Genomic DNA, 57,671 nt, shown 5'->3' with positions numbered 1-57,671 from the left:
AAGATCATCTTCGTCATACCGTCAGCACAGTCAGAGGCAATGGCACGACCAGAAGCAGCCCAAGGGAAAGTCGCAACTTCATAGTTGATACCTTCAGCTTTTGCTTCTTTCTCCGTCTTACCAACCCATGCGACTTCTGGCTCAGTGTACGCAATGGAAGGAATGACTTTAGGGTCGAAGTAGTGCTTCTTACCAGAGATAACTTCAGCGGCTACATGACCTTCATGCACACCTTTGTGAGCAAGCATTGGCTGGCCAACGATGTCACCGATAGCGTGGATGTGAGCAACGTTAGTACGCATCTGCTTATCAACGTTGATGAAGCCACGCTCGTCAACTTCGATCCCCGCTTTTTCAGCGTCGATTAGCTTACCGTTTGGTACACGGCCGATAGCAACAAGTACTGCATCGTAACGAACGGCTTCAGCTGGTGCTTTCTTGCCTTCCATTGACACGTAGATACCATCTTCACGCGCTTCTACAGCCGTTACTTTCGTCTCTAGCATCAGATTGAATTTCTTCTTGATGCGTTTAGTGAAGACTTTGATGATGTCTTTGTCAGCAGCAGGGATTACCTGGTCGAACATTTCAACAACGTCAACCTGAGAACCCAGCGCGTGGTAAACCGTACCCATTTCTAGGCCGATGATACCGCCACCCATCACAAGTAGCTTTTCTGGTACTTCTTTCAGCTCAAGCGCGTCAGTTGAATCCCAGATACGTGAATCTTCGTGCGGGATAAACGGTAGCTCGATAGGACGAGAACCTGCCGCAACGATAGCGTTATCGAAGTTAACAGTTGTTGGACCGTCTTCGCCTTCAACAACGATAGTGTTAGGACCCGTAAATTTACCGTAACCGTTAACTACGTTAACTTTACGCATCTTAGCCATACCGCCAAGACCGCCAGTAAGCTGGGTAATTACTTTTTCTTTCCAAACACGGATTTTGTTGATATCGGTTTGAGGTTCACCGAATACGACACCGTGCTCAGCCATTGCTTTTGCTTCTTCGATGACTTTAGCAACGTGAAGCAGTGCTTTAGATGGGATACAACCCACGTTCAGACATACACCACCAAGCGTGCTGTATTTTTCGATTAGAACCGTATCCAGACCTAAGTCGGCGCAACGGAATGCCGCAGAGTAACCTGCAGGGCCTGAACCCAACACCACTACCTGGGCTTTAATTTCTTTACTCATCATGACCTCGTTGTAAGTCTTTTATCCCTAACAGGCTAAGTATTCGTGTTCTATTTCTTGTTTCAGCTAGCTAACGATTTTACAGAGGTGTTAACAAACTGAAAAGAAAATTGCTATAGCCTGTGAGCTACACAACACTTCCATGCCCGCTTTTGCAGGCATGGAGGTTGGGCTAAGAAACCTTAAAGTACCAGACGGCGAATGTCAGACAGACACGCGTTCAGGTATGTTATGAAGCGAGCACCTTCCGCACCATCGATCACACGGTGGTCGTATGATAGTGACAGTGGAAGCTGTAGGCGTGGTTCGAACTCTTTACCGTTCCACACTGGCTTCATTTCAGACTTAGATACACCCAGGATACCAACTTCTGGTGCATTCACGATTGGTGTGAATGCAGTACCACCGATACCGCCTAGGCTTGAGATAGTGAAACAACCGCCCTGCATATCAGAAGCCGTCAGCTTACCGGCACGTGCTTTCTTCGAAATCGCTTTCAGCTCATCAGATAGCTCGTAGATACCTTTCTTGTTCACGTCTTTGAAGACAGGAACAACCAGGCCGTTTGGCGTATCAACTGCGATACCTACGTTCACATACTTCTTCAGGATCAGGCTTTCACCGTCATCAGATAGAGAAGAGTTGAATGCAGGGAAGGCTTCAAGCGCTTTCGCTACCGCTTTCATGATGAACACAAGTGGCGTGATCTTCATGCCAGTATCTTTCTTCGCTTCAATCGCGTTCTGCTCTTTACGGAATGCTTCAAGCGCTGTGATATCTGCGTTGTCCCACTGTGTAACGTGAGGGATCATTACCCAGTTACGGTGCAGGTTAGCACCAGAGATCTTCTTGATACGAGAAAGCTTCTGAACTTCGGTCTCACCGAACTTGCTGAAGTCAACTTTCGGCCATGGCAGTAGACCTAGCGCAGAGCCGTCACCGCTGCCAGATGCCGCCGCACCAGACTCAAGACGCTTAAGCGCTTCTTTCACGAAGCTCTGAACGTCTTCTTTCAGGATACGATTCTTACGACCCGTACCTTTAACCTTGGAGAGGTTAACACCGAATTCACGCGCTAAACGACGAACAACTGGAGACGCGTGTGCGTACTCGTGGTTTTCCTGGAATTCACCCGTTGTAGCTGGAGTTGCTGGAGTAGCTGCCGCAGATGCTGCTGGCGTTGCTGCCGCAGGAGCCGCTGCAGGTGCTGGCGCTGCCGCCACCGGAGTGCCAGCCACTTCAAAAACCATGATTAGCGAGCCAGTTGACACTTTGTCGCCTGCTGCAATCTTGATTTCTTTAACCGTACCCGCGAATGGTGCAGGAACTTCCATCGAAGCCTTGTCACCTTCAACAGTGATCAGAGATTGCTCTTCTTCCACTGTATCGCCAACTGCAACCATGATTTCAGTCACTTCGACTTCATCACCGCCGATATCTGGCACATTGACTTCTTTTGCAGCAGAGGCTGCAGGAGCCGCCGCTGGCGCTTCCGCTGGAGCTGCTGCCGCAGGTGCAGAACCTGCAGTTTCGAAGATCATGATAAGAGAGCCAGTCGATACTTTATCGCCTGCTGCTACTTTGATCTCTTTTAGCGTACCGGCAAATGGTGCTGGTACTTCCATTGATGCTTTGTCGCCTTCAACAGTAAGAAGAGACTGCTCTTCTTCGATGCTGTCGCCAACTGCAACCATGATTTCAGTTACTTCAACTTCGTCGCCACCGATATCCGGTACGTGAACTTCTTTAAGTTCTGAAGTCGCAGGAGCCGCTGCTGCTGGAGCAGCAGGCGCGGCTTCAGCCGCAGGAGCAGGTGCTGCAGCGGCAGCCTCTGCTTCGAAAATCATGATTAGTGAACCGGTAGAAACAGTGTCGCCTTCAGCCACTTTGATTTCTTTAACGATACCCGCCTGAGAAGCTGGAACTTCCATAGAAGCCTTGTCGCCTTCGACAGTGATCAGTGACTGCTCTTCTTCAACCTTGTCGCCAACGCTAACAAGAATCTCAGTGACTTCAACCTCATCTGCACCGATGTCAGGTACATTAATTTCGATTGCCATGTTTAATTTGCCTCTTACGCGTATAGCGGGTTGATCTTGTCTGCGTCGATGTCGAACTTAGCAATTGCTTGTGCAACTACTGATTTCTCAACATCACCACGCTTAGCCAGTTCAGTCAGTGCAGCAACAACTACGTAGCCAGCATTAACTTCGAAGTGGCGGCGTAGGTTCGCACGGCTGTCAGAGCGGCCGAAACCGTCAGTACCAAGTACTTTGAAAGACTCTGAAGGCATGAACGCACGAACTTGTTCTGCGTAGTTCTTCATGTAGTCAGTCGCAGCAATAGCGGGCTCAGTACCCATCACTTCAGTGATGTAAGGTACTTTCGCTTCTGCTTCTGGGTGAAGCATGTTGAAGCGCTCTGCATCCTGACCGTCACGTGTTAGCTCATTGAATGACGTCACGGAGTAAACATCAGAAGCAACGCCGTAGTCATCGCTCAAGATCTGTGCAGCTTTGCGTACTTCGTTCATGATAGTACCAGAGCTCATCAGCTGAACTTTGCGCTCTTTTGCAGACTCAGTGCCCGCGTAAGATTCTAGCTTGTAGATACCCTTACGGATGCCTTCTTCAGCGCCTTCCGGCATTGCTGGCATGGCGTAGTTTTCGTTCATTACCGTTAGGTAGTAGAACACGTTCTCTTGGTTCTCACCGTACATGCGACGGATACCGTCTTGCATGATCACCGCTAGCTCGTAAGCAAACGTTGGGTCGTAAGAGATACAGTTAGGGATAGTGTTCGCCTGGATGTGCGAGTGACCATCTTCGTGCTGTAGACCTTCACCGTTCAGGGTTGTACGACCAGCTGTCGCACCTAGAAGGAAGCCACGAGCTTGTTGATCACCTGCTAGCCATGCCATGTCACCAATACGTTGGAAACCGAACATTGAGTAGTAGATGTAGAACGGGATCATAGGCAGGTCGTTGGTGCTGTATGACGTTGCAGCAGCAACCCAAGATGCCATTGAACCAAGTTCGTTGATACCTTCTTGTAGAACCTGACCAGAAGTCGCTTCTTTGTAGTAAGAGACTACACCGCGGTCTTCAGGTGTGTATTCTTGGCCGTGTGGGTTGTAGATCCCCACCTGGCGGAATAGACCTTCCATACCAAAAGTACGCGCTTCATCACAGATGATCGGCACGATATTCTTACCGATGCTCTTATCTTTCAGAAGGATGTTTAGCGTACGTACGTAAGCCATTGTGGTAGAGATGTCACGCTTTTGCTCTACAAGTAGAGAAGAGAACGCGTCTAGCTCAGGCACTTTGAACTCTTGAGTAAACTTAGGCAGGCGTTTAGGCGTGTAACCATGCAGTGCGTTACGACGAGCATGCAAGTATTCGTACTCAGCCGACCCTTCTTCCAGTTTCAGGTATGGAAGATCTTTGATCTTCTCATCTGAAAGGATGTCTTGTAGGCCTAGACGGTCGCGCAGGTGCTGAACATGAGTCATGTCCATTTTCTTCACACCGTGAGCGATGTTTTTGCCTTCTGCCGCTTCACCCATGCCGTAACCTTTAACAGTCTTAGCGAGGATCACGGTTGGCTTGCCGCCTGTTTCTTTTGCATTGTTGAATGCAGCGAACAGTTTAGATGAGTCATGACCACCACGCTTAAGCGCGAAGATTTCGTCATCAGTCATATCAGCAACAAGTGCCGCGGTTTCTGGGTACTTACCAAAGAAGTGCTCACGTACGTAGGCGCCATCTTTCGACTTGAATGTCTGGTAGTCACCGTCGATCGTTTCGTTCATTAGCTGAAGAAGCTTACCGGAAGTGTCTTTCGCTAGCAGAGAATCCCAGTTGCTACCCCAGATAACTTTAACAACATTCCAACCTGCGCCTTTAAATAGGCCTTCAAGCTCTTGGATGATGCTACCGTTACCCATAACAGGGCCATCTAGACGCTGCAGGTTACAGTTGATAAGGAAACATAGGTTGTCCAGCTTCTCACGTGCAGCGAAAGAGATCGCGCCGCGTGATTCTGGCTCATCCATCTCACCATCGCCCAGGAACGCGTAAACGCGTTGCGCTGAAGTCTCTTTCAGACCACGGCCTTCAAGGTACTTAAGGAAGCGCGCTTGGTAGATAGCAGAGATTGGGCCCAACCCCATAGAAACTGTCGGGAACTGCCAGAATTCAGGCATTAGTTTAGGGTGCGGGTATGATGGGATACCTTTACCGTCTACTTCTTGGCGGAAGTTGTCTAGCTGCTCTTCAGTCAGGCGGCCTTCAACAAATGCGCGAGAATAGATACCTGGAGAGATGTGACCCTGGTAGTAAACCAAATCGCCGCCATCAACGTCGTTTGGTGCACGGAAGAAGTGGTTGAAACATACTTCGTAGAATGCAGAGGCAGACTGGTAAGAAGCCATGTGGCCACCTAGGTCCAAATCTTTCTTAGAAGCACGCAGTACAATCATGATTGCGTTCCAACGAATAATGGAACGAATACGGCGCTCAAGTGTTGTATCACCTGGGTATGCAGGTTCCTGTGCCGCTGGGATCGTATTGATGTAGTTGGTTGTCATTCCTGTTGGCATATCTACGCCATCAAGACGAGCCTTGTCCAGTACTTGCTCAAGTAGGTACTGGGCGCGTTCTACACCTTCTTCACGAACCACTGACTCTAGGGCTGCTAGCCACTCTTGAGTTTCCAGTGCATCCACGTCATTTTTCATGACTTCAGACATGCGATCTATCCTTTCGTTGATAATCTACAAAACTAACAATGTCGCGACTGTTTACTAGCGCCCTCGGCTTATATGAGAGGTGCTCTAATCCAGCCCGTCCTTGCGTTGTTGAATGCGGCGAAGAGAGCGTTCTCGTCTACTGTCTTCTCGCGATAAATCCAACAAGGTTTCCTCGATATAAGCCAAATGTGCATGCGATGCTTCGCGGGCCTGTTCGGGCTCACCCGAAACAATCGCTTGGACAATGTTGGCTCGATGATTGCGCACCTTTTCCACCACATCGGGGCGACGGTTCAGGAGCTCAAAGTTTTGTAATACGTTTTGCTCCAGCAGAGGGGCAAGGCTACGGATGATATGGAGCAATACCACATTGTGAGCGGACTCGGTCACCGCTATCAGGTATTGCATCACAGCGGCGGCTTCGGCCGGCATATCACCTTGCTGCTGGGCTTCCTGTATCCGCGCATGGCAGTCACGGATACGGGTAAAATCTTCAGAGTTTCCGCGCAAGGCGGCATAGTAGGCAGCCAGGCCCTCGAGGGCGTGGCGCGACTCCAGTAGGTCTAGCTGGGTCTCTGGATGGGCGGAAAGTAGTTCCAACAGTGGCTCGGAAAAGCTCTGCCATAGCTTTTCGGTCACAAAGGTTCCGCCACCCTGACGGCGCGTGAGCAGTTTTTTTGCCTCTAGGCGCTGGATAGCTTCACGGACAGATGGGCGAGAAACATCGAATTGCTTGGCCAGCTCACGTTCAGGCGGCAGCTGCTGACCCGGGGATAGGATTCCCTCTAGGATCAGGTGCTCTAGTTCCTGCTCGATAGCATCGGAGAGCTTAGGTTGGCGAATTCGTTTATAAGTCATTAGTTATTGATTCTTAGTTGCACTTATTACGTTTCAAGGTAGTCCGGAATGCGGGTAATTGGTATTACCAATTAAACTGTAGTTGGAAATTTTACATAAATAATTGAAGATGTCTAGCAACAACTTGACTGAAATCATAGAACGAGGGGTGATTTAACAAAAATTTCAAATTATGAAAACTTGTTAAAACATGACAAACACTAGTATTCAACAGGGGTTAGAGCAAGATGAGGCGAAGAAACCAACAATGGTCAGACCATTTGTTTGTTACACTTCCTCGCCAATTTCTGCATCAGCCATGCCGCTAAGGGGCGATTATTTGAGCAAAATTGAAGACTTAAAAGCAAGCCAATCAAATGCCAACCCTGGGTCGGTTTTTCGCCCGGGTGCGATAAATTCATGACCAGTGATCCGGCTAGCGTTCATGCGGGGATAGTGATCAAGCAGCACTTGGGTCAGCGCAGCTAGGGTGTCATACTGGGCCTGGGTATATGGCAGGGTATCCGTACCTTCCAGTTCAATTCCGATTGAGTAGTCATTGCACTTGTCACGACCTGCAAATGTCGACACACCGGCATGCCAAGCCCGACAATCAAATGGAACAAATTGAATAATAACGCCATTTCGCATAATTAGACAATGGGCTGATACCCGAAAGCCAGAAATTAACTCGAAATAGGGATGTGCGTCAGATTTTAGGGTTCCGGTAAACAGCTGTTCGATATAAGGGCCGCCAAATTGGCCTGGCGGCAAACTGATATTATGCACAACAAGCAGCGAAATATCGTCACAGTCCGGTCTGGCATCGTGAAACGGTGAAGGGACATGCTTGACCCCTTCCAGCCAATGCTCTTGGTTGATTGTTAGCATTTTATATCCTTTGGCTCTGGGCTATCTCAAACAGAGTTTAACAGTCCAACGACGAGTCAAGCTATTGTTCTTGATTTCGCCCTTCCCATCGCCGATGACGGCTCAGCCTAGGGCCTGATTATCCTAGGATCTCACCTCGCATCGCGGTATGATCAGTACCAGTAACCCGGGAGCGCCTCCCGCCCCGATTCAGCAGCCAAACCTTGCTACGGATTTGTCATGACTCAAATGGAAAAGAAGCACGACAGCGAATCGCGCTTGAATTACCTTAAACAGCAGCTTCCCATCGAAATTACCCGTGCCGTTGCCGACACCCTGCGTGAAGATCTTGGCGGTGAAATTGATGCCAGCCGCGATATTACCGCCAGCCTGATCCCAGAAGGTGCCCAAGGCGTCGCCACCATCATTACCCGTGAGCATGGTATTTTCTGCGGCCAACTGTGGGCCGAGGAAGTATTCCGCCAGCTGGGTGGCGAAGTCTGCATTGAGTGGCATGTTGCAGACGGCGACACGGTCGAGCCGAACCAAACCCTGTGTACCCTGAGCGGCCCGTCTCGTACCCTGCTGACCGGCGAGCGTAACGCGATGAACTTCATCCAGACCCTATCCGGCTGTGCTACAACAGTGGCCGGGTACGCCAAACAGCTAGAAGGTACTCACTGCCGTCTGCTGGATACCCGCAAGACTATCCCGGGCCTGCGCAGCGCACTGAAATATGCCGTCACCTGCGGCGGCGGCTACAACCACCGTATCGGCGTTTTCGATGCCTACCTAATCAAGGAAAACCACATCATCGCCTGTGGTGGCATTGAACAAGCGATCAGCACCGCTAAGCAGCTCAACCCTGGCAAGCCAGTAGAAGTGGAAACCGAATCACTGGCGGAGCTACAACAAGCCATTGATGCCGGCGCCGATATCATCATGCTGGATAACTTCACCACCGACATGATGCGTCAAGCCGTGGCCATCAACGCTGGCCGTGCCGCGCTGGAAAACTCCGGCAACGTCACGCTGGAAACGATTCGTGAATTCGCCCAAACGGGTGTGGACTACATCTCCGTCGGCGCGCTGACCAAGCACCTCAAGGCGATGGACTTGTCGATGCGGTTTAAATAAGCGTAGTCAGTCTTTACGCGAATATCAGAGCAGGCTCCGAATGGAGCCTGTTTTTGTTTGGGGTCACTGGCAGCAAAAACCTACATATTGACAATAAAATCAAAACCTTTCATTCATTACATCCTCTTTACCCTCTCCGTGCTAGCGCAAAGTCACTCGCATTGTTTACTGCAAAGATTGCAAGATCCCACTCATTTATTAGAACCATTTCCCGCAACCTTTCGCAGGCAATAAAACACCATGAATATCAAGCGTATGCTGGCTACACATAAACAGTGATGGTTACAAGACAAGGACAAAACAATGAAAGGACAAAAAGGCTTTACGCTGATTGAATTGATGATAGTGGTGGCGATTATTGGTGTATTGAGTGCGTTTGCTGTACCTGCTTATCAAAATTACACCAAGCGAGCTCATGCCAGTGAGATGCTAAGTGCTACTGCCGCATTTAAAACCGCTGTTGGAATCTGTCTTCTTGATGGTAAAAGTGACTGTTCAAGTGGTAATGGTGGTGTTCCAGCCCAACAACAATTTCAGAAAAGTGCTACAGACGATTTCACTATTGATTCAACAGTGGCCCAGGCAACACTTGGAGCATCAACTGGCACCGTAGTAGCAACAGCTGTAGCAAAAGGCTCTCTTCCTGTTGGAGCAACTGTTGTACTGACCCCTACTTTATCAACTAATGGCGTTGTATGGGAGACTACATGTACAGGTAATGGCAATACAGACTGGTGCCCAGCAAGCTAATGCACACCAACCTCGCTTCTATTCTGCACCAGGCTGAGCTGATCAGCCCGGTGCAGTTGCAACAGGTGATCGATCAGGTACAGGCAGAGAAACTGTCTGTACCTGCGGCGTTAATTGGCCTAGGGATCATGACTAGCCAAGACTTGGCACGCCAGCTTGAAGTGATTTTTGCTGTCGCGCTGGTCGATGCCCACCAGTATGACTATGCCGAGTGCTGCAAAACTCTCAACCTGCGTGACTTAATCCTGCGCCACCGGGTACTGCCATTAAGTGCCACCGACAATACCCTGTTTATCGGCCTGTGCGATCCGACCTACCTCGATGCCCTCGATGAATTCCGTTTTGCCACCGGCAAGCATGTCGAACCAATATTACTCGAACACAAACAGCTTGAAGCAGCCATACGCCGGGTCTATGGCAGCGAGCTCAAGGGCACCGAGCAGCACGCGCCACAACGCGGCATCAGCGACAGTGAGCTGACCGAGCTGGTCGATCTCAGTGATGGCGAGCTGATCGATGACACCACGGATCTCAGCAGCGACAGCGCCCCGGTGACCCGTTATATCAACCAAACCTTGCTCGATGCACTGCGCAAACACGCCTCGGATATCCATTTCGAGCCCTATGAAAAGACTTTCCGGATCCGCTTTCGTTGCGATGGGATTTTGCACCAGTATGCGACCCCACCAGCGAATCTGTCGCGCCGACTATCAACCCGTCTCAAGGTAATGTCGCGGCTCGATATTGCCGAGCGGCGGATCCCGCAAGATGGCCGGATCAAGCTCAAACTATCAGAGGCGGTTTCGGTTGATCTACGGGTCTCGACCCTGCCCACCATGTGGGGTGAAAAAGTGGTATTGCGGATCCTCGATGCCAGCAGCAGCAAGCTCGACATTGATCTGCTTGGTTACAACGACGGTCAGAAAAAAGCCTACCTTGCTGCATTGAACCAGCCACAGGGCATGATCCTGATGACCGGCCCGACCGGTAGCGGCAAAACCGTATCACTGTATGCCGGGTTGCGGATCCTTAATACCGAAGCACGCAATATTTCCACCGCCGAAGATCCGGTCGAGATCAACCTGCCGGGGATTAACCAGGTACAGATCAACCCCGCAACCGGCTTGGGCTTTGCCGAAGCGCTGCGGGCCTTCCTACGCCAAGACCCGGATGTGGTCATGGTCGGCGAAATTCGTGATATCGAAACCGGTGGCATTGCGGTCAAAGCTGCCCAGACCGGCCACCTCGTACTCTCCACCTTGCATACTAACTCAGCCGCCGAAACCATCACCCGATTGACCAACATGGGGATCGAAGATTTCAACTTGGCCTCATCGCTCAGCCTGATCATTGCCCAGCGCCTCGCACGCAGGCTGTGCCCGCATTGCAAGGAGCCGGACGATATCGACCCGTTGCTGTGTGCCAAGCTCGACATACCGCCGAATGCCAAACTGTTCAAGGCTAGCTCAAACGGTTGTGATGACTGTAACAAAGGCTATTTGGGCCGAGTCGGCATTTACGAAATCATGCCCTTTTCCCGTCCGCTATCCCAAGCGCTGATGCAAGGTGCCAGCACGTTAGAACTCGAAGACATCGCCTGCCAGCAAGGCATGATCACCCTCAAACAGGCCGGTATCGAAAAACTATGCCAAGGTACCACCAGCTTGGCTGAGCTGCAGCGTGTGCTCCATTTCGTGTAAAGCCACCTGGCTTACACATGCTCACATAGCACCACCTTAAAAGAACACGGACACCTAGCTAAATAAGGACTCCCCATGGCTCAGGAAAGAAAAATACGCTATTACCGCTGGCGCGGGATCAACCCTACCGGTAAGCGCCTATCCGGCATCATGGTTGGCTACCAAGAGCAAGAAATCCGGGCCAAGCTCAATGAGCAACAAATCCAGGCTAAGAAAATCAAACGCTACAAGCCCTCGACGCTGAGCAAGCGGCGCAACCAGTTTACCTCTAAAGATGTCACCGCCATCACCCGCCAACTGGCAACTATCGTCAACTCTGGTGTCCCGGTGGTGCAGGCGCTCAAGCTGATTGCTCATAGCCACAACAAAGCCGAAGCCAGAGCCACGCTAACGATGGTCAGCAATCAGGTCGAAGCTGGCTTAAGTCTGGCCAGAGCCTTGAATACCAGCTCGCCGTTGTTCGATAACTTCTATTGCGATCTCGTCGCCACTGGCGAGCAAACTGGCCATTTAGCACAAGCCTTTGAACGTCTTGCGACCTACCGGGAAAAAAGCGAAGCCATGCGCAAAAAGGTCATCAAGGCGATGATTTACCCCATCATGGTCACGATTACCGCCATCCTTGTTACCTTGTTGATGCTGATCTTCGTGATCCCGCAATTTGCTAATATTTTCAAAGGATTTGGCGCTGAACTGCCGTGGCTCACCCAGAAAATCATTGATGTGTCTAACTTCTTGCTTAGCGACGGCCCCCTCCTTGCACTGGGCTTACTGGCCGTCTCCATACTTGCCGTCATGGCCTACCGTAGGTCAGACAAAAATAAACTTCGGGTCCATCGAGCCCTGCTCGTCTTTCCTATTGTCGGGCCTATCATGCTCAAAGCCGCAATTGCCCGTTTCGCCCGCACCCTTGCCACCACCTTCTCTTCGGGGATCCCGCTACTGTCAGGTATAGAGGCTGCCGGCAAGACCGCAGGCAACCGCTTTATCGAGCAAGCTATTGAAGGCGCGCACAGCAATACGGCTGCTGGTATGCCGCTTCACCTCGCCCTGCGCCACAGCGAAGTTTTTCCCGAGCTGATGCTACAAATGGTAATGATCGGCGAAGAGTCAGGCTCTATTGATGACATGCTTAACAAGATTGCCTTCACCTACGAAAGCGATGTCGACAATACGGTCGATAATCTGGGTAAAATTCTAGAGCCGCTGATTATCCTGTTCCTCGGCGGGGTCATCGGCGGGCTACTGGTTGCTATGTATATGCCAGTGTTCAAGCTGATGAGTGTGGTTGGCTAGACGTAAGGTGCGAGGGCCTAGGCCATGGTCTTCTTGGCTATGGTCTTCAAGGTTTTAGCAACCGCTTTTCCTAGGATCTGCCTTTATCCTCCGGCACGATTCCCCTACAATATCCCCATTGAGTAATATGAGAGTTTTTTCATGACGCTGCTGTCTGTATATCCTTGGTTATTTCCTGTTTTTGCGGCAATTTTCGGATTGCTAATTGGTAGTTTCCTCAACGTGGTGATCCACCGCCTGCCAATTATGATGGAACGCCAATGGAGAGCTGACTGCATCGAGTATTTTCCTGAGCTTGGCCCGCAGCAAGACACCAGTACCTTTAACCTCAGTGTCCCGCGTTCACGTTGCCCTCACTGCCAGCAACAGATCAGCATGTGGGATAACATTCCGGTGATCAGCTGGCTGCTGCTTAAAGGTAAGTGCCGCCACTGCAAAGCCAGTATCAGTGCCCGTTATCCGGCCATCGAAGTGTTGACCGCCGCCGTAAGTACCACTGTCGCTCTCTACCTACCACCTTCGACGTGGTCACTGGCGGTCATTTTATTCAGCTTTGCGCTTATCGCCCTGACCTTTATCGACATCGACAAGATGTTACTGCCGGATCAAATCACCCTGCCGCTAATGTGGGCTGGCTTGATGCTGTCGCTACTGGGGATCTCCCCGGTCAGCCTGCGAGATGCCATTATTGGTGCCATGGCTGGCTACCTATCACTATGGAGCTTGTACTGGGCCTTCAAGTTACTAACCGGTAAAGAAGGCATGGGATACGGTGACTTCAAACTTCTGGCTGCGCTCGGCGCTTGGCTGGGTTGGCAGTTACTGCCGTTTGTCGTGCTGTTTTCCTCTCTGGTCGGTGCTATCTGCGGCATTATCATGCTGCGCCGCCAACAGGCAGACGGCCAACAACCTTTTTCGTTCGGCCCTTATCTGGCGACTGCCGGCTGGGTGGCGATGCTGTGGGGCGAGCCGTTGCTCAATTGGTATCTAACCTCCTACCTAGGGCTTTAATGTATGTCTCTTGTAATCGGATTAACTGGCGGGATCGGTAGCGGCAAAACAACTATCGCTAATTTATTTGCCGCCCAGCACATTGATATCATCGATGCCGATATCGTTGCCCGCGAAGTGGTTGAGCCCGGCAGTGCTGGCTTGCAGGCCATTGTGGAGAGGTTGGGTTCTGACATCTTACTGACAGATGGGTCGCTCAATCGCAGTAAGCTGCGTGAAGCCATCTTCAGTGATAGTCAATTAAAAGAGTGGCTTAACCAATTATTGCATCCGATGATCAGGAAAAAGATGCAGCAGGATATCGCGGCCACCCAATCACCGTATTGCTTGCTGGTTGTCCCGCTTATGGTAGAAAATAACCTTCAGGCAATGACCGATCGCCTGTTGGTGGTCGATGTCGATGAAGCGATCCAGGTTGCCCGGACCCAGCAGCGGGACAATGTCCCTGCCGATCAGGTTCGCCGCATTCTTGCTTCTCAGGCCAGCCGTGAACAGCGCCTTGCTGCTGCCGACGATGTGATCTGCAATAATGGCAATGGTGACAACCTCGAGCAGCAAGTGGCCAAACTGCACCAAGAATACCTGGCGCTGAGCCGCCAGCAAAACAATACACCGCAGTGCTAACTAATTTGGGTAGGTTGATATGCAAGTAAACCGCTTTGAACACCCGTTAAACGAAAAGGTACGAATTTACCTTCGCTTGGAGTACCTGATCCGTCAGATGCACCATGCTAGCGATCTCACCGATCCATGGCAGCATCAGCTATTTTTTCGCGCTCTGTTTGATTTGCTGGAAATTCTCGACCAGATCCAGCTCAAGGCAGAGCTCGCTAAAGATCTGGACAAGCAACGCGGACGACTCAAGCACTGGCTCAACATTGACGGGGTGGATCAAACCGCCCTGCTGGCCCTGCTCGATCAATTGGAGCAGGCCCAACACCAGTTGTTGACCGCCAATCGCCTGGGCCAAGCCCTGCGCGAAGACCGCTTCCTCGGCGGGATCAAACAACGCCTGTCGATCCCGGGAGGCAGCTGCTGCTTTGATTTACCGGCCCTACACCACTGGCTGCATTTGCCGCTTGCTCACAAACAGAGCGATCTGGGCAACTGGCTCTTACAAATCAAAGAGCTAAGTGTTGCCCTAAACCTTTGGCTCAAGCTGGTACGAGAAAGCGGCCAGTTCCAAAACCAGGTCGCACGTGGCGGTTTCTTCCAGCATGATACGGATGAAGCCAGCCTGATCCGACTTGATATTTGCCCTAGCCATGGTGTCTACCCTATGATATCGGGACATCGCAGCCGGTTTGCCATCCGCTTCATGCCATTTGAAGAAGGTGCCGGTATTGCCGAGACGATTGAATTTAAACTAGCGATTTGCTGAGGTAACAAGTGACGCAATCCAACACACCAGCCACACCGATCACCGTGGTGAAATGCCCGACCTGCCAAACTGATGTTGTGTGGGGAGAGCATAGCCCGTACCGCCCGTTCTGCTGCAAACGCTGCCAGCTGATCGACTTGGGCGAGTGGGCTGAAGAAGAGAAAGCGATCCCAGGTGCACCGGATATGTCTGATTCCGACGGTTGGTCGGAAGATATGGGATATTGATGTCTGGCGAGGGGCTATGGGCTAGAGGAAGAGCCTATAGAAGCATTACTCACTGATTAAAAAAGGGTGGCTTACTTTTGATAAGCCACCCTTTTATATAGAGCTCACTGGCCGATCGCCTTCAGCCACTAGCCTCGCAAAGTCCCATCAACTTCTCGAGCACGACGTCATTGGCTTCAGGGAAGGCATAATTGACCAACTCATCCAACCGAACCCATTCACTTGGCTGGCCTTCTTTGCCGAACGCCTTGCCTTCAAATGCACGTACCAAAAAGAAATCGAACTTCAACGACTTCTCCGGGTAGTCATGCACCAACGCCATGAAGTGTTCCAGCGTAGTCGCCTGTATGCCGACTTCCTCATACAGCTCCCTAACAACCGCCTGCTCGGCCGTTTCGCCTGCTTCGACCTTGCCGCCGGCAAACTCCCAAAAACCGCCCTTATGGGTCTTAGCAGCACGCTGGGTTATGAATACTTTATCTTGTTCGGCATTAAGAATGATCCCTGCCGATATCCACACCTGTTTCTTTTCCAAAGCCGTTTACTCTCTCATTGCCTGATCATCAGATCTCTTTATTAAGTGAAGCATAAGAAAAAGGCCGCAAAGCGGCCTTTTGTATGAGTTAAGCAACCCGGTTAGTTAATCTTACCGTGGCATTGCTTGTACTTCTTGCCAGAGCCACATGGACAAGACTCGTTACGGCCTACCTTGCGTTCTTCGCGTTGGTATGGTGCAGCTTCATCGCTTTCTTGGCTTTCGTCAGCAATTTGGTTTTCCGCATTCTGGTGCTGGAATTGCTGACGGCGAGCAAGCTCTTCAGCTTGGCGGCGGCGCTCTTCTTCAACACGCTCAACCTCTTCCTGCTGCTGAACACGTACCTTGCTCAGAATCGCAATAACGTCAGATTTCAGGCTTTCCAGCATACCTTCGAACAGTTCAAACGACTCACGCTTGTATTCCTGTTTTGGGTTTTTCTGGGCGTAGCCACGCAAGTGGATACCCTGGCGCAGGTGATCCATTGCCGCCAAGTGCTCTTTCCACAGCGTATCAAGGTTTTGCAGCATTACCGTCTTCTCGAAGTTACGCAGCACTTCCGCACCCACAACGTCTTCTTTATGACGGTAAATTTCAACAGCTTGCTCTACGATGCGCTCACGCAGCGCTTCTTCGTACAGTTTTTCTTCGCTGTCCAGCCACTCCTGGATAGGCAATTCCATATCGTAATCGGCTTTCAGACGCTCTTCTAGGCCTTGGATATCCCACATTTCTTCCAGGGATTGTGGCGGGATGTAGCCATCGATAACAGATTGGATCACGTCTTCGCGGTTCTGTTCGATCATCTCGCTGATATCTTCAGCGTTCATCAACTCGTCACGCAGCTCGTAAACCACCTTACGCTGGTCGTTGGCCACATCATCGAATTCAAGCAGCTGCTTACGGATATCGAAGTTACGGCCTTCAACCTTGCGCTGAGCGTTTTCAATCGCCTTGGTCACCCATGGGTGCTCAATCGCTTCGCCTTCTTCCATACCCAGCTTCTTCATCATGTTCGAAACACGATCCGAAGCGAAGATACGCATCAGGCCATCTTCCATCGATAGATAGAAGCGCGATGAACCGGCATCACCCTGACGACCTGAACGACCACGCAGCTGGTTATCAATACGGCGAGATTCATGGCGCTCGGTACCGATAATGTGCAGACCACCAGACGCCAGCACGGCATCGTGCAGCTGCTGCCAATCGGCTTTGATCTTGGCGATTTGATCGTCTGTTGGGTTATCCAGCTTCGCCACTTCGCTCTGCCATGAACCACCCAGTACGATATCCGTACCACGACCAGCCATGTTGGTTGCGATAGTCACCGCACGAGGCGCACCAGCCTGAGCAACGATATCGGCTTCACGCTCGTGGAACTTGGCATTCAAGACTTCGTGCTTGATACCTTGCTTCTTCAGCGCGTTAGAAAGCAATTCAGATTTTTCAATCGAAACAGTACCAACCAGCACCGGCTGACCTTTTTCGACACGCTCTTTGATGTCTTCACTGATCGCCGCAAATTTCTCTAGCTCGGTCATGTAAACCAAATCACCCATGTCATCACGGATCATCGGCTTGTTGGTTGGCAACACAACCGTTTCAAGACCATAGATAGACTGGAATTCGAATGCTTCGGTATCAGCGGTACCTGTCATGCCTGACAGCTTGGAGTAAAGACGGAAGTAGTTCTGGAACGTGATAGACGCCAGCGTCTGGTTCTCGTTTTGGATCTTCACCCCTTCTTTGGCTTCAACAGCCTGGTGCAGACCTTCAGACCAGCGGCGGCCCGGCATGGTACGACCGGTGTGCTCATCAACGATGATCACTTCATCATCTTTAACAATGTAGTCAACGTCACGCTCGAACAGCACATGGGCACGCAATGCGGCATTAACGTGGTGCAGCAGGCTGATGTTTGCTGGCGAGTAAAGCGTATCGCCCTCTTCCATCATGCCGTGTTGCTTAAGCAAGTCTTCGACAAACTCCTGACCGTTTTCGGTAAGGTGGGACTGCTTCGACTTCTCATCAACCGTGTAGTGGCCTTCACCGCGGTATTCTTCGCTGTCTTCTTGATCCTGCTTCACCAGCTGTGGGATCAGAGTATTGATCTTGGTGTATAGCTCCGAGCTATCTTCGGCTGGACCAGAAATGATAAGCGGGGTACGGGCTTCATCGATAAGGATGGAGTCGACTTCATCGACTACCGCGAAGAAACGCTCGCGCTGTACGCGGTCTTCTGGGCGGAACGCCATGTTGTCACGCAGGTAATCAAAACCAAATTCGTTGTTTGTGCCGTATAGGATGTCGGCTGCGTAGGCTTCTTTCTTCGCCTGAGGCGGCATGTTTGGCACATTAACGCCAACCGTCATACCTAGGAATTCAAATAAAGCGCGGTTGGTTTCAGCATCACGTGCAGCTAGGTAGTCATTCACCGTAACAATGTGCACGCCTTTACCGGTCAGGGCATTGAGGTAGGCTGGCAGGGTCGCTGTCAGGGTCTTACCTTCACCAGTACGCATCTCCGCGATCTGGCAAGCATTCAGTACCATACCACCGATCAGCTGAACGTCGAAGTGGCGCATACCAAACACACGATTGGATGCTTCACGTACGGTAGCAAAGGCTTCAGGTAGTAGCTCGTCAAGGCTTTCACCTTGCTCAATACGCTCGCGGAATTCAACCGTTTTGGCCTTTAGTTCTTCGTCCTGCAAGCTTTCGAATTGAGGTTCAAGCTTGTTGATCTGGTCAACAATTTTGCGCATACGACGCAGTGTGCGGTCGTTACGGCTACCGATAACTTTGGTCAGTAGTTTTGATAACATGGCGTTGCCGTTTTCTCTTAGTTAGTTCAGCCCATCAGGCTGAATTCTTAATTTGAATTTTTCAACCGGGATTATATCAACAAGACGCTAGACTTAGACTTGCGATTAATCATCCCTGTCCCGTCTAAATTCGCCACTGGTGTGACTACGGAAGCCGATACGAAAAACAATGGTTAATGATGATATTGTGGTACAAATTGACCATTTCAAGGGATAAATGAAAACAATACCAGAAATTGAACACCATCGGCTATCCATGGAGGGAAACCTCAGCAGACTTCAATCAGCCAAATACACTTGGTCCAACCCCCTCCCAAGCTAGATATAATAAGCCATATTGGCGATGTCGCCTATGGCAAATGCCCTGACGACGTTTTTCATATTCGAAATATTAGAACTTAACCGCCACTTTTATCCCATAAAGCAGAGTAATGCGTGCTCAACGCTCCAAATACCGTCAACCTACCAAAGCCGAGGCATAAAAAAACGCCGGACAAGGTCCGGCGTTTTTAAAATCTTTTCGCGAGTACAAGGCAATATTACGCCAGTACCATACCTGGTTGAGCAAAGGTAACAGGAACCTGCTGCTCGTCAGTGAAGGTCGCCCACTCATACGCTTCTTGATCAGCAAGTACTGCACGCAGCAGCATGTTGTTTAGCGCATGACCTGACTTATAAGCCACCATTTCACCAATGATGTTATGGCCACACATGTAAAGGTCACCAATGGCGTCCAGTACTTTGTGGGTCACAAGCTCGTTGTCGAAACGCAGCCCTTCATCATTAAGGATACGGTAATCATCAAGCACGATGGCATTATCAAAGCTACCACCCAGACACAGGTTTTGCGACTGAAGGTATTCGATATCACGCATGAAGCCGAAAGTACGGGCACGACTGATATCTTTGACAAATGACTGGCTGGAAAAATCCAGAACCAAACGCTGCTGCTCTGATTCAATCGCCGGGTGATTAAAATCGATAGCGAAATCCAGACGGAACCCGTTAAAAGGACGAAGTTCTGCCCATTTGTCACCATCTTCGACGCGAACAGTTTTTTTGATACGCAAGAAGCGCTTTGGCGTATTCAAGGTATCGATACCAGCAGACTGCAGCAGGTAGATGAACGGGCTTGCACTGCCATCCATAATAGGGATTTCAGGTGCATCAACCTCGATAATTACATTATCGATACCCATTCCTGCCAAGGCAGCGTTAAGGTGCTCAACGGTTGAGATACGTACGCCTTGTTCATTAACCAAGGCTGTACACAACATGGTGTCGCGAACCGAGTCTGCGTCTGCTGGAAAATCAACAGGCGGATTCAAATCGGTACGGCGATAAATCACACCAGTGTTTGCAGCAGCAGGACGAAGAATAAGCGTCACTTTACGGCCAGAGTGAAGTCCCACCCCAGTCGTTTGCACAATGCTTTTCAGTGTACGTTGTCTTATCATCTGCTTGTCTCAACTATTAAATTGCCATCATATCGGCCCTTACCCTTCGTTAAAAAAAAGGCAAGAGCGGATATTATATCACTTTTTAACCAGCTTCCCAAAATATTTGCGCGCTTAGTCAGCTTGCTTGCGCAAAAATGCTGGGATATCAAGGTAGTCGTGATCCGCCTGAGGCTTAGGATTTGCTGCCGTTGCCGCCTGCGGGTTGGCAGAATCAGCTGCCGCAGCAGGCTGGCTCAATGGCGCCGCTTTAGCTTCTTCCGCCGATGCAGGCGCTGCCGCAGGCTTCTCAGAAGCCACAGCCTGTACAGGCTTAGCCGTTCCCGTCACCAAGGTAATGTCAGGCTTGCATTCTTTGCCAATACCCGTCGCCACAACCGTTACTCGTAGCTCGTCAGACATTTCTGGATCCAGCGATGTACCGATAACAACGGTTGCGTTGTCAGAAGCAAACGCCTTCACTGTATTACCGACCGTTTCGAACTCATCCAAACGCATGTCCAGACCCGCTGTAATGTTAACAAGAACACCACGCGCGCCAGCCAAGTCGATATCTTCAAGAAGCGGGCTTGAAATAGCCATTTCCGCCGCTTCTTCAGCACGGTCATCACCAGTTGCAACACCGCTGCCCATCATGGCATGACCCATTTCAGACATAACAGTGCGTACGTCAGCAAAGTCGACGTTGATCATACCCGGGCGGGTGATCAGCTCGGCAATACCCTGTACCGCATTTTTCAATACGTCATTTGCTTTGGCAAAAGCATCCAATAACGTGATACCACGGCCAAGCACTTTGAGTAGTTTTTCGTTAGGGATAGTGATCAACGAGTCAACGTGTTTTGACAGCTCCTCAATACCCTGCTCGGCAAACGCCATGCGCTTTTTGCCTTCGAAGCTAAATGGCTTAGTCACCACCGCAACAGTCAGGATCCCTAGCTCTTTCGCCACTTCGGCAATGATCGGGGCTGCACCAGTACCGGTACCGCCACCCATGCCAGCTGCGATGAAAATCATGTCAGAGCCATCAAGCTCTGCCTTGATCGCTTCGCGATCTTCCAATGCCGAGTCACGGCCAACCTGTGGGTTAGCGCCCGCACCCAGACCTTTGGTGATTGCCCCACCGATCTGGATCACTGTACTTACATTGGTTTTACGAAGTGCCTGAGCATCAGTGTTTACACTGATAAACTCAACACCCTCGATTGATTCACGTACCATGTGATCGACTGCGTTACCACCGCCGCCGCCAACGCCTATGACTTTAATTACTGCTTCGTCAGACATTTCCATCATCGGTTCAAACATGTGTTCTCTCCGTCCATCCTGTTCGCATCAGGTTTAAAATTCTTTTCTTAACCAGCCACTAAGCTTAGAGAAAAAACCAGAAACAGAACGTTTCTGCTCAATTTCACTATCGTCAAATGTCTGACTATCCTTTCCGTAATGCAGTAAGCCTACTGCAGTCGCATAATGTGGGAATTGCACATGTTCGGTCAGTCCTACCATATTCAGTGGTAAGCCGACACGTACCTGGTTGCTGAATACGCGCTCAGCGCACTCCACCAAGCCTTCCATCTGAGCGGCACCGCCGGTCAGGACAATGCCTGCTGCCAGCTGATGCTTAACTCCTGCATTACGCAGTTGATCTTGTACTTCTATCAGCTTCTGATTAACCAACCCCAACAGCTCGCTGTAGCGGGGCTCTATCACTTCGGCCAACGTTTGACTCTGTAGGCTGCGCGACGGACGACCACCAACACTCGGTACATCGACCTTGGCATCTTTGCTAACCAGCTCGCTCAATGCACAGCCATATTTAACTTTAATTTCCTCGGCATCACCCAACGGGGTACCGAACGCATAGGCAATGTCACTGGTCACAACATTACCCGCATAAGGAATCACGGCCGCATGACGCAAAGCGCCACCGGTCCAGACAGCAATATCCATCGTACCGCCACCAATATCAACCACGCATACACCGAGCTCACGCTCATCAGGCGTCAATACTGCATGACTAGCTGCCAAACCGGAGAAAATAAGCTGATCGACTTTGAGTTCACAGCGCTCTACCGCCTTGACGATATTTCGCGCCATGTCGTTATGGCAGGTGATCAAATGAACACTGGCTTCCATGCGTACCCCAGATAAACCAACAGGATTTTTAATTCCCTCTTGATAATCAATAGCAAATTCTTGAGGAATTACATGTAAAACTTTATGTTCATCACTAATTTTTACCGATTTAGCGGTGTGAATGACATTATCAACATCATCCTGAGTGACTTCTTTGTCAGAAATCGGCACCATGCCTTCTTCCGTCTGGCAGCGGATATGCTTGCCTGACAGAGACAGAAATACCGAAGAGATCTGGCAATCTGCCATCAGCTCTGCTTTGTAGATCGCGCCCTGTACCGATTTGACTACAGACTCAAGATCATTCACTCCGCCCTTGTCCATCCCACTGGACGGACTGCTACCTTCTCCGATGACGTTAACTTCGCCATCCGGTAGCACTTCACCGACTAAAGCACTGACTTTGGACGTACCAATATCCAGGCCTACTATCAGTTTTTTATCTGCCGCCTTCGTCATAGCGCCTACTCTTATAGTTCTCTTAAGCCAAACAGGCTGCGGCCGAGCCGATCTATTTGGTTTTGCTTTGATCTGGATCGATGACCCAGCCTACAGCAGCCCCGGTATCATAGCGCAAATCTATGTACTCGATAGCCTGTCCTTGCTGTTCTAATTGCGGGGATAAGGCAATGAAACGTTCGATTCGCTCCATTCGCTCCTTACGCCCTAATTCAAGCCTGACGCCGTTGGTTAACCAAACTCGCCAAGCTCGACGTTCATTTAATGCCAGCGTAGCAATTTCAAAGCCCGCATGCTGTAACCTTGGTTGCATTTCGTGCAACGCAGACAATACTTCTAAACTGGTCCCTTCGGGTCCTGCTAAACCCACCAGCAATTGCCCAGCCTGATCAGGCGATGCCTCGAACACCTCACCGTCCTGATTGACCAAATTATGGCCATTCCAAGACGCTGCGGGATCTTGCTCACCAATAAATACCTTGAGGGTATCCGGCCACTGCTTGCGCACAGCAGCCCGAGCGACCCAGGGCATGGCCTCCAGGGCATGCTGAATGTCATCAACATCTTGGGTCATGAAACTGCCTAGCTGTTCAAGGTGCATTATACCTTCCCGGACATCACCGGGAGTGAGGTAGTGTAACTCACCTTGAATCACCAGCTGTGACAACGGCAGCCGGTTGGCATCTGTCATCCAGTTGATTGCCGCGCTGAAAAGCCAGGCAACAAACCCGATCACAAAGAGAAAAAAAGCCAATCCCCCGCGGTTTTGTAATGATGCCGCAGGAGAAAACGATATTCTTTTTAGGACACTATCAGCCATAAATAGTTTAATCCCGATGTCATAGCCGATAACTAACCAGCAAAAGCGGCAAAGACATTCCCTCACCCTTTCCGCTTTTCACGTAAAGTTGACAGATTATAGCGAGCAAGCTGCAGCTCTCCAACATCTGATAGCCGATTCCTCGCAGATCCTTGGCTATAAGCTTAAATCAAGGCAAAAAACAAGCCAAATATATATTTTTTATACAGCCAAAATTTATTGTTGGCTCATCTGCTCAATATTCAGTTGCATATCTGCTAACTGACGAGCGATTTTGCCAACATCGCCAGCTCCCTGTGTCAGAACCAAATCATCATTTTGTAGAATATTGGCCAAAGCAGATGGCAATGCATCGATATTAGGGACAAAAATCGGATCCAATTTACCACGACCACGAATAGTGCGACACAAAGCGCGGCCATCCGCGCCAGCAATCGGCACTTCACCGGCAGAATACACGTCCAGCATAACAAGTACATCAACTTGCTCGAGAACATGAGCAAAATCGTCATACAGATCACGGGTCCGACTATAGCGGTGTGGTTGGAACACCATGACCAGACGCTTTTCTTCCCAGCCTGCACGGGCGGCCTGAATCGTCACATCCACTTCACTCGGGTGGTGGCCGTAATCATCAACCAGCATCACTTTGCCGTTACCTGTCTCGAAATCGCCAAGATGGTCAAAACGTCGGCCTGTTCCTTCAAACCCAGCCAGAGCGTGAATGATCGCTTCATCGGCAACACCTTCTTCAGACGCAACAGCGACAGCTGCCGTCGCATTCAGGGCGTTGTGCTTACCTGGAATATTCAGTTTGATTTCCAAGGCTGGTTTGTCTTTACGTAGTATAGAGAAGTGTCCCTGCTGACCGCGCTGATCATAATCAACCAAACGCACATCAGCATCTTCAGAGAAGCCATAAGTAATAACCTGACGGCCAATTTTGGGAAGCAGCTCACGCACCACAGGATCATCAATGCACATCACCGCCAAACCATAAAACGGCAGGTTGTGAAGAAAATCGATAAATGTCTGTTTCAGCACTTCAAAGTCACCACCATAGGTATCCATGTGGTCAGCTTCAATATTCGTCACCACACATACCATCGGCTGCAGGTGCAGGAATGATGCATCACTCTCGTCAGCTTCAGCGATCAGGTAACGACTCGATCCCAGCCGGGCGTTAGTGCCTGCGCTCTTGACCAAACCACCATTGACGAACGTTGGATCCAACCCCGCTTCAGAATAGATCTGGGTAACCAGCGCGGTGGTTGTCGTTTTACCATGGGTGCCAGCAATCGCGATACCGTGGCGGTAGCGCATCAGCTCTGCCAGCATTTCCGCACGGCGAACCACAGGTATACGCAGCTCGCGGGCAGCAGTCAGTTCAGGGTTGCTCTGGTCAATGGCGGTCGAGGCCACCACTACACTGGATCCTTCGACATTGGTGGCAGCATGGCCAAAGAAAATCTCCGCCCCTTTTTCTGCCAACCGGTTGGTCACCGCATTTGGCGCCAAGTCTGAACCGCTAACGTGGTAGCCTTCGTTAACCAATACTTCCGCGATACCGCTCATGCCGGCACCACCGATTCCAACAAAGTGGATACGCTCTACGCGGCGCATCTCTGGCACCATGGTTCTAATTTTTGCTAATTGCTGGTTATCCAGTTTACTCATCACTTTGTCTCGTCTTATTATTTTGCCAGCGACTTGATCACTTCCGCCACCCGGCGGTCGGCATCAACAATCGCTGCGTCACGTGCTGCCTGTGCCATCTTGGCCAGCTGTGCACGATCTAATTGCTGTAAGGTGTCAGCCAGACCTTCTACGGTCAACTCGGGCTGCTCAATCATTTTCGCGGCACCGCACTGGACCAAATGGTCAGCATTTAGCGCCTGCTGGCGATCTTTGTGCATGAATGGCACAAACACGGCGCCAAGGCCAGCTGCCGATAGCTCAGAAACGGTTAGGGCACCCGAGCGACAAACAACGATATCGGCCCAAGCATAGGCTGCTGCCACATCATCGATAAATTCGGTGACTCGGATGTTGTTGGCCTGCTGGTTGGCATATTGGCTATAATCCTGCTCAGTTTGGGCCTGAGCACCTTTACCTGCCTGGTGCCACACTGTGACACGATCGCCCAGTAAACCCGCAACTTGAGGCAGAGTTTGATTAAGGATCCGCGCGCCTTGGCTGCCGCCCATTACCAAGATCCGGATAGGGCCATCACGCTCAGCAAAACGTTGCGCAGGCGATGCCAGTGACACCACGTCCTGACGTACAGGATTACCGACAACCTCACTATTCGGGAAGGCACCAGGGAACGCCTGCAGCACACGGGCTGCAATGCGGGACAGCCATTGGTTGGTCAAGCCTGCCACCGCGTTTTGCTCATGCAAGATCACAGGGACACCTGACAACCAAGCGGCAACACCGCCCGGACCACTGACATAGCCGCCCATGCCCAGCACGGCATCTGGTTGCCACGCCTTAATATATTTTCTTGCCTGCATAATCGCGCCGACAATTTTGAAAGGCGCCGCCAACAAGCGGGAAATACCTTGGCCTCGTAACCCTTTGACCTTGATAAAGTCAATATCAATACCGTGTTTCGGTACCAACTCGGCTTCCATACGATCAGCAGTACCTAGCCAGCGGATGTCCCAACCTTCTTGCTGTAACCGCTTGGCGACAGCTAGCCCCGGAAAGACATGTCCTCCGGTCCCGCCCGCCATAACCAGCAGGCGTTTATTCTTGTTCATTGTCATTTTCTTCTACTTCCGGATCCGGCATCGCTTTGGCAGCTATCCGCTGCTCATAATCAATTCGAATCAAAATGGCGACCGCAGTAGCCATAATAAATAAACTTGAGCCACCGTAACTGATCAGCGGCAGGGTCAGTCCCTTGGTCGGCACCATTCCCGCCGCGGCCCCCACATTGACCAAGGTTTGAAAAGCAAACCAGAAGCCAAAGCCAAAGGCGAGGAAGCCACCAAATAGCTGCTCGGTCTGCAGGCAACGGCGGCCAATCATCAGCGCTTTGAAAACCAATGCGAAGATAAGCAGTAAAACGACCGTAACACCGATCAAGCCGACTTCCTCGGCCAGCACTGCAAATACAAAGTCGGTATGCGCCTCTGGCAGGTATTCCAGTTTCTGGATTGAGTTACCAAGACCTTGCCCGAACCATTCCCCTCGTCCGAAGGCCATCAGAGATTGAGTCAACTGGTAGCCACTACCGAACGGATCTTCCCACGGATCCATAAACGAGGTCACCCGTCGCAAACGGTAGGGTTCGAAGACGATTAGCAGACCAATGCCAAAGCAAGCCGAACCAATCATCACAATAAACTGCCACAGTTTGGCGCCAGCAATAAACAACATGCCGACCGTAGTCACGAACATCACCACGAATGAGCCGAGATCAGGTTGTTCTAGCAGCAGAGCACCAAGTAACGCCAAGACCAGCAAGGGTTTAGCAAAACCGACAAACGACTGTCGAACCTGCTCGTACTGCCGAACCAGGTAGCCGGACATGAAGAGGAACAAGGAAAGCTTGGCCACTTCGGCTGGCTGAAGGTTGAAAATCCCCAGCGGGATCCAACGCGATGCACCATTGACCGAACGGCCAACCCCGAGCACCAGCACCAGCAAAACCATAGAGAGGATCAACATTGGCACGCTGTACTGACGCCACTTCTCAAGCGGGATCATCAAAACAAAGCTGGCCAATACCAGTGAGCAAAAAAGGAAAAAACCATGGCGTAGGGCAAAATAGAACGGCATATCCGTCAAGCGGGTCGCAATCGGGACCGAGGCAGATGTTACCATCACCAAGCCAGTCACCATCAAGGCCAACGCAATCCAGACCAACTGTCTGTCATACGGGCTCTGTGCCGCCGGCTTTGTCATCCAATCAAAAAACTGCCCCATCCCTTCCTTTACCGCTCCCGCCATCAGCTTTCCATGCCTACTTGGTGCTGTAATGATAGTGCCAATTCGACAAACGTATCACCACGTACCATAAAGTTAGCAAATTGATCGAGGCTCGCACAGGCCGGCGATAACAAGATCATATCTCCAGCACTGGCTGTTTGCGCAGCCTGTGACATGGCTTGCTCCATCGTCTCGACCACTACAGGCTGGGAGACTAGCGGGGCAAACTGATTTCCATCACGGCCAAAGCAATACAACTGGGTATCTAAGGCTGCCAAGACTGGCGCTAGCTCGGAAAAATCCGCCCCCTTGCCATCACCACCAACCAACAAGTGAAGCTTGCCGTTGAGCTGCAAACCATTAAGAGCTGCCAGGGTACTGGCCAGATTTGTCGCCTTGGAATCATTGACCCACTTCACGCCATGTTGCTCGGCAACGAGCTGACAGCGGTGGGCCAGACCATTATAACGGCGTAGCGCTCGGCAGGCGGCACCACGTTCGATACCAACGGCATCGGCCAACGCCAATGCGGCAAGGCTGTTGGCCACATTGTGGCGCCCTACCAAGGCGATATCGTTACTTGGCATAATAGGCTCACCAGCCACGGCCAGCCATTCTTCACCTTGAAGCATCACCAACCCATAGCGGTCGGTGTGATTTGTCTGACCGTCATTCAGGCCAAAGCTTACCAGATCACCGTTGAAGGCTTTCTGTTCAGAGACTAGATTGTCAGCACCCGGCTGAGTCGCCAGATCGTCGCGGTTGAACACTGCCAATTCGGCATAATCAAAAATACGCATCTTGGCGGCGCTGTACTGCGCCAAGCCACCTGGGTAGCGGTCCATATGATCTTCGGACAAATTCAGGTATGCCGCAGCTTTAAGAGATAGGTTAGAGGTGGTTTCGAGCTGGAAACTAGAAAGTTCAAGCACATATAGGTCATGAACTTGCGCTAGCATATCCAAGGCGGCAAAACCGATATTGCCGCCGACACCGACGTTAATACCGGCTTCTTTGGCCATTTCGCCAACCAAGCTAGTGACAGTGCTCTTGCCATTGGAGCCAGTGATCGCCACCACAGGTTTGTCGACCGCACGGGCAAACAGTTCGATATCACCGACAATCTCAATGCCGGCGGTAGCCGCTTGCTGCAGCTGCGGGGTGGCCAAAGCGATCCCCGGGCTTGAGACAATCAAATCGGCCGCCATCAGCCACTCCATCTGCCACTGGCCACTGCACAGCGCGACTGACTCGGGCAATTGCTCACGGCCAGGAGGGTGCTCGCGGGTATCAATGACCTTGATATCCAATGGCTGAGTCGACCTCAACAAATGGTTCACCACCGACAGGCCGGTCATACCCAGCCCGATCACCACAACCCGTTTAACACCTTCCAAGCCTTTCATTTTATCGTACCTTCAGGGTCGCCAGCGCGATCAGTACCAGCATCAGGGTAATGATCCAGAAACGCACGATCACACGAGGCTCCGGCCAACCTTTCAATTCATAGTGGTGGTGGATCGGTGCCATGCGGAAGATCCGCTGACCACGCAGCTTGTATGAACCAACCTGCAGGATCACCGATACGGTTTCCATCACGAATACACCGCCCATCACAACCAGCAGTAGTTCCTGGCGAACCAATACGGCGATGGTGCCCAGTGCACCGCCTAAGGCAAGCGAACCAACATCGCCCATAAAGACTTGTGCCGGATAGGTGTTGAACCACAAAAAGCCCAAACCAGCCCCGACAATTGCGGTACAAACGACAACCAATTCACTGGCATCTTTCAGGTATGGGATATGCAGGTAGTTAGCAAAATTAACGTTGCCGGTAGCCCAAGCAATAAAGGCCATACCACCCGCAACCATGACGGTCGGCATGATTGCCAAGCCATCAAGGCCATCGGTCAGATTTACCGCATTACTGGTACCAACAATCACGAAATAGGTAAAGACGATGTAGAACAAACCAAGCTGCGGCATAACATCCTTGAAGAATGGCACCACCAGCTGGGTTGCAACAGTATCTTGACCATGAATATACAGAGCAAAGGCCACGCCCAGCGCAATCACCGACTGCCAGAAATACTTCCAGCGCGCGATCAGACCATCGGTGTTCTTGCGAACGACCTTGCGGTAATCATCGACAAAGCCAACCGCACCGTAGCCCAACATGACGGTGAGTACCGCCCAGACATACGGGTTGCTCAGATCAGCCCACAGTAAGACGGTAATCGCAATCGCTGCCAGGATCATGATCCCGCCCATCGTTGGGGTACCACGTTTGCTAAAGTGCGACTCAGGGCCGTCGTGACGGACCACCTGGCCGATCTGCAGCATCTGCAGGCGGGCGATCAGGCGAGGCCCCATCCACAGCGAAATCATCAGTGCCGTCAAGATACTGATAATGGCGCGGAAAGTCAGGTATTCAAACAGGCGAAAAAATGGAAATGTCGATTCCAGTAAGTCAGCTAACCAGTAAATCATTATTTATATTCCTGCAGTGCAACAATCACATCTTCCATGCGGGAGCTACGCGCTCCTTTTGCCAGCACTGTCACTTGGGTGTTATCTTCATTGAGCAAAGGATCAAGCTGCTGCTGCAAAGTCTCGATCAGTGCTGTTTTATCGTTAAAATGTTGGCCGTTGTTCAGCGTACTGACTATTTGGCTGGCACTGCCAAAGGTCATAACCTTATCCAAGCGACGTTCAAGGGCATACTCTGCCACTTCTCGGTGCAGTGATACACTGTCATCGCCCAGCTCGGCCATATCCCCCAACACGAACCAACGCTGCCCTTCAAAGCCAGCCAATAGGTCGATAGCGGCCTTAACCGACGCGACACTGGCATTGTAGGTATCATCCACCAGCCTCAAATTAGGGCACGGTTCAGTAACATCAACACGGCCTTTCACATTGGCCACGCCGCCCAGACCAGCTTGTACCTGCTCCGGGGTTGCGCCCATCGCCATTGCCAACGCTGCGGCAGCAAGGGCATTGGCAACATTATGGCCACCAGCCAGTGTCAAACTAACCGGAAATGTTGCTGTGGGGGTGCGCATTGTAAAGCAAGCACGGCCCATACTGTTAATACTTATATCAACCGCATGAAAATCTGCTTCAGGCTGAGTAGCAGAAAACGTCTGTAACTGATGGTTTTCCAGCATTTGGTGCCACTTATCCTGGGCATTAGAGTCAAGGTTGATAATGGCAACGGCCTCTTTACCTCGCTCTTCTAAACCTTCGAATATTTCGCCCTTGGCTTTTGCCACACCGTCCAGCGAGCCAAACCCTTCGAGGTGAGCGGCAGCCAGGTTGTTGATCAACGCCACCTGCGGCTTGACCAAATTCGTGGTGTAGGCGATTTCTTTTTGGTGATTGGCGCCCAGCTCAATCACCGCAAACTCATGCTCAGGCTCAAGCCGAAGCAAGGTCAGCGGTACACCGATATCGTTATTGAAGTTACCACCTGTTGCCAGCACCTTGCCTTTGAGCGCCAAAATAGCAGCCGCCATTTCCTTCACCGTGGTTTTCCCGCAGCTGCCAGTCAGTGCTACCGTTTTCAAACCATGATGCAGTTCCATTTCAGCCTTAAGCCACGCACCCAGTTGGCCAAGTGCCTTATGGGTATCATCAACCACCAGCTGAGGTAGGTTAACCGGTAAGTGCTTACTCACCAACAAAGCTGCAGCCCCCTGCTCTTTGGCGTTGTGGCAGAAGTCATGGGCATCAAAGCGTTCGCCAATCAGGGCAATAAACAGGGTATTATCCGCGATTTGGCGGGTATCGGTGGATACCGCAGAAATAGTGATGTCATTACCGAACAGTTTTCCACCCAATACATCAGCCAATTGAGAGAGTTGTACCGGGATCATACCTTTGCCTCCAGCAGTTCGGCGACCGTCTCGCGGTCAGAGTAATGAATGGTGCGGCCTGCTAAAATTTGGTAGTCCTCGTGGCCTTTACCCGCCACCAACACGATATCGTCGGTACCCGCTTGGGTAAGTGCCCACTGACACGCTTCACGGCGATCGTGAATCGTTTGGGCCAGCTCCGGCTTTGCCAGTCCAGCCAGCATATCCGCCATAATGGCCGACGGTGACTCGCTGCGCGGGTTGTCATCGGTCAGGATAACCTTATCTGCCAAGTTTTCCGCTGCCAGCGCCATCAAGGGGCGCTTGCCGCGGTCGCGGTCGCCACCACAGCCGAAAATACACCAAAGTTGGCCGTGGCAATGCACGCGCAAAGCCTGCAAGGCTTTCTCCAGCGCATCGGGGGTGTGAGCATAATCAACAACCATCATAGGTTTGTCAGGCTTTTGAAAAACTTCCATCCGCCCTGTTACGGCCTGCAATTGCGGTGCAACAGTCAGCAACGCTGACATCTGATGACCTGTCGCCAGCAGCGTTGCCAGTGACAGTAGTAAGTTAGTGACATTAAACGCCCCGACTAGCGGCGCGGTAAATTGCCCGACTCCCCAGCTTGAATCAAAGGCCACGCTCACACCTTGGGCGCTGTACTCAACCGACTCCAGCCAAAGCTGCTTGCCGGTATGGCCAGCTAGGTGCTTCAGCTCCATGGCGACAGCAACCGCATGCGGTAGATCGGCCAGCCATTCACGACCAACCACATCATCAGCGTTAATCACCGCCACACCACACTGGTGCTCGGTAAACAAGGTTTTCTTGGCCTCGGCATAGCTGGCCATATCACCGTGATAATCAAGATGATCACGGCTTAGGTTGGTAAAGATACTGGCTTTGAATGCTAGCGCTTTTACTCGCCCCTGTACCAAACCATGAGAAGACACTTCCATTGCCGCAAAGCGAGCTCCCTGAGTCGCCATCTGCTGTAATACACAAGGGATTTCAAGTGCACTTCCGGTGGTGTTGGTCGCAGGTTGGATCTGATCTAACAGGCCATTACCCGTTGTTCCCATCACGCCAGCCGGCTGACCCAACAACATCGCCCATTGCGCCAGCAACTGGCTGATGGTGGTTTTGCCATTGGTGCCCGTAACGGCAACAACCTCGATTTGCTCATCAGGAGCCCCATAAAAACGCTTGGCAATGGCCGAGAGCAACTCTCCAAGAAGAGGAAGATAAATCACTGCACCTTCAGTGCTTTGTTCGATATACGGCTGCTCGGTATCGGCTTGTGCCAACACCAATGCCGCTCCGGCCTGTTGCGCCTTAGCAATAAACCGTCGGCCATCAACACTGTGGCCCTTAACGGCGACAAACATCTCACCTGGCTTGATCTGCCGGCTATCGAGGGTCATCCCCGAAATGGAGACCGCGGCCACTGATTCAGGTAGGCAAAGGCCCTCCAGCCATGGCGATAATAGCTCACCAACGGCGTGTAATACTTTAGGTTCCGGCATGGGTATTGCCTCTGTGGTTCACAACGTTTAAATCTTCAAGCGTTCCCGCATCCGGCGGGATATTCAAAATCTGCAATGCACTCTCCATCACTTCGGAGAAAATCGGCGCAGCAATGGCACCACCGTAGTAAGCATCACCCTGGGGTTCGTTGACCACCACGACCATCGCCAACCTTGGGTTACTGATCGGCGCCAGTCCAGCGGTCATCGCAACATATTCATCACTGTAGCCACCTGCAACCGCTTTTTTCGCCGTACCTGTTTTTGCGCCGACCCGGTATCCCGGTACCGCTGCACGGTGGGCACTGCCCCCTTTGTGGGTGACCAGTTCAAGCATATCGAGTAGCTCACGGGTGTTCTCGGCCGACACGACCTGGCGCCCAGGCACAACCGCTTCGGTCTTCAGGATAGAAAGCGGTCGGTTGACGCCCATCGCACCCAAAGTGGCGTAAGCGCGCACTAACTGGATTGGGGTCACCGAGATACCGTAGCCGAAGGAGAGAGTAGCCCGTTCAAAATCAGACCACCGACGGCGGTTGGGGAAAAAACCTTGTGCCTCGCCGATCAGGTTGATCCCCGAGGCGTCCCCCATCCCCACGCTGCTGTACATCCCCAGCACCGCATCGACCGGCATCGCCAACGAAAGCTTGCTCACCCCGATATTACTGGACTTTTGCAGAATTTTGGCGAGATTGGCTTTGCCAACCCGCGAAACATCTCGCACTCGGCTACCACCAATTTGCATCAGCCCGTTGCCGGTATCGATAACGGTATTTTCATCCGCAACACCATTTTCCATCGCAGCCAAGACTACAAATGGCTTGATGGTCGACCCCGGTTCCATGGCATCGGTAATGACCCGGTTACGCATCCTAAAGCTTTGCAACTGATCGCGGTTATTCGGGTTATAAGAAGGCGCGTTAACCATCGCCATTATTTCACCGGTTCGTACATCAACCATCACCACCGATGCGGATGTTGCCTGATAATCGGCGACCGCTTGTTTCACCGCACGATAAGCAACAGCTTGAAGTCGCTGATCGATACTCAGGCTAAGTGACTTGCCCGGCTCACGCTTTTTAAGGGAAATATTCTCAACGACACGGCCATAACGGTCTTTGCGCACGGTACGGCGTCCCGGCTCTCCGGTCAGCCAACCATCATAGGTTCGCTCGACCCCTTCGAGGCCGTGGCTATCAATACCGGTAACACCAACGAGATGCGCGCTGACCTCGCCGGCAGGGTAGAAACGGCGGGATTCATCTTTCAGGCCAACACCGGGTAGCTTGAGCTTACTGACATAAGCAGCCATGGCCGGGCTCACCTGGCGTTGCAAGTAGATAAAACGACGCTTGCTGTTTTTCTCAATGCGGGTCATCAACCCTTGACGATCAATCCCCAAGACATCGGCAAGGGCATACCAGCGCTCGGGCTGGGCCAAGCCATTACGTTTAAAAATCTGCACCGGATCAGCCCATACAGCCTGAACCGGCACACTGACAGCCAGTTGCTCGCCATTGCGATCGGAGATAATGCCGCGGGCAGAAGGCAGAGCCTTGACCCTAAGTGAGCGCAGATCCCCTTCCTGGATCAACTTGCCAGGCTCGAGGACCTGAATATAGGCCGAGCGACCCACAAGGGCCACCAACGCCAAGAATATACATGCGCAAATAACACCAAAGCGCCACGGGATAAATGCCGGTGGCGCTTTTTGTCGACGTTGATTCTGCTTATCAGAACGCTTGATAGGTTTTGTTTTCTTCATTATTTGACAATAACTTCGCTATCACGTGATGGACGTTGCATGTCCATATCCTGTTCGGCTAAACGTTCAATACGGCTATGCTCGGCCAGTGAGCTCTCTTCAAGGATCTGATTACGCCACTCGATATCGAGCTGATCCCGCTCGATCAGCAACTGCTCCTGCTGGGCAATCATTTGACGGGAGTGATGGGTGATCAAAACCACTCCCAATGCAGAAACCAACACCAGAACCAACAATATCATCGGAATACGACCGACAGATAACAGATCCCGGCCTACTATCTGGGCCAGGTTATCTGTAGGTTCCGGTTGTTGCTTCATAGGCGTTCGGCCAAGCGCAGCACTGAACTACGAGAGCGAGTATTACCGCTCACTTCGTTTTGTGACGGTTTAATCGCTTTACTTACCTGCTTGAGATCTGCACTACCCAGTGCCTTGATTTGCTCTTCGGTCAACGGTAAGCCAGCTGGTACTTCCGGCCCTTTACTCTGCTTGCGGATAAAACGCTTCACCATCCGATCTTCCAGCGAATGGAAGCTGATCACTGACAAACGACCGCCGGTTGCCAGAATATTGACCGCACCTTTCAACGCTGTCTCGATTTCTTCTAGCTCACTGTTGATATAAATACGGATCGCCTGGAAGCTGCGCGTTGCAGGGTGCTTGTGTTTATCCTTGAACGGCGAAACATTGGCAATCAGCTTCGCCAACTGGGTGGTACGGGTCAACGGCTCGTTTTCCGGATCTTCTCGGTATGCCACAATGCCGCGGGCGATACGCTTGGCAAAACGCTCTTCCCCGAACTCTTTCAGTACCCAGGCTATATCATCAGCTTCTGCTTCAGCCAGCCAATCCGCTGCCGAGATCCCTGATGTCGGGTCCATACGCATATCAAGCGGCCCATCACGCATAAAACTAAAGCCGCGTTCAGCATCGTCCAACTGCGGGGAAGACACACCTAAATCCAGCAGCACGCCATCCACGCGGCCGATCAAGTCACGCTCTTCCATATATTGCTCCATGCCAGAAAACGGGCCATGGATAATATTAAACCGAGGATCATTAATTTTCTGGGCTTCGGCAATCGCCTGAGGATCACGGTCAATACTGTAAAGGCGCCCGTTTTCACCTAGCTGGGAAAGGATCAATCGACTGTGTCCACCACGGCCAAATGTCCCATCGATGTAGATACCATCTGGTTTGATGGCCAAACCATCAACAGATTCATGAAGTAAAACCGAGACGTGCTCAAACTGTTCAGACATAAGTATTTATTCAGCTCTTGTGAAACCGTACAGTCCGTTATCAACGAACTGGCATAAAATCCAGTAACAGTGGAAATTCATAAACTTAGGCTATTAAAACAATGTTTTAAAAGCATTTTCTGCAATTTCCCACTGCAAAGTGTACGTATTTGATAAAAAAGATGTCAAGCCGAGGGCCGCAATTCTAACAATCACTTGATATTTATTGCGGGGCTAAAACGACAAAAGGTGATGCAAAGCCTCGCAAGAGACCTCACATCACCTTTTGTACTAAAGGGGTGAGTTGGCCGATGAGCCGGGTTCTGTCCCGCTTGCGCGGTGGTAACCATTCCTCTAGGCCTGCAATCACTCACAGGCTCAAGCAACCTACCCGTCCCCAACGCGGGCCACGCCATTAGGGACCTATTTGGTCTTGCTCCGGGTGGAGTTTACCGTGCCACGAACTATTACTAGCCGCGCGGTGCGCTCTTACCGCACCCTTTCACCCTTACCTGTGCACCACTCCGAAGAATGGGCCATCGGCGGTTTGCTCTCTGCTGCACTGGTCGTAGGCTCGCGCCTCCCAGACGTTATCTGGCACCCTGCCCTGTGGAGCCCGGACTTTCCTCCCCCCCGTCAGTCTCCCAAAGGACATCAACGAGGCAGCGGTTACCTTGGCCAACTCAGGCAGGCGATTGTATAGGACTTGGCTCACAGTTACCAGTGAAAAATCCTACAAAATCCAGAGGCGGTTGAAATAACAACAAGATGGCTATAGGCCATTAGTCGAGGTTTTCCAATCCCCACTTATACAGCGCGTTCTTCTTCACTCCGTGGATTTCTGCCGTAAGGGCCGCAGCCTTTTTCAATGGCAGCTCTTTAACCAGCAGACCCAGTGTACGCAGGGCATCAGCCGGCAGATCTTCTTTCTCGGCACGGTGGCCCGCAACCAGCAAGACCATCTCACCGCGGGTACGGTTGCTGTCTTCACCAAGCCAGTCGATCAACTCACCCAGCGGTGCGCCGTGAATTGTCTCGAAGGTTTTGGTCAACTCACGAGCCAAGACCACCTGACGCTCAGGACCCAGTACGGCCAACATATCAGCCAGAGAATCCGTGATACGGTGCGGTGACTCATAGAAAATCATCGTACGCTCGTCATCGGCCAGCTCCTGGAAACGGTCACGACGCCCCTTGCTCTTGGGTGGTAGGAAGCCTTCGAAGCTGAAACGATCAGACGGCAAGCCTGCACCGCTAAGCGCAGTAATAACCGCACAAGGCCCCGGCAGCGGGACAACTTTAACACCCGCCTGACGACAACGATTGACAAGATGGTATCCTGGATCACTGATCAGCGGCGTACCGGCATCGGACACAAGTGCGATACTGGTACCGGCCTGAAGTTTTTCGATCAGATAATCAGCTTTTTGCTGTTCATTGTGATCGTGAAGCGCAAAGGTGCGGGTCGAGATCGAAAAATGGGTCAGAAGGCGCGATGTATGTCGCGTATCCTCGGCGGCAATCAAATCGACATTTGCCAATACGTCCAATGCACGCTGCGTAATGTCCGCCAAATTACCGATTGGAGTAGGTACGATGTACAAAGTTGCGACATCTACCATGCATGAATTGGTCTCACTCATTTGTCTAAGATCTCATCTGCAATTAATATAGAGAGTAATTTGTCACAGTTGAATGAATTCAATGCTCAATTTTACCCATAAGCGTAAAAGTGTATCACGACTGTTAGCCCCTGTAGCCCTTGCCGTGCTTTTGGCAAGCTGTAGTACCTCTAACCAGCCTGTCGTGGCCACCGATATTACAGCTGCCGCTACTGATAGTGCAGCCAATTATCTGATCAAAGCCGAGTCAAGTGAAGGTGCCGAGAGCATCAACTGGAATATCCTGGCGCTCAAAGCGCTAATCAAGGAAGGCCAGTGGAGCCAAGCCAACCAACTTGCCACCCGCCTAGGCCGGATGAACATGGATCCGCTGCAGATGGCAGAATGGCAGTTAGCACGGGCGACCCTGGGCTATCAGCAAGGCCAGCCTAAGGCCGCCCTTGATTCACTGAACTTCCAGCCATGGTGGACCCTGGCCGACAGCCAGTACCTGCGCTACCACATGCTGCGGGCTGAGCTTTTCCGTCAGACCAACCAGCCGCTCAACGCAGCCCGTTCGCGTACCGCACTGGATCAGTACCTGAACAATGACCAGAAAGCCGCGAACTGGCAGAATCTGTGGCAGGACTTGTCCAACTACAGCAATAACCAGCTCCAATCCGTTACCCTTACCGGTGACGAAGAGGTTCTGCGTGGCTGGATCCAGCTGGCGGTGCTGAAAAACACTTACTCCCAGCGCCCAGTCAAACTCAAGGGCATGGTCGAAGATTGGCTGGCCAGTCACCCTTACCACCCGGCGAATCAATACCTGCCAACCGATCTGGACAGCATTATGTCGCTGGAAATAGCCCAGCTCGATAATGTTGCCCTGCTGCTGCCCCTCACCGGCCGTTTCGAGCAATCGGGCAAAGCGGTCCGCGATGGCTTTATCAATGCCATGCTTGACGACACCGGCCGTGAGGCACAAACCGAGCTGACCGTCTACGATACGGAAGCCGAAAGCATGGCAACGATTGTGGCCAAGCTCGAGCAAAGCGGCGTCGAGATGGTGATCGGTCCTCTGCGCAAAAACAAGATCACCGAGTTCCAGCGCTCCAACAGCAGCAACATTGCCCTGTTAGCCCTCAATGAACCAGATCCAAGCCAGTTGACCCAAGAGAATGCCTGCTACTTCTCTCTCTCTCCTGAGCAGGAAGCCGAGCAGGCTGCTCGCCACCTCTTTGCCAAGGGTCACCAATACCCGATGGTATTAGCTCCTGGCAACAGCTTTGGCGGACGTGTCAGCAATGCCTTTATCGAACAATGGCAGCAACTGACCGGCAATACACCGGCAACCCGCCAGTTCAGCTCGCGCAAGCAGATCCAGCAGGAGATTGCCGCGGTATTTGGTTTGACCGATAGCCAAGCCCGCATCAAGCAAATGCAGCAGGTACTGGGAATGGATCTTGAAGCCGAGCCACGTAGCCGCCGTGATACCGATGCGGTGTACCTGATCGCCAATGTCAACGAGCTGACCCTGCTCAAGCCGTTTATCGAAGTGGCCATCAACCCGGATGCCTCGCAACCGAAACTGTACGCCAGCTCACGCAGCTACCCGGATCGTGATGCCAACACATCAGAAATCCGCGGCATCGAGTTTAGCGATATCCCGCTACTTATTGATGCCAACCACAACTTCATGAACCGCTATGAAGAATTGTGGCCGGACAGCCAAAACACCGATGTCCGCCTTCATGCCTTCGGGATGGATGCCTACAAAATGGTGTCCGAGCTGCCACAGATGCGTGTGGTCGATAACTACACGACCCAGGGCAATACCGGCCAGCTCAGCCTGGATGACGAGTGTGTGATCCAACGTAAGCTTAGCTGGGCTATCTATACCGGGAACGGTATTGAGTCCGCTCAATAAGCGTCAGCAAGGGCAAACCTACGAGGCTATGGCCGAGCAGTATCTCTGCCGCCATGGCCTGCAATCTCACACCCGTAACTTCCAATGCCGCAACGGCGAAATAGACCTGATCATGCGCGATAAACAGTGCTGGGTCTTCGTCGAAGTTAAATTCCGTAAAAACAACCATTACGGTTCGGCCGCAGAAGCGGTAAACTGGCGCAAACAGCAACGCGTTAAGCGTGCAGCCTTATTTTGGCTTAAGAAAAATGGCTTCGCCATTGAACACACAGAGTTTCGATTTGATGTGGTATCGCTCGAAGGTATCCCCCCACAGATCGAATGGTTTACCAACATCCTAGTAGAAGGTTAATCCATGCTAGAGAGCATCAAAGAAAGTTTCACTGAAAGCATCCAAACCCAGATTGCCGCCGCCGAGGCTCTGCCAGACGCAATTTCCCAGGCAGCTCAGGTCATGGTGCAAAGCCTGCTCAATGGCAACAAAATCCTCTGCTGCGGTAATGGTGGTTCGGCTGCACACTCGCAGCATTTTGCTTCCTGCCTGATCAACCGCTTCGAGACCGAGCGTCCAAGCCTGCCAGCCCTTTCTCTTACGGCTGATACTACTACCCTGACGGCAGTGGCAAACGACTATCACCACGATGAAATTTTCTCTAAGCAAGTTAGGGCTCTAGGCCAGGCCGGCGATATCCTATTCGTACTGTCGACCAGCGGCAACAGCAAGAATATTATCAAGGCCATGGAAGCGGCCCTGACCCGAGATATGACTATTATTGCCCTGACCGGCAAAGACGGTGGCGAAATGGCAGGCCTGCTCGGTATCCAAGATGTCGAGATCCGCATTCCGTCACAGCGCACAGCCCGGATCCAGGAAGGGCAACTGTTGGTGGTCCATTGCCTGTGTGATCTGATCGACAAGGTCTTGTTCCCCCATCACGAAGGATAAGCTCAACAAGGAAGGTAAACCATGAACTGGCGTTCGCTATTTGTTCTCCTGCTGGCATTCGGCCTACAGGCTTGTGCCGCTTTAGACCCGGCTGACAACCGCTCGGTCACCCAGCAATGGCATGACCAAGAAATCGAAATGGAAGTCGGCGGTCTGGCCAACAAGCCGCCTTACCGACAGCATACCCGGGTAAATGCTATTGCCGTGGAAGGAAAAGTATTGCTGGTCGGCCAGGCTACCGATCAGGCCTACAGCCGCCAGCTCGAACAACAAGTGCGTGAGCTGAAAAACGTCAACACGGTATACAACCAGCTCCAGATCCGCCCATTACCCTTGATGGGTGAAGTCAGCAAAGACAGCTGGCTGACCACCAAGGTTAAGGCCCAGATCATCGGAAGCAAACAGTTGCGGGATGCGACCATCAAGGTAGTCACCGAAGGTCAGGAGGTGTTCCTGCTCGGCTATATCAGCCGTGAGCAGGGTAACGTTGCCGCCGATATCGCCCGCAATGTGTCTGGCGTAAAGAAAGTCGTTAAGGTGTTTGAATACCCTGAGGACTAAGGTTAGCGTCAAAAGAATGGACCCAGAAAAGAAAAACGCAGCGATAGCTGCGTTTTTTTATGCGTTGACTTCACCACGTTTACGGCGTGATTATTTCACTACGCGGAGGCTTGGGCGGCCACGAGGGCGCGGTGGCTCATCATCGGGTTCGGATTCAGATACAGCTTCAGTCACCGCCTCAACAGGCGCAAGCGCTTCCTGAGGTTGCTCTTCAACAATACCTTCCACCTCTTCAATGTCAGCCATATCAGTCGCATAAGCAGGCTCTGGCTCGAACATAGTGCCAGCACCGTTTTCGCGGGCATAGATAGCCATAGCGGCATAAAGCGGGACAATCACCGTATGAGGTCGGCCACTAAAGCGAGCACTGAAGCTGATAGCCTCGTTGCCCAGCTCCAAATTACCGACCGCACGCGGGGCAACGTTCAGGACAATTTGTCCATCACTGACAAATTCCATCGGAACCTTGACACCCGGTAGCGTTGCATCAACCACCAAGTGCGGGGTCAAGTCGTTATCTACCAGCCAATCATAGAAAGCGCGCAACAAATATGGTCTACGCGGTGTCATGTTGTCGATGTCCATCATTAATTGCCAGCCAAACGCATTTCGCGCTCTGCTTCAGTCAACGAGGCCAAGAACGAGTCACGCTCAAATACGCGAGTCATGTAGTTTTTGACTTCTTTGGCACCAGCACCAGTCAGCTCGATACCCATTTCAGGCAGACGCCACAACAGCGGTGCCAGGTAACAGTCAACCAAGCTGAACTCTTCGCTCATGAAGTAAGGGAACTCAGCAAATACTGGGGCAAGAGCCATCAGCTCTTCACGCAGTTGCTTACGCGCTTTATCAGCCTCGTCAGCTGTGCCGTTATTCACTTTCTCAGCCAATGTGTACCAGTTACGTTCGATACGGTACATCATCAAACGGCTGTTACCACGAGCAACAGGGTAAACAGGCATCAATGGCGGATGAGGGAAACGCTCATCCAAGTACTCCATAATGATACTTGCTTGGTAAAGTGCAAGCTCACGGTCAACCAAGGTCGGCACAGAGTTGTACGGGTTTAGGTCAAGCAAATCTTCCGGCAGGTTGTTTGGGTCAACCAGCTCAATTTCAACGCTTACACCTTTTTCTGCTAGTACGATACGCACCTGATGGCTGTAGATGTCAGAAGCATCAGAATACAGAGTCATCACCGAGCGTTTATTGGCAGCAACAGCCATTAACCCCTCCAGTATACTTAAATACACAAAAAGCAACGGGGGCACCGGCCCCCATTGCGAGATTCTAACCCACTAGATTACCTGATCAGTGGACATCACGCCAATATTCTTTCTTCAACAGTAATGTTAGTACAAAGAATATCACGATAAAGCCCATAACCCAGTAACCCATTCGCTGGCGTTCTAATTTCATTGGCTCTGCTGAATATTCGAGGAAATTGACGAGATCACGGACAGCCTCATCATATTCTTCATCGTTCAACTCACCCGTTCCATCAGATTCGATACCAACATATACCTGCACTTCTTCGCCATCAATCAGGCGGAATTCGTACACTTTGCTCGGCACACCTTGCAGCTCTTCCAGCACATGAGGCATACCCACGCTTGGGAAAACCACGTTGTTCACCCCAAACGGACGGCTAGGATCCGCATAGAATGAACGCAGGTAGGTATATAGCCAGTCACTGCCGCGAACTCGGGCCACCATGGTCAAGTCAGGTGCAGGCGCACCGAAAGACGCCGCGGCGTATTCAGTCGGGATCGCATTGATCATCAGATCACCAATCTTGGCTTCAGGATCAAACACCATGTTTTCCATCATCAGATCAGAGGGGATGCCAAAATCCGTTGCGACTCGTTCATAACGCTGGTATTGGGTCGCGTGACAACCGAAACAGTAGTTCATGAAGGTCTGGGCACCACGCTGCAGCGAAGCCTTATCCGTCAGATCATTGCCTGCTTTATCCAACGGCACCGATGGGCCCGCCGCCATAGCCAGAGACGGTAGCAGGGCAAATAGCATTACAATCAACGTCTTCATTTGAATGTTACCCTCTCTGGTAGCGGTTTGGTTGCTTCATTTTTGCTATAGAAGAACAGCAGAACGAAGAACATGAAATACGCAAAGCTGAAGATCTGCGCCATAAGGGTGTACGTCGGGGTTGCTGGCAGTGCCCCCAGAATACCCAATGCAACGAAGCTGATAGTGAACTGGACGATATTGGCCAGGTGAAGCTTGCTGCGATAGCGGTATGAACGCACCTTACAGCGATCCAGCCATGGCAGTAGGAACAGCACAACAATCGAGGCTCCCATCGCAATAACACCCAGCAGCTTGTCCGGTACCGCACGCAAGATGGCGTAGAACGGAGTGAAATACCAAACCGGTGCAATGTGCTCAGGGGTCTTCAGCGGGTTGGCCGCTTCAAAGTTAGGTGGCTCAAGGAAGTAGCCGCCCATCTCTGGGTTGAAAAAGATCACGTAACTGAACAGGAAGGCAAACACCGCCACACCCACCATATCTTTCACCGTCCCGTAAGGATGGAAAGGGATAGAGTCGATAATGTCGTACTTCTTGCTGTAGTAAGAGTGGAACGGGAACTGGGTCTTATAGTCTTCCCCCTTGCTGCCTTTAGGTAACTTGGTTTCGATACCGTCCGGGTTGTTTGAGCCCACTTCGTGCAATGCGAGAATGTGTAGTACAACCAGCAGTAGCAGCACGATTGGCAGCGCAATAACGTGAAGGGCGAAGAAGCGGTTCAGTGTCGCACCGGAGATCACGTAGTCACCACGGATCCACAATGTCAGATCATCGCCGATCACTGGAATGGCACCAAACAGCGAAATAATAACCTGCGCCCCCCAGTAAGACATCTGGCCCCATGGCAATAGGTACCCCATAAAGGCTTCGGCCATTAACACCAAGAAGATCAGCATCCCGAACAGCCACAACAGCTCACGAGGTTTCTGGTAAGAGCCGTAGATCAAGCCACGGAACATATGCAGGTAAACCACGACAAAAAATGCCGAAGCCCCCGTCGAGTGCATGTAACGAAGTAGCCACCCGTACTCAACATCACGCATGATGTATTCTATCGAGGCAAAAGCCCCGTCGCCGGAAGGCACGTAGTTCATTGTCAGCCAGATCCCGGTAATGATCTGGTTGACCAACACCAGCATGGCCAAAGAGCCAAAGATATACCAGAAGTTGAAGTTCTTCGGCATTGGGTACTCTGACAAATGCTTCTTATAGGCATTCATCACTGGCAGGCGTTTTTCAAACCATCCAAGTAATGCATCCATTAGGCATTCTCCTCGTCCTGACCAACCACAATGGTATTATCATCCAGGAATGTATGAGGTGGCACCACCAGGTTCAATGGCGCTGGCACCCCAGCAAAAACCCGGCCCGCCATATCAAATTTCGACCCGTGGCATGGGCAGAAAAATCCAGACGAAATACCATTGACCTGCTCACTGAAGGTATTAGGTAAATAGGTAGGTGAACAGCCTAGGTGGGTACAAATACCGACGGCTAAAAAGATTTCAGGTTTAACTGAACGAAATTCATTCTGGGCATATCCGGGCTGCTGAGGTTCCGCCGAAGACGGATCACGAAGCTGGCCGTCATGGCCACCCAATTCTTTCAAAACAGCGTCGCTACGGCGGACCACCCAAACAGGTTTACCACGCCACTCGACGCGAACCATTTGGCCTTCTTCCAACTTACTGATATCAACTTCAACTGGTGCTCCCGCGGCTTTTGCTCTCGCGCTCGGGTTCCATGATTTGATAAAAGGCACGGCTACAGCGGCTGCACCCAAGCCTCCAACAACCGAAGTCGTCGCAGTCAGGAAGCGGCGTCGGCCGTTACTTACTGGCGCATTGCTCATCCAACATTCTCCCATGTGCTCCCGCTCTGGATTATTATTATGTCCTTGTGCGTCCCTGGAGCTTACGGCTAACTTTCAACGGAAAGAAACAACAGCTCCCTTCCAACCCGGAAGGCCAAAATGGTGATACAAAGCTGTTGCTTATCACGCCAAATGATAAATAAAACCCCACTTTTTGACAAGACAAAGCTACCTTTTCGCAACAAATGTGAGAGGTATGTTCTTTTTGTTATTTTTAATAGTACAAAAGGCTGTTGTATAGCTAATTTAAACTGCTAAAAGGATCAAAGAAAGGCGCGGATATACCGCTAAGCACGGAGGAAATGTTGCTTAGATGTGACGAAACAGGCGGATAATTCAGATAATAAAAAAGCCCAACCCGAAGGTTGAGCTTTTGCACACAGTTTCCAGAATAAATTCTGAAGCGTAAAATTAACGCTTAGAGAACTGTGGACGACGACGTGCTTTACGTAGACCAACTTTCTTACGTTCAACTTTACGTGCATCACGAGTTACATAACCCGCTGCGCGTAGTGCTGGACGTAGAGTTTCATCGTATTCCATAAGTGCACGAGTGATACCGTGACGGATAGCACCAGATTGACCAGTAATACCACCACCTTTAACAGTGATGTATAGGTCAAGCTTCTCAAGCATTTCTACTAGCTCTAGAGGCTGACGAACAACCATGCGAGCAGTTTCGCGACCGAAGTATTCTTCGATGCTACGCTTGTTGATTACGATGTTGCCAGTACCCGGTTTAATGAAAACACGAGCAGCTGAGCTCTTGCGGCGACCAGTGCCGTAGTATTGATTCTCTGCCATTGTCATCTTCCCCAATTAGATGTCTAGAACTTTAGGCTGTTGTGCAGCGTGATTGTGCTCAGTACCTGCGTAAACTTTCAGTTTACGGTACATAGCACGGCCTAGAGGACCTTTAGGAAGCATGCCTTTAACAGCAGTTTCAATAATCATCTCTGGTTTCTTGTCAAGAAGTTTCTCGAAGCTGATAGACTTCAGACCACCGATGTAACCAGTGTGGCGGTGGTACATCTTGTCAGTGCGCTTAGCACCAGTTACTGCAACTTTTTCAGCGTTGATAACTACGATGTAGTCACCAGTGTCAACGTGCGGAGTGTATTCCGGCTTGTGCTTACCACGTAGACGAGATGCGATTTCAGTTGCTAGACGACCAAGAGTTTTACCTTCAGCGTCAACAACATACCAGTCACGTTTTACTGTTTCTGGTTTAGCAACGAAAGTTTTCATGCTAATTATTACCCAAAATTAAATAGTTTCACTTTACAGGAGCAGTATGCTCCCTCTGTACAGAGCCCCAGTCATAACCCCTTCGAGTAGTTGGCACTCCCGGCTTTTGCCGTTACAGGTACGGTGGGTCGCAAGATTATAGGGAAGGGTGGAGAAAAAATCACCTTTTTTTGAAAAAAAATTACGATTTTTTCACTTGACGGGGCTAAGGCCCAAAACTAAAAGTTATCAGCCTCTATTTAGAGCCTTTTTTACAACAATGACCAACCCCTACCTCAGCGGCATTATGGCAGGTGCGCACTGGCTAAATAGTCGTGGCTCTGCATTTCGATCAGTCGTGAACAGCAACGCTTAAACTCGAAAGCCAACCTTTCGCCCTGATACAATTGCGCCAAGCCCACTTCGGCAGAAATAATCAATTTGACGTTGCGTTCGTAGAATTCATCGACAAGGGCGATAAAGCGCCGGGCTGTATCGCTGTCGTCCTCAACCATCTGCGTCACCCCAGACAACAAGACAGTATGGTAGATCTGCGACAGCTCCATATAATCACTCTGGCTACGGGCAGTTTGGCACAGGGTGGAGAAATCAAAATGGATCACCCCCTCTCCTTCATGCCGGATCGGCAGGGCCCGGTTATTGATCTCAATCGTCCCCCCCACTCGATGCTCGCCAGCGGCCAACTGCTCGAAATAATGCAGCATATTGTGTTCAGCCTGTTCGTCTAGCGGGAAATGGTATATTTCAGCCTGCTCCAGCGTTCGCAACCGGTAATCAATTCCAGAGTCCACATTCACCACTTCGCAGTGGGTCTTAATAAGTTCAATAGCAGGAAGGAAGCGGGCTCGCTGTAGGCCATTTCGGTAAAGCTCATCGGGGGGAATATTCGACGTTGCCACCAACGTGATACCCCGGCGGAACAGGGCTTCGAACAGGGTACCAAGGATCATCGCATCGGTAATATCTGAGACAAAAAACTCATCAAAGCAAATAATATCGGTTTCAACACAAAACCGTTCGGCGACAACTTCCAGCGGATCCGACTGCTGCTCCAGCTGTTTCAGCTCCTGGTGAACCCGGTGCATGAAACGGTGAAAATGGACCCGCATCTTGCGTTTTGTCGGTAGGCAGTCATAAAACGTATCGACCAGATACGTCTTGCCACGCCCTACCCCGCCCCAGAAATAGAGCCCTTTTACCGGTGCTGCAGGCTCAGCCGGACGGCGCATCAAACGATCAGCCCAGCTTCTTTGTGGTACAGCCCGTGGGGCCTGAAGCCGGTGATAGAGGTCATCAAGGTGGCCTACGGCCATCGCCTGAGCCGGATCGGCAACAAAGTCGCTGCGCTCAAGGTCGTGTTGATATTTTTGTTGTGGGGTCATCCTTGTTAAGCCCAAACCGTCATTATCCATGTGCGAGATAGTACCATGCTGCTCCATGTACATGTATAGTATCTAAACAAGTTGATGAGCAGATGAAGTTGGTGATCTATTCAGCACCAATTAAATCTCAGTGTTATACAACAGGGATGATGATAAGCGTTTACCGTTTCCCCCGCAGGTACGCCTGCCCCACGGTGCCGTTATCCCCCTGTCCCCATAAAAGAGCAAAAGGAGTTTTTCATGGCTTGGATTTATGCGCTGTTGATTTTCATTGCCGGTGCCATTGTCGGTGCCTTTGCCACGCGGCTGAGCAATAAAGGCTTGAAGCAGCAAAAAGAACTGAAAAAAGAGCTAGAGAAGTCAAAATATGAACTCGAGCAGTTCCGTCAGGAGCTGGTTGACCATTTCGCCCAGAGCTCAGATCTGCTGGATAACATCGCCAAAGACTACAGCAAGCTTTACGAACACATGGCGAAAACATCGACCGAGCTGATGCCGAACCTACCGGCTCAAGATAACCCATTTGCCCGCCGAATCAGTACACTGGAAGCGGTGAAAGACACCAAAGAAGCTCAGGACGAACAGCCACGCGATTACGCCAATGGTGCTACGGGCCTGCTAAAAGACCAAAAACCAGAACCCGTTGCCGACGAGCTAAAGCCTGAAACTGAAGAGTCAAAGGCGAGCTAAAAAAATCTTAGGAACTAAACACCCGTTTTCAAGTCTGAGATAAAGCAGGTATATCAACATACTAGGAAGTGTGCCTGCACTTGGACTTGAAAATCGGAGTTTAGTCATAATGAAAAAAACAATACTTGTTTTAAGCGCCCTGACCATCGGTATCAGCTCTGTTATTACCCCAGTGACGGCAACAGCCGCCCTTCCCCAGTCAGTTAACAACCAGCAGATGCCCAGCCTAGCCCCAATGCTAGAGCAAGTTACCCCTGCAGTCGTCAGCATTGCCGTTGAAGGTAAGCAAGTATCCAAACAGCGTTTACCCGAAACATTCCGCTTCTTTTTCGGCCCAGACTTTCCTGAAGAACAAATTCGAGAGCGCCCTTTCCGCGGTTTAGGCTCGGGAGTGATTGTCGACGCCGACAAAGGCTATATCGTTACCAACCACCATGTAATCGGTGGTGCAGACAAGATCATGGTCCAGCTACATGATGGACGAGAGGTCACCGCCGAACTGATCGGTAGCGATGAAATGTCGGATATCGCCCTGCTCAAGCTGAAAGACGCCAGCGACCTGACCCAAATAAAACTAGCCGACTCCGACAGACTGCGCGTCGGCGACTTTGCCGTCGCCATCGGTAACCCATTCGGCCTCGGCCAAACAGTCACCTCCGGGATCATCTCAGCCCTTGGCCGCAGCGGACTGAATATCGAAAACTTCGAAAACTTCATCCAGACCGATGCCGCCATCAACAGCGGTAACTCTGGCGGTGCCCTGGTCAATCTCAACGGCGAACTGATCGGCATCAATACTGCAATCCTCGGCCCCAATGGCGGCAATGTCGGGATTGGCTTTGCTATCCCGGTCAACATGGTGAAAAACCTGACCGAGCAAATCCTCGAATTTGGCGAAGTCAAACGCGGTATCCTTGGCGTACAAGGCGGTGAGCTGACCTCCGAGCTAGCTGAAGCTTTTGGCTACGAGACCAACCATGGCGCCTTCATCAACCAGGTGATGCCTGACTCCGCTGCCGAGAAAGCGGGCTTAAAAGCCGGGGATATCATCGTATCGGTTAATGGTAAGCAGATCCGCACCTTTGGTGAGCTGAGAGCTAAAATCGCCACCCTGGGTGCAGGCAAAGGTGTGACGCTGGGTATTGTCCGTGACGGCAAAGAAATAGATGTCACCGCTAAGCTGCAGGAAAGCTCCGCCAACAAGGTAAAAGCAGAGAGTTTACATGAGGGTCTGGCCGGTGCTGAGTTCGCCAATACCACATCGAGTGATGGTGCCAAAGGTGTCAAGGTCACTAGTCTGCAGGAGAACTCCGAAGCTGCCCGTTTTGGCCTGCAAGAAGGGGACATTATCCTCGGCGTCAATCGACAAGCCGTCCGTAATCTGGGTGAGCTGAGAAAAGCCCTTGATAAAAAACCGAGTGTACTGGCCCTTGAGGTCAAACGAGACAACAGCGTCCTTTATCTTATCATCCGCTAACCCGCCCCACAGGCAGCCGGCCTGCCCGGCTGCCATATGCCTTTTCTCCCACCACGGAACCAGCTTAGTTCCGACTAAACTTTCATTCATTTATTCAATAAAATACACAGCCAACATTTGGTATCTTGTCTAAGGTAATGATACCCTCTTCGATTATTATCAGTAGTTTATTCACTCAAGGGAGCGAACATGCTGGCTTTTTTGGCTAGATCCATTTTGCTTGGTGTCGTGACAGCCATCGCCCTGCTGCTTATCTTCCCTGCCCTTCGCACCCAAATGTTCGATACGCCTCAGGTATTGGCCCCGGTTGAAGTTAACCAGACCCAAGTTTCTTTTAACTATGCCGTTCGCCGCGCTTCCCCGGCAGTCGTGAATATCTACAACCGCCGCTACAATGCCGAAGACCGCCTGCAACTTAGCACCCAAGGCTTGGGCTCGGGCGTGATCATGAGCGACAAAGGTTATATCGTCACCAACTATCATGTTGTGGCAGAAGCCGATCAAGTTATTGTTGCGCTGCAGGACGGCCGTATCCTCACCGCCCAACTGATCGGTAAAGATCAGCGTACCGATTTGGCGGTGTTGAAAATCCAAGCCGATAATTTACCGGTGATCCCAACCAGTCCTGACTACCGTCCCGCCGTCGGTGATGTGGTGCTGGCAATCGGCAACCCATACAACCTGGGCCAGACCACCACTTACGGGATCATCTCCGCTACCGGCCGCTCGGGAATGAGCTTCTATGGCCGGCAGGACTTCTTACAAACCGATGCAGCCATTAACGAAGGCAACTCTGGTGGTGCCCTAGTCAATACCCGCGGCGAGCTTGTCGGGATCAATACGGCTTCCTTCCAACAGACAACGGATATTGAAACCTACGGTATCTCGTTTGCGATTCCCTATGAGCTAACCCAGAAAATCATGGATAAGCTGATTGCCGACGGGCGGGTTATTCGCGGCTATATTGGCTTGGAAGCGCGGGATATCAACCCTGTCATGGCAAGGCTATATGATGCCGAGCAGATCAGCGGGATCATCGTTATGGGTATGGATCCTAACGGCCCGGCCGCCAACGCTGGCTTCAAAGTGCAGGATATCTTGATAGAGATTGACGGTAAACGGATCACTGACCGCCGTAACGTACTGGATGTCGTTACCGAACTCCGCCCAGGTACTGAAGTCGAGATGAAAGTACTACGCAACGGCAAGCCGACTAACCTGACAGTGAAAATTGGTGATGAACCAAGTGGGTATTAAAAACTCAGGCCAGGGGCGATAGGCTATACGGTCCGAAAAAAAGACACAAAAAAACCAGCCGAAAGGCTGGTTTTTTTATGTCATTCAAACGGTAATTATCATTACTCGCTAAAACGCTCGATGTTCATGCCTAAGGCACTGAACTTGTCTTCAATATGCTCGTAGCCGCGGTCGATGTGATAGATACGATCAACTATCGTCTCACCTTTCGCGATGCTACCGGCAATCACTAGGCTGGCAGAGGCACGCAAGTCCGTGGCCATTACCTGAGCACCGCTCAGGCCATCGGTATCACCACAGATCACCGTGTTGCCTTCGATTTCTGCATGAGCACCCATACGGATCAGCTCAGGGATATGCATGAAACGGTTTTCGAAGATCGTTTCAGTAATGATCCCCGTTCCTTTCGCCATCAAATTCAACAACGAGAACTGCGCCTGCATGTCTGTTGGGAAACCTGGATGCGGCGCCGTGCGGATATTAACGGCTTTTAGCTCACGGTCAGTCATGTCTAAGCTGATCCAGTCATCACCGGTTTCAACCTTAGCGCCGGCTTCTTCAAGCTTGGCCAACGCCGCTTCCATCAATGATGGACGGGCATTGCGACACATGATCTTACCGCCAGAGACAGCAGCAGCAACCAAGAATGTACCGGTTTCGATACGGTCAGCGACGACTTCGTGGTAGCCGCCACCCAAACGCTCAACACCTTCGATAGTGATGGTATCGGTCCCGGCACCAGTAATCTTCGCACCCAGCGTATTGAGAAAATCAGCCGTATCGACAATTTCCGGCTCGCGGGCCGCATTTTCGATAACGGTTGTGCCTTCGGCCAGTGTTGCCGCAGACATGATAGTCACGGTCGCACCCACGCTGACTTTATCCATCACAATATGGGCACCTTTCAGGCGACCATCAACCGAGGCTTTCACATAACCTTCTTCCAAGGTGATTTCTGCACCTAGCTGCTCAAGGCCGTGGATATGTAGATCCACAGGACGAGCACCAATTGCACAGCCGCCCGGCAGAGACACCTGGCCTTGACCGAAACGAGCCACTAGCGGGCCCAGCGCCCAAATTGATGCACGCATGGTTTTCACCAACTCATACGGCGCACAGAACTCATTGACCGGGCCTGCATCCACATGGACTGAACCATTTCGGGAGACTTTGGCGCCCAAGCGGCTCAGTAGTTCCATGGTGGTGTCGATGTCACGTAACTTTGGCACATTCGCGACTTCTACCGGCTCTTCGGCCAATAGGGCTGCGAACAAAATAGGCAATGCTGCATTCTTAGCACCAGAAATGGAGACTTCGCCACTCAATGGGCCACCGCCCTGGATTCGAAACTTCTGCATCATTACCTCTTAAGACAGGGACATCAATTTTTTGTCACGCGCCCATTCTTCAGGCGTGTACGTTTTGATGCTCAACGCATGAATTTCATTCGCTGCGATCTGCCCCATCAGCGGGCCGTAGATAGCCTGCTGTTTTTTAACACGGTTCATACCTTCAAATATGGCGCCAACGGCAATCACTTCGTAGTGGCTGCCATCGCTCTTGACGATCACTTCGTCAAGTTCCAGAGCATTTTCTAGAATATTCTTAATTTCAGAGATTTCCACAAGCTATCCTCTTTCGCTGCTCATTCAATGCAAGCAGCTAACATTGACTCAACGTGACTCAGACGAAGCAGCGTGACAAGCTGCTCTGGCACATTCAATATTTTCAGCTCAGCCCCATTCAGGCTCAGCTGTTGGTATACGTGCAGCAACATCACCATGCCAGCAGAGTCGATCCGCCCAACCGCCGCCAGATCAAGCTGTACAGCGCTATCTTGCGGCATCCATTCATGGCGTTGCTGCCAAAAAGCTGGAACTGTGTCACGTTCCAATGCCCCTGACAAGCGGTAAAGACCATTTTCCTGAGCTTGCCACCCAATCTTTTGCTTAGTCATTGTTTTCTGACTCACGACGGATTGGCTTGGCCGCTAAGCGCTTCAGATCTTGGGTCACAGCATCAACACCCTGGCTGCGCAGCTGACCACTCCACTCACTCTGTTTAGTCGAGATCATGCTGACCCCTTCAGCCACCATATCAAAGCCTTGCCATTCGCCAATTTTCTTGTTCTTACGTAACTTGAAATCCAGACGGATAGGTGGGCGCTTGGTATCAACAATATCTACACGGACAGACACCACAGTGCGATTGTCCGGGATCGATTTTGGCGACTCGATTTCAATGTCCTGATCCGTATACTGGGTCAGCACTTGAGCATAAGAGGCAACCAGGTAGTCAGTGAACGCGGCCACAAAGTTATTACGCTGCTGCTCCGTGGTTTTTTTCAAGTTAGGACCCAATACCTTATAAGCGGCATAGCGAGTATTGATATAAGGCAGCAACTCTTGCTGCACGATGGTGCGCAAACGTTCAGGATTTTGCTGGATCGAACTCTGCTCCGACTTCAAGCGGGCAAACGTTGCCTTCGATACCTGCTCCATCATAGTGTAGGGGTTGCTCTTGTCGACCACAGCAGCCTGCGAAACCAGCGGCAAGCAGATAAACATCATAAGTACATAACGAAACCATTTCATAAGTGTGCTCTCTTAGTTACTGTCTTCACCGATGCTATACAACACCTGGCCAATCATATCTTCCAAAACGAGTGCGGATCGGGTGTCCTCAATCAAACCACCATCTGTAAGCATCTCAATGCCTTCATCAACAAAGCCAGGGGAAATCCCAAGGTACTGCTCGCCCAATAGGCCAGAGGTCAAAATGGCGGCCGAGCTCGTCTCAGGGAAATACCCAAATTTTTTCTCTATCGCCAGGGTCACCACCGGCACATAGGTTTCCGCTTCTAAACTAATCTTAGTGATTTTCCCCACCGTCACCCCACCAACCTTGATCGGCGAGCGAACTTTCAAGCCGCCAATATTGTCGAAATGCGCCTCAAGGGTATAGGTGTCCGATCCCCCCAAGTTCTGTACATCGGCAACCTTGAAGATCAACACCAGTAGGGCTGCAAAGCCAGCCAATACAAAGCTGCCTACCCATAATTCTAGTTTTTTCGCTTGCTGCATCAGTTTTTTCCCTGTTGTATTACCGCATTGCGGCTTTATCAGTTGCCAAACATCATGGCGGTAAGGACGAAATCCAAGCCCAGCACAGCCAAAGACGAATTCACCACGGTACGGGTCGTTGCCCGACTGATCCCTTCGGATGTCGGTGCCGCATCGTACCCATTAAATACCGCAATCCATGTGACGGTAATGGCAAACACCACAGACTTGATAATGCTGTTACCAATATCGTAACCAAGGTCGACCGAAGACTGCATCACCGACCAGAAGCTGCCGTAATCAATCCCTTTCCAATCTACGCCTACCAGCTGACCGCCCCAGATACCGACAGCGCAGAACAGCATCGTCAGCAGCGGCAACGAAATGACACCGGCCCAAAAACGCGGTGCAATCACCAGACGTAGAGGATCAACGGCCATCATTTCCATACTCGACAGCTGCTCGGTGGTTTTCATCAAGCCAATTTCAGCCGTCAATGCCGAGCCAGCCCGTCCGGCGAACAGCAAAGCGGTCACCACCGGCCCCAACTCTCGCAGCAAAGACAAAGCAACCATTTGGCCAAGGCTGGTTTCGGCCCCGAAGTCCACCAGCACAATATAACCTTGCAGACTCAAAACCATGCCGATGAACAGGCCTGAAACCAAAATAATCGCTACCGACAGCACACCGACCGAATACAGCTGTCGCAGCAACAGCGGGAACATCCTGCCAGGTTGAGGCCGACTAACCAGCGCGCCGTAAAGTACCAGTGTTGCCCGGCCCATAGTCTGGAATATATCCAGCGCCCGCCGGCCCTGACGGGAAACAAACTCAGTGATCATGCTTGCTGCTCCTTGCCATCACTCGCAAACAAATCCTGCTCCATTGGCAAGGCAGGATAGCGGAACGGCACCGGCCCATCGGCGTAGCCATCAATAAACTGGCGAATACGTGGATCGGGATTATCCAATAGCTGCTGCGGCGTGCCCTGACCAATAATCTGGCTACCAGAAAGAATATAGACATGATCGGCAATACTCATTACCTCAGGCACATCGTGGGAAACAATCACCGATGTAATACCGAGCGCCAGGTTAAGATCGCGGATCAGCTTTACGATCACGCCCATAGTAATCGGGTCTTGGCCGGCAAAAGGTTCATCGTACAAAATAAGATCGGGGTCAAGGGCTATCGCCCTTGCCAGTGCGGCCCGCCGGGCCATACCACCAGAGAGTTCACTCGGCGTTAGCTGAGCTGCTCCTCTAAGACCAACGGCCTCAAGTTTGAGCAGTACCAAGGTACGCAACAAATCTTCCGGTAACTCTGTATGCTCGCGCAGCGGAAAGGCCACATTGTCAAACACCGTCATGTCAGTGAACAACGCCCCGGACTGGAATAACATGCTCATTTTCTTGCGTGCTTGATACAGCTCGCTTCGGCTAAGGGTTGGTATATTCCAGCCGTCGAACCAGATATCGCCGCTATCCGGTAAGATCTGTCCCCCAATAAGCCGTAGCAAGGTGGTCTTTCCGATCCCTGAGGGCCCCATGATCGCCGTCACTTTGCCCTTCGGCACATCCAGCGACACATCATCGAAGATTTTCCGCTCACCACGGGAGAAAGTCATATGCCGGATGGAAACCAACGCTTCTGTCTGCTCCATAGTTACCTTATTTTGGCCGTCCTGCCTGTCCAATTACCCACCTGCTATCATAACAAGCGACATTATATGAATAGAATTAATTAGTTATCTTTATGTCTTTGATGATAGGTAGAATATGCTAGCAACTCAAGAGATGAACTGTAAGAAGTCTGTGATTTCTCGGTCCGGTTGACAATTACAGTGTACGCCAAGCCCAAAACGCCTCCCCTCTTTGAGTCGGATCCGTCCCGCCCTGTTCAGGCTCTTCGCCAAGGACATAAAAATCCTCCTCTATTAATCAATTTCTCACCCCTTTTGCTTTCTTTTTCATGACCGAACCGTCAAAATTGGTCTCTTATATTTATCACCCCCAATTGGATCACAGTCCCACACCCGGCATGCAGTAGTGATTCAATCCAGCACACTTTTACAAAAGGGATAACAATGCTCGAAGCCATCGTGTTTCTCTGTATCGGCCTAACCTTACTGGTATGGAGCGCAGATCGACTTGTTTATGGCGCTGCGGCGCTTGCTAAAAATTTTGGTGTTACACCACTTGTCATTGGCATGACTATCCTTGCCATGGGCTCTTCCGCCCCTGAAATGATGGTCTCGGCAACCGCTGCTCTGGACGGCAAAACAGACACCGCTGTCGGAAATGTGCTGGGCTCAAATATCGCCAATATTGCCCTTATCCTCGGTATTACTGCACTGATCAAGCCGCTGTCTATAAGCTCTGGTATCATCCGCCGCGAACTGCCGTTAATGATGACTGTGACCCTTGTCGCTGGTGTGCTGCTGTGGGATAACCACCTTGGCTTCTTTGAAGGTGTTCTTCTCGTTGTCCTGTTTGTTCTCTTTTTGCTAGCAATGCTGAAAATCAGCCGTAATGCCAAAGCAACCGGTGGCGATCCACTTGTTGAAGAGCAAGAGTCAGAGATCCCAGACGGTGTCAGCAACCCAAAGGCCATCATGTGGACTCTGATTGGTTTGGTTCTACTCCCTTTTGCTGCGAGTATGCTGGTTGATTCGGCCGTGACCATTGCCAAATTTTTCGGCATGAGCGATCTGGTGATCGGCCTGACGATTATTGCCATTGGTACCAGCTTGCCTGAATTGGCGGCGTCTGTTGCCAGTCTGTTCAAAGGCGAAGATGACATGGCCGTCGGTAATATTATCGGTTCCAACGTCTTCAATATTCTGGCAGTAATGGGGATCCCAGGGCTACTTAACCCATCAAACCTAAGCCCGCTAGCAATGGGGCGTGACTACTACGTCATGCTGGGTGTATCAGTATTGTTGGTACTAATGGCTCTTGGAAAGCGTCGTCGAATCAACCGGGTAGAAGGTTTCATCCTGCTGGCAACGTTTATCGCCTATCAAGGTTATCTGTTTTATAATCTAGCGGCCTAATGGAGAGGAATAGTATGTCTACAGCGTTTGATTATTGCGAAATTGGCCGTAAAGTTATTGAAATTGAAGCCGATGCGCTCAAAGGGCTAACCCATTATATTAATGGTAGCTTCACTGAGGCTTGTCAATTGATCAGCAACAGCAATGGCAAAGTTATTGTCATGGGGATGGGGAAATCCGGTCATATTGGAAATAAAATGGCGGCGACCCTAGCCAGTACTGGCACACCCGCCTTTTTTGTCCACCCAGGAGAAGCCAGTCATGGCGACTTGGGAATGATCGAGAAAGGCGATGTGGTGCTTGCGATTTCCAACTCTGGAGAGGCGTCTGAAATCCTGACCCTGCTGCCTGTGATCAAACGCTTGGGCATTCCACTGATCAGCATGACCGGCAAGCCGGAATCCAGTATGGCAAAGCTGTCGCAGATCCACTTGCAGATCACCGTCAACAAAGAAGCGTGCCCGCTCAACCTGGCACCGACATCCAGCACTACCGCAACGTTGGCGATGGGCGATGCTCTGGCCATCGCCTTGATGGAGGCCCGCGGTTTTACTGCTGACGACTTCGCCCTATCCCACCCGGGGGGCGCACTGGGCCGTAAATTACTGCTACGTATCAGTGATATCATGCACACCGGTGAACGTCTGCCGGCAGTCAGTGAGCAAGCGCTGATCAAAGATGCCTTATTGGAAGTCTCTCGCAAAGGCTTGGGAATGACGGCTATCATTGATAAAGAGCAGCAACTGCTTGGTATCTTTACCGATGGTGATCTTCGTCGCCTGCTGGATAACCGTGTTGATATCCA

Annotated in this window: 54 protein-coding genes and 1 other RNA gene (2 of these 55 cut by a window edge); 17 read left to right on the top strand and 38 right to left on the bottom strand. The window is 51.2% G+C overall.

Annotation, left to right across the window (positions count from 1 at the left end; genetic code table 11):
* The 5 genes from lpdA to ampD all read right to left on the bottom strand — a co-directional run.
* On the bottom strand, window positions 1–1,202 hold the 5' portion of the coding sequence (gene lpdA, locus ACVA53_RS08350) for a dihydrolipoyl dehydrogenase (protein WP_255040818.1). Its footprint begins 226 nt before the window's first position; 1,202 of the gene's 1,428 nt are visible here — the first part of the coding sequence; the start codon lies at window positions 1,200–1,202; its stop codon lies beyond the left edge, outside the window.
* A 182-nt stretch (window positions 1,203–1,384) separates the two neighbouring features.
* Window positions 1,385–3,262 carry a pyruvate dehydrogenase complex dihydrolipoyllysine-residue acetyltransferase gene (gene aceF, locus ACVA53_RS08345; protein WP_446504877.1) on the bottom strand — a complete coding sequence of 626 codons (1,878 nt, stop codon included), beginning with the start codon at window positions 3,260–3,262 and terminating at the stop codon, window positions 1,385–1,387.
* Window positions 3,263–3,276: 14 nt separating this feature from the next.
* The gene (aceE, locus tag ACVA53_RS08340) at window positions 3,277–5,955 is read right to left on the bottom strand and encodes a pyruvate dehydrogenase (acetyl-transferring), homodimeric type (RefSeq protein WP_255040816.1); all 2,679 of its coding nucleotides are present in this window, start codon (window positions 5,953–5,955) and stop codon (window positions 3,277–3,279) included.
* Between the two features lie 84 nt (window positions 5,956–6,039).
* Window positions 6,040–6,813 (bottom strand): pyruvate dehydrogenase complex transcriptional repressor PdhR, encoded by a 774-nt coding sequence (gene pdhR, locus ACVA53_RS08335; RefSeq protein ID WP_255040815.1) that lies wholly within the window; start codon window positions 6,811–6,813, stop codon window positions 6,040–6,042.
* Between the two features lie 315 nt (window positions 6,814–7,128).
* Complete coding sequence (ampD, locus tag ACVA53_RS08330) at window positions 7,129–7,683, bottom strand: 1,6-anhydro-N-acetylmuramyl-L-alanine amidase AmpD (protein WP_446504876.1); 555 nt, start codon at window positions 7,681–7,683, stop codon at window positions 7,129–7,131.
* A gap of 228 nt (window positions 7,684–7,911) precedes the next feature.
* Between ampD and nadC the strand changes: the two genes are divergently transcribed.
* The 8 genes from nadC to yacG all read left to right on the top strand — a co-directional run bounded on the left by nadC (window position 7,912) and on the right by yacG (window position 15,164).
* On the top strand, window positions 7,912–8,799 hold the full coding sequence (gene nadC / locus ACVA53_RS08325; RefSeq protein ID WP_255040849.1) for a carboxylating nicotinate-nucleotide diphosphorylase: 888 nt from the start codon (window positions 7,912–7,914) through the stop codon (window positions 8,797–8,799).
* 303 nt (window positions 8,800–9,102) lie between these two features.
* Window positions 9,103–9,549, top strand: a complete 447-nt coding sequence (locus ACVA53_RS08320) for a pilin (protein ID WP_255040813.1) — start codon at window positions 9,103–9,105, stop codon at window positions 9,547–9,549.
* Complete coding sequence (pilB, locus tag ACVA53_RS08315) at window positions 9,549–11,249, top strand: type IV-A pilus assembly ATPase PilB (RefSeq protein ID WP_446504875.1); 1,701 nt, start codon at window positions 9,549–9,551, stop codon at window positions 11,247–11,249. The genes ACVA53_RS08320 and pilB overlap by 1 nt, the downstream gene beginning before the upstream one ends.
* Before the next feature lie 75 nt (window positions 11,250–11,324).
* A complete protein-coding gene (locus ACVA53_RS08310; RefSeq protein WP_255040811.1) occupies window positions 11,325–12,545 on the top strand; it encodes a type II secretion system F family protein in 1,221 nt (406 codons plus the stop codon).
* Between the two features lie 141 nt (window positions 12,546–12,686).
* Entirely contained in the window at window positions 12,687–13,556 is an 870-nt protein-coding gene (locus ACVA53_RS08305) for a prepilin peptidase (protein WP_255040810.1), read from the top strand.
* Window positions 13,557–13,559: 3 nt separating this feature from the next.
* The gene (gene coaE / locus ACVA53_RS08300; RefSeq protein WP_255040809.1) at window positions 13,560–14,180 is read left to right on the top strand and encodes a dephospho-CoA kinase; all 621 of its coding nucleotides are present in this window, start codon (window positions 13,560–13,562) and stop codon (window positions 14,178–14,180) included.
* A 19-nt stretch (window positions 14,181–14,199) separates the two neighbouring features.
* Window positions 14,200–14,937, top strand: coding sequence for a cell division protein ZapD (gene zapD / locus ACVA53_RS08295; RefSeq protein ID WP_446504874.1), 738 nt, complete (start codon window positions 14,200–14,202; stop codon window positions 14,935–14,937).
* Window positions 14,938–14,945: 8 nt separating this feature from the next.
* Window positions 14,946–15,164, top strand: coding sequence for a DNA gyrase inhibitor YacG (gene yacG, locus ACVA53_RS08290; protein ID WP_255040807.1), 219 nt, complete (start codon window positions 14,946–14,948; stop codon window positions 15,162–15,164).
* 121 nt (window positions 15,165–15,285) lie between these two features.
* Here yacG and mutT read toward each other — a convergent pair whose 3' ends face one another.
* The 18 genes from mutT to rsmI all read right to left on the bottom strand — a co-directional run bounded on the left by mutT (window position 15,286) and on the right by rsmI (window position 37,378).
* The gene (gene mutT / locus ACVA53_RS08285; protein WP_446504873.1) at window positions 15,286–15,699 is read right to left on the bottom strand and encodes an 8-oxo-dGTP diphosphatase MutT; all 414 of its coding nucleotides are present in this window, start codon (window positions 15,697–15,699) and stop codon (window positions 15,286–15,288) included.
* 101 nt (window positions 15,700–15,800) lie between these two features.
* A complete protein-coding gene (gene secA, locus ACVA53_RS08280; protein WP_255040805.1) occupies window positions 15,801–18,527 on the bottom strand; it encodes a preprotein translocase subunit SecA in 2,727 nt (908 codons plus the stop codon).
* Between the two features lie 539 nt (window positions 18,528–19,066).
* Window positions 19,067–19,984: a UDP-3-O-acyl-N-acetylglucosamine deacetylase gene (gene lpxC, locus ACVA53_RS08275; protein ID WP_255040804.1), complete on the bottom strand. Its 918-nt coding sequence runs from the start codon at window positions 19,982–19,984 to the stop codon at window positions 19,067–19,069.
* A gap of 114 nt (window positions 19,985–20,098) precedes the next feature.
* Complete coding sequence (ftsZ, locus tag ACVA53_RS08270) at window positions 20,099–21,292, bottom strand: cell division protein FtsZ (protein WP_446504872.1); 1,194 nt, start codon at window positions 21,290–21,292, stop codon at window positions 20,099–20,101.
* A gap of 33 nt (window positions 21,293–21,325) precedes the next feature.
* Entirely contained in the window at window positions 21,326–22,582 is a 1,257-nt protein-coding gene (gene ftsA, locus ACVA53_RS08265) for a cell division protein FtsA (RefSeq protein ID WP_255040802.1), read from the bottom strand.
* Between the two features lie 52 nt (window positions 22,583–22,634).
* Window positions 22,635–23,402 (bottom strand): cell division protein FtsQ/DivIB, encoded by a 768-nt coding sequence (locus tag ACVA53_RS08260; protein ID WP_255040801.1) that lies wholly within the window; start codon window positions 23,400–23,402, stop codon window positions 22,635–22,637.
* Window positions 23,403–23,618: 216 nt separating this feature from the next.
* The gene (gene murC / locus ACVA53_RS08255) at window positions 23,619–25,079 is read right to left on the bottom strand and encodes a UDP-N-acetylmuramate--L-alanine ligase (protein WP_255040800.1); all 1,461 of its coding nucleotides are present in this window, start codon (window positions 25,077–25,079) and stop codon (window positions 23,619–23,621) included.
* Between the two features lie 17 nt (window positions 25,080–25,096).
* Window positions 25,097–26,167 carry an undecaprenyldiphospho-muramoylpentapeptide beta-N-acetylglucosaminyltransferase gene (murG, locus tag ACVA53_RS08250; RefSeq protein WP_255040799.1) on the bottom strand — a complete coding sequence of 357 codons (1,071 nt, stop codon included), beginning with the start codon at window positions 26,165–26,167 and terminating at the stop codon, window positions 25,097–25,099.
* On the bottom strand, window positions 26,154–27,362 hold the full coding sequence (ftsW, locus tag ACVA53_RS08245) for a cell division protein FtsW (RefSeq protein ID WP_255040798.1): 1,209 nt from the start codon (window positions 27,360–27,362) through the stop codon (window positions 26,154–26,156). Before ftsW ends, murG begins: the two co-directional genes overlap by 14 nt.
* Complete coding sequence (murD, locus tag ACVA53_RS08240) at window positions 27,362–28,747, bottom strand: UDP-N-acetylmuramoyl-L-alanine--D-glutamate ligase (RefSeq protein ID WP_255040797.1); 1,386 nt, start codon at window positions 28,745–28,747, stop codon at window positions 27,362–27,364. Before murD ends, ftsW begins: the two co-directional genes overlap by 1 nt.
* 1 nt (window position 28,748) lies before the next feature.
* Window positions 28,749–29,831: a phospho-N-acetylmuramoyl-pentapeptide-transferase gene (gene mraY, locus ACVA53_RS08235; protein WP_107350029.1), complete on the bottom strand. Its 1,083-nt coding sequence runs from the start codon at window positions 29,829–29,831 to the stop codon at window positions 28,749–28,751.
* Complete coding sequence (gene murF / locus ACVA53_RS08230) at window positions 29,831–31,219, bottom strand: UDP-N-acetylmuramoyl-tripeptide--D-alanyl-D-alanine ligase (protein ID WP_255040796.1); 1,389 nt, start codon at window positions 31,217–31,219, stop codon at window positions 29,831–29,833. Before murF ends, mraY begins: the two co-directional genes overlap by 1 nt.
* On the bottom strand, window positions 31,216–32,727 hold the full coding sequence (gene murE / locus ACVA53_RS08225) for a UDP-N-acetylmuramoyl-L-alanyl-D-glutamate--2,6-diaminopimelate ligase (RefSeq protein ID WP_446504871.1): 1,512 nt from the start codon (window positions 32,725–32,727) through the stop codon (window positions 31,216–31,218). The genes murF and murE overlap by 4 nt, the downstream gene beginning before the upstream one ends.
* On the bottom strand, window positions 32,714–34,492 hold the full coding sequence (locus ACVA53_RS08220) for a penicillin-binding transpeptidase domain-containing protein (protein WP_255040794.1): 1,779 nt from the start codon (window positions 34,490–34,492) through the stop codon (window positions 32,714–32,716). Before ACVA53_RS08220 ends, murE begins: the two co-directional genes overlap by 14 nt.
* Window positions 34,492–34,812, bottom strand: a complete 321-nt coding sequence (gene ftsL / locus ACVA53_RS08215; protein ID WP_255040793.1) for a cell division protein FtsL — start codon at window positions 34,810–34,812, stop codon at window positions 34,492–34,494. Before ftsL ends, ACVA53_RS08220 begins: the two co-directional genes overlap by 1 nt.
* On the bottom strand, window positions 34,809–35,756 hold the full coding sequence (gene rsmH, locus ACVA53_RS08210) for a 16S rRNA (cytosine(1402)-N(4))-methyltransferase RsmH (protein ID WP_255040792.1): 948 nt from the start codon (window positions 35,754–35,756) through the stop codon (window positions 34,809–34,811). The genes ftsL and rsmH overlap by 4 nt, the downstream gene beginning before the upstream one ends.
* Before the next feature lie 275 nt (window positions 35,757–36,031).
* An RNA gene (rnpB, locus tag ACVA53_RS08205) (RNase P RNA component class A) lies at window positions 36,032–36,421 on the bottom strand.
* 96 nt (window positions 36,422–36,517) lie between these two features.
* Window positions 36,518–37,378: a 16S rRNA (cytidine(1402)-2'-O)-methyltransferase gene (gene rsmI / locus ACVA53_RS08200; RefSeq protein ID WP_255040791.1), complete on the bottom strand. Its 861-nt coding sequence runs from the start codon at window positions 37,376–37,378 to the stop codon at window positions 36,518–36,520.
* 61 nt (window positions 37,379–37,439) lie between these two features.
* Here rsmI and ACVA53_RS08195 point away from each other — a divergent pair, with 61 nt between their 5' ends.
* From ACVA53_RS08195 to ACVA53_RS08180, 4 genes are read left to right on the top strand one after another with little or no spacing between them, the layout of a single operon-like run.
* Window positions 37,440–39,266, top strand: coding sequence for a penicillin-binding protein activator (locus ACVA53_RS08195; protein ID WP_255040790.1), 1,827 nt, complete (start codon window positions 37,440–37,442; stop codon window positions 39,264–39,266).
* Window positions 39,250–39,618 carry a YraN family protein gene (locus ACVA53_RS08190; RefSeq protein ID WP_255040789.1) on the top strand — a complete coding sequence of 123 codons (369 nt, stop codon included), beginning with the start codon at window positions 39,250–39,252 and terminating at the stop codon, window positions 39,616–39,618. The genes ACVA53_RS08195 and ACVA53_RS08190 overlap by 17 nt, the downstream gene beginning before the upstream one ends.
* A gap of 3 nt (window positions 39,619–39,621) precedes the next feature.
* Complete coding sequence (locus ACVA53_RS08185; protein ID WP_107350038.1) at window positions 39,622–40,212, top strand: phosphoheptose isomerase; 591 nt, start codon at window positions 39,622–39,624, stop codon at window positions 40,210–40,212.
* Between the two features lie 21 nt (window positions 40,213–40,233).
* Entirely contained in the window at window positions 40,234–40,773 is a 540-nt protein-coding gene (locus ACVA53_RS08180) for a BON domain-containing protein (RefSeq protein WP_255040788.1), read from the top strand.
* Between the two features lie 90 nt (window positions 40,774–40,863).
* On the opposite strand, the gene sspB is transcribed toward ACVA53_RS08180, so the two are convergent.
* From sspB to zapE, 8 genes are all read right to left on the bottom strand, one after another.
* Window positions 40,864–41,358, bottom strand: a complete 495-nt coding sequence (gene sspB / locus ACVA53_RS08175) for a ClpXP protease specificity-enhancing factor (protein ID WP_255040848.1) — start codon at window positions 41,356–41,358, stop codon at window positions 40,864–40,866.
* A gap of 2 nt (window positions 41,359–41,360) precedes the next feature.
* Window positions 41,361–41,999 carry a stringent starvation protein SspA gene (gene sspA / locus ACVA53_RS08170; protein ID WP_107350041.1) on the bottom strand — a complete coding sequence of 213 codons (639 nt, stop codon included), beginning with the start codon at window positions 41,997–41,999 and terminating at the stop codon, window positions 41,361–41,363.
* Between the two features lie 85 nt (window positions 42,000–42,084).
* Window positions 42,085–42,822 (bottom strand): cytochrome c1, encoded by a 738-nt coding sequence (locus ACVA53_RS08165; RefSeq protein ID WP_446504870.1) that lies wholly within the window; start codon window positions 42,820–42,822, stop codon window positions 42,085–42,087.
* Entirely contained in the window at window positions 42,819–44,084 is a 1,266-nt protein-coding gene (locus tag ACVA53_RS08160; RefSeq protein ID WP_255040786.1) for a cytochrome b, read from the bottom strand. The genes ACVA53_RS08165 and ACVA53_RS08160 overlap by 4 nt, the downstream gene beginning before the upstream one ends.
* A complete protein-coding gene (petA, locus tag ACVA53_RS08155) occupies window positions 44,084–44,674 on the bottom strand; it encodes a ubiquinol-cytochrome c reductase iron-sulfur subunit (protein WP_255040785.1) in 591 nt (196 codons plus the stop codon). Before petA ends, ACVA53_RS08160 begins: the two co-directional genes overlap by 1 nt.
* A 432-nt stretch (window positions 44,675–45,106) precedes the next feature.
* Window positions 45,107–45,499: a 30S ribosomal protein S9 gene (rpsI, locus tag ACVA53_RS08150; protein ID WP_107350045.1), complete on the bottom strand. Its 393-nt coding sequence runs from the start codon at window positions 45,497–45,499 to the stop codon at window positions 45,107–45,109.
* Window positions 45,500–45,514: 15 nt separating this feature from the next.
* Window positions 45,515–45,943 (bottom strand): 50S ribosomal protein L13, encoded by a 429-nt coding sequence (gene rplM, locus ACVA53_RS08145; RefSeq protein ID WP_255040784.1) that lies wholly within the window; start codon window positions 45,941–45,943, stop codon window positions 45,515–45,517.
* 284 nt (window positions 45,944–46,227) lie between these two features.
* Entirely contained in the window at window positions 46,228–47,325 is a 1,098-nt protein-coding gene (gene zapE, locus ACVA53_RS08140) for a cell division protein ZapE (RefSeq protein WP_255040847.1), read from the bottom strand.
* Window positions 47,326–47,565: 240 nt separating this feature from the next.
* Between zapE and zapG the strand changes: the two genes are divergently transcribed.
* The 3 genes from zapG (at window position 47,566) to degS (ending at window position 50,749) form a co-directional block, all read left to right on the top strand.
* Window positions 47,566–48,015 carry a Z-ring associated protein ZapG gene (gene zapG, locus ACVA53_RS08135; protein ID WP_255040783.1) on the top strand — a complete coding sequence of 150 codons (450 nt, stop codon included), beginning with the start codon at window positions 47,566–47,568 and terminating at the stop codon, window positions 48,013–48,015.
* Window positions 48,016–48,124: 109 nt separating this feature from the next.
* The gene (locus tag ACVA53_RS08130) at window positions 48,125–49,492 is read left to right on the top strand and encodes a Do family serine endopeptidase (protein ID WP_255040782.1); all 1,368 of its coding nucleotides are present in this window, start codon (window positions 48,125–48,127) and stop codon (window positions 49,490–49,492) included.
* Window positions 49,493–49,681: 189 nt separating this feature from the next.
* Complete coding sequence (degS, locus tag ACVA53_RS08125) at window positions 49,682–50,749, top strand: outer membrane-stress sensor serine endopeptidase DegS (protein WP_255040781.1); 1,068 nt, start codon at window positions 49,682–49,684, stop codon at window positions 50,747–50,749.
* Window positions 50,750–50,850: 101 nt separating this feature from the next.
* Here the strand turns inward: degS and murA are convergent, their stop codons facing one another.
* The 7 genes from murA to mlaF are packed head-to-tail and all read right to left on the bottom strand — an operon-like array spanning window position 50,851 to window position 55,474.
* Window positions 50,851–52,107: a UDP-N-acetylglucosamine 1-carboxyvinyltransferase gene (gene murA / locus ACVA53_RS08120; protein WP_255040780.1), complete on the bottom strand. Its 1,257-nt coding sequence runs from the start codon at window positions 52,105–52,107 to the stop codon at window positions 50,851–50,853.
* A gap of 9 nt (window positions 52,108–52,116) precedes the next feature.
* Window positions 52,117–52,374 carry a BolA family iron metabolism protein IbaG gene (ibaG, locus tag ACVA53_RS08115; RefSeq protein WP_255040779.1) on the bottom strand — a complete coding sequence of 86 codons (258 nt, stop codon included), beginning with the start codon at window positions 52,372–52,374 and terminating at the stop codon, window positions 52,117–52,119.
* 20 nt (window positions 52,375–52,394) lie between these two features.
* Window positions 52,395–52,706 (bottom strand): STAS domain-containing protein, encoded by a 312-nt coding sequence (locus tag ACVA53_RS08110; protein WP_446504869.1) that lies wholly within the window; start codon window positions 52,704–52,706, stop codon window positions 52,395–52,397.
* A complete protein-coding gene (gene mlaC, locus ACVA53_RS08105; protein ID WP_255040777.1) occupies window positions 52,699–53,343 on the bottom strand; it encodes a phospholipid-binding protein MlaC in 645 nt (214 codons plus the stop codon). The genes ACVA53_RS08110 and mlaC overlap by 8 nt, the downstream gene beginning before the upstream one ends.
* A gap of 12 nt (window positions 53,344–53,355) precedes the next feature.
* Window positions 53,356–53,832 carry an outer membrane lipid asymmetry maintenance protein MlaD gene (gene mlaD, locus ACVA53_RS08100; protein ID WP_255040776.1) on the bottom strand — a complete coding sequence of 159 codons (477 nt, stop codon included), beginning with the start codon at window positions 53,830–53,832 and terminating at the stop codon, window positions 53,356–53,358.
* A gap of 38 nt (window positions 53,833–53,870) precedes the next feature.
* Window positions 53,871–54,653: a lipid asymmetry maintenance ABC transporter permease subunit MlaE gene (gene mlaE / locus ACVA53_RS08095; RefSeq protein ID WP_255040775.1), complete on the bottom strand. Its 783-nt coding sequence runs from the start codon at window positions 54,651–54,653 to the stop codon at window positions 53,871–53,873.
* On the bottom strand, window positions 54,650–55,474 hold the full coding sequence (gene mlaF / locus ACVA53_RS08090; RefSeq protein WP_446504868.1) for a phospholipid ABC transporter ATP-binding protein MlaF: 825 nt from the start codon (window positions 55,472–55,474) through the stop codon (window positions 54,650–54,652). Before mlaF ends, mlaE begins: the two co-directional genes overlap by 4 nt.
* 423 nt (window positions 55,475–55,897) lie before the next feature.
* Here mlaF and ACVA53_RS08085 point away from each other — a divergent pair, with 423 nt between their 5' ends.
* Window positions 55,898–56,866, top strand: coding sequence for a calcium/sodium antiporter (locus ACVA53_RS08085; RefSeq protein WP_255040773.1), 969 nt, complete (start codon window positions 55,898–55,900; stop codon window positions 56,864–56,866).
* Between the two features lie 14 nt (window positions 56,867–56,880).
* Window positions 56,881–57,671: the 5' portion of a KpsF/GutQ family sugar-phosphate isomerase gene (locus ACVA53_RS08080; protein ID WP_446504867.1), read on the top strand. Its footprint extends 181 nt past the window's final position; the window shows 791 of its 972 coding nt (coding positions 1–791); the start codon lies at window positions 56,881–56,883; the stop codon falls past the right edge of the window.

The organism is Photobacterium sp. DNB23_23_1 (assembly GCF_052873815.1).
Note: the sequence above shows the minus strand (reverse complement) of the source record. Positions and strands in the feature narration are given on the sequence as shown.

Excerpts from the sequence above, each read along its gene's own strand:
- ACVA53_RS08180 (WP_255040788.1), top strand. The coding sequence starts at position 40,234 with ATGAACTGGCGTTCGCTATTTGTTCTCCTGCTGGCATTCGGCCTACAG.
- murE (WP_446504871.1), bottom strand. The coding sequence starts at position 32,727 with ATGCCGGAACCTAAAGTATTACACGCCGTTGGTGAGCTATTATCGCCA.
- murC (WP_255040800.1), bottom strand. The coding sequence starts at position 25,079 with ATGAGTAAACTGGATAACCAGCAATTAGCAAAAATTAGAACCATGGTG.
- ftsL (WP_255040793.1), bottom strand. The coding sequence starts at position 34,812 with ATGAAGCAACAACCGGAACCTACAGATAACCTGGCCCAGATAGTAGGC.
- mlaE (WP_255040775.1), bottom strand. The coding sequence starts at position 54,653 with ATGATCACTGAGTTTGTTTCCCGTCAGGGCCGGCGGGCGCTGGATATA.
- aceE (WP_255040816.1), bottom strand. The coding sequence starts at position 5,955 with ATGTCTGAAGTCATGAAAAATGACGTGGATGCACTGGAAACTCAAGAG.
- secA (WP_255040805.1), bottom strand. The coding sequence starts at position 18,527 with ATGTTATCAAAACTACTGACCAAAGTTATCGGTAGCCGTAACGACCGC.
- mraY (WP_107350029.1), bottom strand. The coding sequence starts at position 29,831 with ATGATTTACTGGTTAGCTGACTTACTGGAATCGACATTTCCATTTTTT.
- sspB (WP_255040848.1), bottom strand. The coding sequence starts at position 41,358 with ATGGACATCGACAACATGACACCGCGTAGACCATATTTGTTGCGCGCT.
- ftsZ (WP_446504872.1), bottom strand. The coding sequence starts at position 21,292 with ATGTTTGAACCGATGATGGAAATGTCTGACGAAGCAGTAATTAAAGTC.
- ACVA53_RS08185 (WP_107350038.1), top strand. The coding sequence starts at position 39,622 with ATGCTAGAGAGCATCAAAGAAAGTTTCACTGAAAGCATCCAAACCCAG.
- ACVA53_RS08160 (WP_255040786.1), bottom strand. The coding sequence starts at position 44,084 with ATGGATGCATTACTTGGATGGTTTGAAAAACGCCTGCCAGTGATGAAT.
- ACVA53_RS08260 (WP_255040801.1), bottom strand. The coding sequence starts at position 23,402 with ATGGCTGATAGTGTCCTAAAAAGAATATCGTTTTCTCCTGCGGCATCA.
- ACVA53_RS08110 (WP_446504869.1), bottom strand. The coding sequence starts at position 52,706 with ATGACTAAGCAAAAGATTGGGTGGCAAGCTCAGGAAAATGGTCTTTAC.
- zapE (WP_255040847.1), bottom strand. The coding sequence starts at position 47,325 with ATGACCCCACAACAAAAATATCAACACGACCTTGAGCGCAGCGACTTT.
- zapG (WP_255040783.1), top strand. The coding sequence starts at position 47,566 with ATGGCTTGGATTTATGCGCTGTTGATTTTCATTGCCGGTGCCATTGTC.
- pilB (WP_446504875.1), top strand. The coding sequence starts at position 9,549 with ATGCACACCAACCTCGCTTCTATTCTGCACCAGGCTGAGCTGATCAGC.
- ACVA53_RS08305 (WP_255040810.1), top strand. The coding sequence starts at position 12,687 with ATGACGCTGCTGTCTGTATATCCTTGGTTATTTCCTGTTTTTGCGGCA.
- nadC (WP_255040849.1), top strand. The coding sequence starts at position 7,912 with ATGGAAAAGAAGCACGACAGCGAATCGCGCTTGAATTACCTTAAACAG.
- mlaD (WP_255040776.1), bottom strand. The coding sequence starts at position 53,832 with ATGCAGCAAGCGAAAAAACTAGAATTATGGGTAGGCAGCTTTGTATTG.
- ftsW (WP_255040798.1), bottom strand. The coding sequence starts at position 27,362 with ATGGCGGGAGCGGTAAAGGAAGGGATGGGGCAGTTTTTTGATTGGATG.
- ACVA53_RS08320 (WP_255040813.1), top strand. The coding sequence starts at position 9,103 with ATGAAAGGACAAAAAGGCTTTACGCTGATTGAATTGATGATAGTGGTG.
- ACVA53_RS08195 (WP_255040790.1), top strand. The coding sequence starts at position 37,440 with ATGCTCAATTTTACCCATAAGCGTAAAAGTGTATCACGACTGTTAGCC.
- rsmH (WP_255040792.1), bottom strand. The coding sequence starts at position 35,756 with ATGTCTGAACAGTTTGAGCACGTCTCGGTTTTACTTCATGAATCTGTT.
- ampD (WP_446504876.1), bottom strand. The coding sequence starts at position 7,683 with ATGCTAACAATCAACCAAGAGCATTGGCTGGAAGGGGTCAAGCATGTC.
- ACVA53_RS08310 (WP_255040811.1), top strand. The coding sequence starts at position 11,325 with ATGGCTCAGGAAAGAAAAATACGCTATTACCGCTGGCGCGGGATCAAC.
- aceF (WP_446504877.1), bottom strand. The coding sequence starts at position 3,262 with ATGGCAATCGAAATTAATGTACCTGACATCGGTGCAGATGAGGTTGAA.
- pdhR (WP_255040815.1), bottom strand. The coding sequence starts at position 6,813 with ATGACTTATAAACGAATTCGCCAACCTAAGCTCTCCGATGCTATCGAG.
- murA (WP_255040780.1), bottom strand. The coding sequence starts at position 52,107 with ATGCAGAAGTTTCGAATCCAGGGCGGTGGCCCATTGAGTGGCGAAGTC.
- ftsA (WP_255040802.1), bottom strand. The coding sequence starts at position 22,582 with ATGACGAAGGCGGCAGATAAAAAACTGATAGTAGGCCTGGATATTGGT.
- murG (WP_255040799.1), bottom strand. The coding sequence starts at position 26,167 with ATGAACAAGAATAAACGCCTGCTGGTTATGGCGGGCGGGACCGGAGGA.
- mlaC (WP_255040777.1), bottom strand. The coding sequence starts at position 53,343 with ATGAAATGGTTTCGTTATGTACTTATGATGTTTATCTGCTTGCCGCTG.
- murD (WP_255040797.1), bottom strand. The coding sequence starts at position 28,747 with ATGAAAGGCTTGGAAGGTGTTAAACGGGTTGTGGTGATCGGGCTGGGT.
- ACVA53_RS08130 (WP_255040782.1), top strand. The coding sequence starts at position 48,125 with ATGAAAAAAACAATACTTGTTTTAAGCGCCCTGACCATCGGTATCAGC.
- sspA (WP_107350041.1), bottom strand. The coding sequence starts at position 41,999 with ATGGCTGTTGCTGCCAATAAACGCTCGGTGATGACTCTGTATTCTGAT.
- ACVA53_RS08165 (WP_446504870.1), bottom strand. The coding sequence starts at position 42,822 with ATGAAGACGTTGATTGTAATGCTATTTGCCCTGCTACCGTCTCTGGCT.
- ACVA53_RS08085 (WP_255040773.1), top strand. The coding sequence starts at position 55,898 with ATGCTCGAAGCCATCGTGTTTCTCTGTATCGGCCTAACCTTACTGGTA.
- ACVA53_RS08220 (WP_255040794.1), bottom strand. The coding sequence starts at position 34,492 with ATGAAGAAAACAAAACCTATCAAGCGTTCTGATAAGCAGAATCAACGT.
- coaE (WP_255040809.1), top strand. The coding sequence starts at position 13,560 with ATGTCTCTTGTAATCGGATTAACTGGCGGGATCGGTAGCGGCAAAACA.
- rplM (WP_255040784.1), bottom strand. The coding sequence starts at position 45,943 with ATGAAAACTTTCGTTGCTAAACCAGAAACAGTAAAACGTGACTGGTAT.
- lpxC (WP_255040804.1), bottom strand. The coding sequence starts at position 19,984 with ATGATAAGACAACGTACACTGAAAAGCATTGTGCAAACGACTGGGGTG.
- rpsI (WP_107350045.1), bottom strand. The coding sequence starts at position 45,499 with ATGGCAGAGAATCAATACTACGGCACTGGTCGCCGCAAGAGCTCAGCT.
- mlaF (WP_446504868.1), bottom strand. The coding sequence starts at position 55,474 with ATGGAGCAGACAGAAGCGTTGGTTTCCATCCGGCATATGACTTTCTCC.
- petA (WP_255040785.1), bottom strand. The coding sequence starts at position 44,674 with ATGAGCAATGCGCCAGTAAGTAACGGCCGACGCCGCTTCCTGACTGCG.
- degS (WP_255040781.1), top strand. The coding sequence starts at position 49,682 with ATGCTGGCTTTTTTGGCTAGATCCATTTTGCTTGGTGTCGTGACAGCC.
- rsmI (WP_255040791.1), bottom strand. The coding sequence starts at position 37,378 with ATGAGTGAGACCAATTCATGCATGGTAGATGTCGCAACTTTGTACATC.
- zapD (WP_446504874.1), top strand. The coding sequence starts at position 14,200 with ATGCAAGTAAACCGCTTTGAACACCCGTTAAACGAAAAGGTACGAATT.
- murF (WP_255040796.1), bottom strand. The coding sequence starts at position 31,219 with ATGATCCCGGTACAACTCTCTCAATTGGCTGATGTATTGGGTGGAAAA.